This window comes from Epilithonimonas sp., assembly GCF_056329745.1.
In genome coordinates this window covers 1-55,670 of the sequence record NZ_JBWEYV010000021.1, presented here as the reverse complement: position 1 = coordinate 55,670, position 55,670 = coordinate 1, and the positions used below count along the sequence as shown (strand labels likewise).

General features: G+C 38.5%; 54 protein-coding genes. 31 read left to right on the top strand and 23 right to left on the bottom strand.

Translation table 11 applies throughout. The annotated features are described in order from the left end of the window. The first annotated feature begins 73 nt into the window (after nucleotides 1–73). The 4 genes from AC00Y6_RS13650 (at nucleotide 74) to AC00Y6_RS13635 (ending at nucleotide 3,310) form a co-directional block, all read left to right on the top strand. Nucleotides 74–826 (top strand): MlaE family ABC transporter permease, encoded by a 753-nt coding sequence (locus tag AC00Y6_RS13650; protein WP_474491163.1) that lies wholly within the window; start codon nucleotides 74–76, stop codon nucleotides 824–826. Then, nucleotides 826–1,635: an ABC transporter ATP-binding protein gene (locus tag AC00Y6_RS13645; protein WP_474491162.1), complete on the top strand. Its 810-nt coding sequence runs from the start codon at nucleotides 826–828 to the stop codon at nucleotides 1,633–1,635. The genes AC00Y6_RS13650 and AC00Y6_RS13645 overlap by 1 nt, the downstream gene beginning before the upstream one ends. Further along, nucleotides 1,628–2,248, top strand: coding sequence for an outer membrane beta-barrel protein (locus tag AC00Y6_RS13640; protein WP_474491161.1), 621 nt, complete (start codon nucleotides 1,628–1,630; stop codon nucleotides 2,246–2,248). Before AC00Y6_RS13645 ends, AC00Y6_RS13640 begins: the two co-directional genes overlap by 8 nt. 216 nt (nucleotides 2,249–2,464) lie before the next feature. Then, a complete protein-coding gene (locus tag AC00Y6_RS13635) occupies nucleotides 2,465–3,310 on the top strand; it encodes an AraC family transcriptional regulator (protein WP_474491160.1) in 846 nt (281 codons plus the stop codon). Here AC00Y6_RS13635 and AC00Y6_RS13630 read toward each other — a convergent pair. From AC00Y6_RS13630 to AC00Y6_RS13615, 4 genes are read right to left on the bottom strand one after another with little or no spacing between them, the layout of a single operon-like run. Next, entirely contained in the window at nucleotides 3,307–3,585 is a 279-nt protein-coding gene (locus AC00Y6_RS13630; protein ID WP_474491159.1) for a hypothetical protein, read from the bottom strand. The genes AC00Y6_RS13635 and AC00Y6_RS13630 overlap by 4 nt on opposite strands. A 24-nt stretch (nucleotides 3,586–3,609) precedes the next feature. After that, nucleotides 3,610–4,413, bottom strand: a complete 804-nt coding sequence (locus tag AC00Y6_RS13625) for a M48 family metallopeptidase (RefSeq protein ID WP_474491158.1) — start codon at nucleotides 4,411–4,413, stop codon at nucleotides 3,610–3,612. A 51-nt stretch (nucleotides 4,414–4,464) separates the two neighbouring features. Then, complete coding sequence (gene thiL, locus AC00Y6_RS13620; RefSeq protein WP_474491157.1) at nucleotides 4,465–5,517, bottom strand: thiamine-phosphate kinase; 1,053 nt, start codon at nucleotides 5,515–5,517, stop codon at nucleotides 4,465–4,467. A gap of 29 nt (nucleotides 5,518–5,546) precedes the next feature. After that, nucleotides 5,547–6,050: an acyl-CoA thioesterase gene (locus tag AC00Y6_RS13615; RefSeq protein WP_474491165.1), complete on the bottom strand. Its 504-nt coding sequence runs from the start codon at nucleotides 6,048–6,050 to the stop codon at nucleotides 5,547–5,549. Between the two features lie 77 nt (nucleotides 6,051–6,127). On the opposite strand from AC00Y6_RS13615, the gene AC00Y6_RS13610 reads away from it, so the two are divergent. Together AC00Y6_RS13610 and AC00Y6_RS13605 are read left to right on the top strand one after the other, a co-directional pair. After that, on the top strand, nucleotides 6,128–7,333 hold the full coding sequence (locus tag AC00Y6_RS13610; protein WP_474491156.1) for a BaiN/RdsA family NAD(P)/FAD-dependent oxidoreductase: 1,206 nt from the start codon (nucleotides 6,128–6,130) through the stop codon (nucleotides 7,331–7,333). 42 nt (nucleotides 7,334–7,375) lie between these two features. Beyond that, complete coding sequence (locus tag AC00Y6_RS13605; RefSeq protein WP_474491155.1) at nucleotides 7,376–7,708, top strand: bacteriophage spanin2 family protein; 333 nt, start codon at nucleotides 7,376–7,378, stop codon at nucleotides 7,706–7,708. Here AC00Y6_RS13605 and AC00Y6_RS13600 read toward each other — a convergent pair. Then, on the bottom strand, nucleotides 7,661–8,074 hold the full coding sequence (locus tag AC00Y6_RS13600; RefSeq protein ID WP_474491154.1) for a ribosomal maturation YjgA family protein: 414 nt from the start codon (nucleotides 8,072–8,074) through the stop codon (nucleotides 7,661–7,663). The two genes, AC00Y6_RS13605 and AC00Y6_RS13600, sit on opposite strands and share 48 nt — an antisense overlap. A 104-nt stretch (nucleotides 8,075–8,178) precedes the next feature. On the opposite strand from AC00Y6_RS13600, the gene AC00Y6_RS13595 reads away from it, so the two are divergent. Then, nucleotides 8,179–8,355 (top strand): hypothetical protein, encoded by a 177-nt coding sequence (locus AC00Y6_RS13595; RefSeq protein ID WP_474491153.1) that lies wholly within the window; start codon nucleotides 8,179–8,181, stop codon nucleotides 8,353–8,355. Between the two features lie 2 nt (nucleotides 8,356–8,357). On the opposite strand, the gene mutS is transcribed toward AC00Y6_RS13595, so the two are convergent. Beyond that, nucleotides 8,358–10,913 (bottom strand): DNA mismatch repair protein MutS, encoded by a 2,556-nt coding sequence (mutS, locus tag AC00Y6_RS13590; protein WP_474491164.1) that lies wholly within the window; start codon nucleotides 10,911–10,913, stop codon nucleotides 8,358–8,360. A gap of 128 nt (nucleotides 10,914–11,041) precedes the next feature. On the opposite strand from mutS, the gene AC00Y6_RS13585 reads away from it, so the two are divergent. Next, nucleotides 11,042–11,428 (top strand): hypothetical protein, encoded by a 387-nt coding sequence (locus AC00Y6_RS13585; protein ID WP_474491152.1) that lies wholly within the window; start codon nucleotides 11,042–11,044, stop codon nucleotides 11,426–11,428. Between the two features lie 74 nt (nucleotides 11,429–11,502). Further along, nucleotides 11,503–13,491 carry a TonB-dependent receptor domain-containing protein gene (locus AC00Y6_RS13580; protein ID WP_474491151.1) on the top strand — a complete coding sequence of 663 codons (1,989 nt, stop codon included), beginning with the start codon at nucleotides 11,503–11,505 and terminating at the stop codon, nucleotides 13,489–13,491. Nucleotides 13,492–13,625: 134 nt separating this feature from the next. Here the strand turns inward: AC00Y6_RS13580 and AC00Y6_RS13575 are convergent, their stop codons facing one another. Further along, complete coding sequence (locus AC00Y6_RS13575; protein ID WP_474491150.1) at nucleotides 13,626–14,870, bottom strand: glycosyltransferase; 1,245 nt, start codon at nucleotides 14,868–14,870, stop codon at nucleotides 13,626–13,628. A 33-nt stretch (nucleotides 14,871–14,903) separates the two neighbouring features. Here AC00Y6_RS13575 and AC00Y6_RS13570 point away from each other — a divergent pair, with 33 nt between their 5' ends. Both AC00Y6_RS13570 and AC00Y6_RS13565 read left to right on the top strand, forming a co-directional pair. Beyond that, nucleotides 14,904–15,944: a GMP reductase gene (locus tag AC00Y6_RS13570; RefSeq protein ID WP_474491149.1), complete on the top strand. Its 1,041-nt coding sequence runs from the start codon at nucleotides 14,904–14,906 to the stop codon at nucleotides 15,942–15,944. Between the two features lie 3 nt (nucleotides 15,945–15,947). Continuing rightward, entirely contained in the window at nucleotides 15,948–16,682 is a 735-nt protein-coding gene (locus tag AC00Y6_RS13565) for a DUF1835 domain-containing protein (RefSeq protein WP_474491148.1), read from the top strand. A gap of 33 nt (nucleotides 16,683–16,715) precedes the next feature. Here the strand turns inward: AC00Y6_RS13565 and AC00Y6_RS13560 are convergent, their stop codons facing one another. The 8 genes from AC00Y6_RS13560 to AC00Y6_RS13525 all read right to left on the bottom strand — a co-directional run bounded on the left by AC00Y6_RS13560 (nucleotide 16,716) and on the right by AC00Y6_RS13525 (nucleotide 23,472). After that, nucleotides 16,716–17,288: a 5'-methylthioadenosine/S-adenosylhomocysteine nucleosidase family protein gene (locus AC00Y6_RS13560; protein WP_474491147.1), complete on the bottom strand. Its 573-nt coding sequence runs from the start codon at nucleotides 17,286–17,288 to the stop codon at nucleotides 16,716–16,718. Next, complete coding sequence (locus AC00Y6_RS13555) at nucleotides 17,289–17,882, bottom strand: LutC/YkgG family protein (protein ID WP_474491146.1); 594 nt, start codon at nucleotides 17,880–17,882, stop codon at nucleotides 17,289–17,291. Further along, a complete protein-coding gene (locus AC00Y6_RS13550) occupies nucleotides 17,875–19,260 on the bottom strand; it encodes a lactate utilization protein B (RefSeq protein WP_474491145.1) in 1,386 nt (461 codons plus the stop codon). Before AC00Y6_RS13550 ends, AC00Y6_RS13555 begins: the two co-directional genes overlap by 8 nt. A gap of 9 nt (nucleotides 19,261–19,269) precedes the next feature. Continuing rightward, nucleotides 19,270–20,019 carry a (Fe-S)-binding protein gene (locus AC00Y6_RS13545; protein ID WP_474491144.1) on the bottom strand — a complete coding sequence of 250 codons (750 nt, stop codon included), beginning with the start codon at nucleotides 20,017–20,019 and terminating at the stop codon, nucleotides 19,270–19,272. 177 nt (nucleotides 20,020–20,196) lie between these two features. Next, nucleotides 20,197–20,940, bottom strand: coding sequence for a 3-oxoacyl-[acyl-carrier-protein] reductase (gene fabG, locus AC00Y6_RS13540; protein WP_474491143.1), 744 nt, complete (start codon nucleotides 20,938–20,940; stop codon nucleotides 20,197–20,199). Nucleotides 20,941–20,990: 50 nt separating this feature from the next. Next, a complete protein-coding gene (locus tag AC00Y6_RS13535; protein WP_474491142.1) occupies nucleotides 20,991–21,641 on the bottom strand; it encodes an HdeD family acid-resistance protein in 651 nt (216 codons plus the stop codon). A 19-nt stretch (nucleotides 21,642–21,660) separates the two neighbouring features. After that, nucleotides 21,661–22,335 carry a 16S rRNA (cytidine(1402)-2'-O)-methyltransferase gene (rsmI, locus tag AC00Y6_RS13530; RefSeq protein WP_474491141.1) on the bottom strand — a complete coding sequence of 225 codons (675 nt, stop codon included), beginning with the start codon at nucleotides 22,333–22,335 and terminating at the stop codon, nucleotides 21,661–21,663. Next, nucleotides 22,336–23,472, bottom strand: a complete 1,137-nt coding sequence (locus tag AC00Y6_RS13525) for a hypothetical protein (protein ID WP_474491140.1) — start codon at nucleotides 23,470–23,472, stop codon at nucleotides 22,336–22,338. It lies immediately after the preceding gene. 259 nt (nucleotides 23,473–23,731) lie between these two features. Between AC00Y6_RS13525 and AC00Y6_RS13520 the strand changes: the two genes are divergently transcribed. From AC00Y6_RS13520 to AC00Y6_RS13495, 6 genes are all read left to right on the top strand, one after another. Next, the gene (locus AC00Y6_RS13520) at nucleotides 23,732–24,331 is read left to right on the top strand and encodes a thymidine kinase (RefSeq protein ID WP_474491139.1); all 600 of its coding nucleotides are present in this window, start codon (nucleotides 23,732–23,734) and stop codon (nucleotides 24,329–24,331) included. Between the two features lie 14 nt (nucleotides 24,332–24,345). Continuing rightward, nucleotides 24,346–26,790 (top strand): bifunctional UDP-N-acetylmuramoyl-tripeptide:D-alanyl-D-alanine ligase/alanine racemase, encoded by a 2,445-nt coding sequence (locus tag AC00Y6_RS13515; RefSeq protein ID WP_474491138.1) that lies wholly within the window; start codon nucleotides 24,346–24,348, stop codon nucleotides 26,788–26,790. A gap of 1 nt (nucleotide 26,791) precedes the next feature. Then, on the top strand, nucleotides 26,792–28,948 hold the full coding sequence (locus AC00Y6_RS13510; protein WP_474491137.1) for a patatin-like phospholipase family protein: 2,157 nt from the start codon (nucleotides 26,792–26,794) through the stop codon (nucleotides 28,946–28,948). A 4-nt stretch (nucleotides 28,949–28,952) separates the two neighbouring features. Further along, on the top strand, nucleotides 28,953–29,366 hold the full coding sequence (ybeY, locus tag AC00Y6_RS13505; protein ID WP_474491136.1) for an rRNA maturation RNase YbeY: 414 nt from the start codon (nucleotides 28,953–28,955) through the stop codon (nucleotides 29,364–29,366). 67 nt (nucleotides 29,367–29,433) lie between these two features. Beyond that, nucleotides 29,434–31,296, top strand: coding sequence for a tRNA uridine-5-carboxymethylaminomethyl(34) synthesis enzyme MnmG (mnmG, locus tag AC00Y6_RS13500; protein ID WP_474491135.1), 1,863 nt, complete (start codon nucleotides 29,434–29,436; stop codon nucleotides 31,294–31,296). Between the two features lie 93 nt (nucleotides 31,297–31,389). After that, on the top strand, nucleotides 31,390–32,211 hold the full coding sequence (locus tag AC00Y6_RS13495; protein ID WP_474491134.1) for a class I SAM-dependent methyltransferase: 822 nt from the start codon (nucleotides 31,390–31,392) through the stop codon (nucleotides 32,209–32,211). Between the two features lie 221 nt (nucleotides 32,212–32,432). On the opposite strand, the gene AC00Y6_RS13490 is transcribed toward AC00Y6_RS13495, so the two are convergent. Then, nucleotides 32,433–33,623, bottom strand: a complete 1,191-nt coding sequence (locus tag AC00Y6_RS13490) for a phosphoglycerate kinase (protein ID WP_474491133.1) — start codon at nucleotides 33,621–33,623, stop codon at nucleotides 32,433–32,435. Between the two features lie 789 nt (nucleotides 33,624–34,412). Here AC00Y6_RS13490 and rpiB point away from each other — a divergent pair. From rpiB to AC00Y6_RS13465, 5 genes are all read left to right on the top strand, one after another. Next, entirely contained in the window at nucleotides 34,413–34,844 is a 432-nt protein-coding gene (gene rpiB / locus AC00Y6_RS13485; protein ID WP_474491132.1) for a ribose 5-phosphate isomerase B, read from the top strand. A gap of 238 nt (nucleotides 34,845–35,082) precedes the next feature. Further along, on the top strand, nucleotides 35,083–37,233 hold the full coding sequence (gene rnr / locus AC00Y6_RS13480; RefSeq protein WP_474491131.1) for a ribonuclease R: 2,151 nt from the start codon (nucleotides 35,083–35,085) through the stop codon (nucleotides 37,231–37,233). Between the two features lie 74 nt (nucleotides 37,234–37,307). Beyond that, a complete protein-coding gene (locus AC00Y6_RS13475; RefSeq protein WP_474491130.1) occupies nucleotides 37,308–37,988 on the top strand; it encodes a LysE family translocator in 681 nt (226 codons plus the stop codon). Between the two features lie 85 nt (nucleotides 37,989–38,073). Further along, nucleotides 38,074–39,018: a S66 peptidase family protein gene (locus AC00Y6_RS13470; RefSeq protein ID WP_474491129.1), complete on the top strand. Its 945-nt coding sequence runs from the start codon at nucleotides 38,074–38,076 to the stop codon at nucleotides 39,016–39,018. 40 nt (nucleotides 39,019–39,058) lie between these two features. Beyond that, nucleotides 39,059–39,427 (top strand): YraN family protein, encoded by a 369-nt coding sequence (locus AC00Y6_RS13465; protein WP_474491128.1) that lies wholly within the window; start codon nucleotides 39,059–39,061, stop codon nucleotides 39,425–39,427. Nucleotides 39,428–39,507: 80 nt separating this feature from the next. On the opposite strand, the gene AC00Y6_RS13460 is transcribed toward AC00Y6_RS13465, so the two are convergent. Beyond that, nucleotides 39,508–40,008 (bottom strand): superoxide dismutase family protein, encoded by a 501-nt coding sequence (locus AC00Y6_RS13460; protein WP_474491127.1) that lies wholly within the window; start codon nucleotides 40,006–40,008, stop codon nucleotides 39,508–39,510. 165 nt (nucleotides 40,009–40,173) lie between these two features. Here AC00Y6_RS13460 and AC00Y6_RS13455 point away from each other — a divergent pair, with 165 nt between their 5' ends. From AC00Y6_RS13455 to AC00Y6_RS13445, 3 genes are all read left to right on the top strand, one after another. Next, a complete protein-coding gene (locus AC00Y6_RS13455; protein WP_474491126.1) occupies nucleotides 40,174–42,402 on the top strand; it encodes a TonB-dependent receptor in 2,229 nt (742 codons plus the stop codon). Nucleotides 42,403–42,487: 85 nt separating this feature from the next. Then, the gene (locus tag AC00Y6_RS13450; RefSeq protein ID WP_474491125.1) at nucleotides 42,488–43,459 is read left to right on the top strand and encodes an aminodeoxychorismate synthase component I; all 972 of its coding nucleotides are present in this window, start codon (nucleotides 42,488–42,490) and stop codon (nucleotides 43,457–43,459) included. Beyond that, entirely contained in the window at nucleotides 43,443–44,069 is a 627-nt protein-coding gene (locus AC00Y6_RS13445; protein ID WP_474491124.1) for an aminotransferase class IV, read from the top strand. The genes AC00Y6_RS13450 and AC00Y6_RS13445 overlap by 17 nt, the downstream gene beginning before the upstream one ends. On the opposite strand, the gene AC00Y6_RS13440 is transcribed toward AC00Y6_RS13445, so the two are convergent. From AC00Y6_RS13440 to AC00Y6_RS13425, 4 genes are all read right to left on the bottom strand, one after another. Beyond that, on the bottom strand, nucleotides 44,066–44,425 hold the full coding sequence (locus AC00Y6_RS13440) for a GNAT family N-acetyltransferase (RefSeq protein ID WP_474491123.1): 360 nt from the start codon (nucleotides 44,423–44,425) through the stop codon (nucleotides 44,066–44,068). The genes AC00Y6_RS13445 and AC00Y6_RS13440 overlap by 4 nt on opposite strands. A gap of 99 nt (nucleotides 44,426–44,524) precedes the next feature. Then, complete coding sequence (gene menD, locus AC00Y6_RS13435; protein WP_474491122.1) at nucleotides 44,525–46,189, bottom strand: 2-succinyl-5-enolpyruvyl-6-hydroxy-3-cyclohexene-1-carboxylic-acid synthase; 1,665 nt, start codon at nucleotides 46,187–46,189, stop codon at nucleotides 44,525–44,527. A 62-nt stretch (nucleotides 46,190–46,251) separates the two neighbouring features. Then, nucleotides 46,252–47,292 carry a PA0069 family radical SAM protein gene (locus tag AC00Y6_RS13430; RefSeq protein WP_474491121.1) on the bottom strand — a complete coding sequence of 347 codons (1,041 nt, stop codon included), beginning with the start codon at nucleotides 47,290–47,292 and terminating at the stop codon, nucleotides 46,252–46,254. Between the two features lie 259 nt (nucleotides 47,293–47,551). Next, on the bottom strand, nucleotides 47,552–47,746 hold the full coding sequence (locus AC00Y6_RS13425; RefSeq protein WP_474491120.1) for a hypothetical protein: 195 nt from the start codon (nucleotides 47,744–47,746) through the stop codon (nucleotides 47,552–47,554). Nucleotides 47,747–47,906: 160 nt separating this feature from the next. On the opposite strand from AC00Y6_RS13425, the gene AC00Y6_RS13420 reads away from it, so the two are divergent. From AC00Y6_RS13420 to AC00Y6_RS13400, 5 genes are read left to right on the top strand one after another with little or no spacing between them, the layout of a single operon-like run. Then, complete coding sequence (locus AC00Y6_RS13420) at nucleotides 47,907–49,223, top strand: 2TM domain-containing protein (protein ID WP_474491119.1); 1,317 nt, start codon at nucleotides 47,907–47,909, stop codon at nucleotides 49,221–49,223. Nucleotides 49,224–49,241: 18 nt separating this feature from the next. Next, nucleotides 49,242–49,541, top strand: a complete 300-nt coding sequence (locus tag AC00Y6_RS13415) for a 2TM domain-containing protein (RefSeq protein ID WP_474491118.1) — start codon at nucleotides 49,242–49,244, stop codon at nucleotides 49,539–49,541. Next, nucleotides 49,528–49,827 (top strand): 2TM domain-containing protein, encoded by a 300-nt coding sequence (locus tag AC00Y6_RS13410; RefSeq protein ID WP_474491117.1) that lies wholly within the window; start codon nucleotides 49,528–49,530, stop codon nucleotides 49,825–49,827. The genes AC00Y6_RS13415 and AC00Y6_RS13410 overlap by 14 nt, the downstream gene beginning before the upstream one ends. 16 nt (nucleotides 49,828–49,843) lie before the next feature. Further along, on the top strand, nucleotides 49,844–50,146 hold the full coding sequence (locus tag AC00Y6_RS13405; protein ID WP_474491116.1) for a 2TM domain-containing protein: 303 nt from the start codon (nucleotides 49,844–49,846) through the stop codon (nucleotides 50,144–50,146). A gap of 16 nt (nucleotides 50,147–50,162) precedes the next feature. Beyond that, nucleotides 50,163–50,906 carry a LytR/AlgR family response regulator transcription factor gene (locus tag AC00Y6_RS13400; RefSeq protein WP_474491115.1) on the top strand — a complete coding sequence of 248 codons (744 nt, stop codon included), beginning with the start codon at nucleotides 50,163–50,165 and terminating at the stop codon, nucleotides 50,904–50,906. A gap of 63 nt (nucleotides 50,907–50,969) precedes the next feature. Here the strand turns inward: AC00Y6_RS13400 and mnmA are convergent, their stop codons facing one another. After that, complete coding sequence (mnmA, locus tag AC00Y6_RS13395) at nucleotides 50,970–52,157, bottom strand: tRNA 2-thiouridine(34) synthase MnmA (RefSeq protein ID WP_474491114.1); 1,188 nt, start codon at nucleotides 52,155–52,157, stop codon at nucleotides 50,970–50,972. Between the two features lie 113 nt (nucleotides 52,158–52,270). On the opposite strand from mnmA, the gene AC00Y6_RS13390 reads away from it, so the two are divergent. Further along, on the top strand, nucleotides 52,271–52,795 hold the full coding sequence (locus AC00Y6_RS13390) for a hypothetical protein (protein ID WP_474491113.1): 525 nt from the start codon (nucleotides 52,271–52,273) through the stop codon (nucleotides 52,793–52,795). A gap of 72 nt (nucleotides 52,796–52,867) precedes the next feature. On the opposite strand, the gene AC00Y6_RS13385 is transcribed toward AC00Y6_RS13390, so the two are convergent. After that, nucleotides 52,868–55,393: an ATP-dependent Clp protease ATP-binding subunit gene (locus AC00Y6_RS13385; protein ID WP_474491112.1), complete on the bottom strand. Its 2,526-nt coding sequence runs from the start codon at nucleotides 55,391–55,393 to the stop codon at nucleotides 52,868–52,870. Between the last annotated feature and the right edge of the window lie 277 nt (nucleotides 55,394–55,670).

Here is a 55,670-nt window from a genome sequence, read left to right as displayed (position 1 = left end):
TAGAAAAATGAATAGACTTAAAATTGAATTAATTTAATAATGCACTACGAGTTAAAAGAAGTAATTTAGCCGAATGTTAAAGAAACTATTTACAGCCATTGGCGAGTATTTTTTGCTTTTGGGCAAGGTTCTCAACAAACCGCAAAAAAGAAACGTTTATCTCAAGCTACTGGTAAGAGAGTTTTATGATTTAGGAGTCAATTCCTTTGGGTTGGTTCTTTTTACCTCATTTTTTGTGGGCGCTGTTGTTGCTATACAGATGTACAATAACTTTAGTGCATCCTCCTTCCCTATCCCTAATAGCTTTATAGGCTATGCGACAAAGGTGGTGTTGATATTAGAGTTTTCGCCAACCATTATTTCGGTCATCCTTGCTGGAAAAGTGGGGTCTTACATTGCGTCCAGTATTGGTACAATGAGGGTGACGGAGCAGATTGACGCACTTGATATCATGGGGGTTAATTCGCCCAATTTTTTAATATTACCAAAAATTGTTGCCAGCGTTATATTTAACCCTCTTCTAATTGCTATCAGTATCGTAGTTGGGATTTGGGGTGGCTATATTGCAGGTGTTGCAACTGGAAACTGGACAAAAGCAGATTATATCACTGGAATCCAGATGTATATGCCATCTTATTTTATATGGTATGCTTTTCTTAAAACTGCAGTTTTTGCATTTTTAATAGCAACAATCCCCGCCTATTTTGGGTATAATGTAAAAGGAGGGTCATTAGAAGTGGGAAGAGCCAGTACACAGGCCGTTGTATGGACAATGATTGCAGTGATTATCGTAGATTTATTATTAACTCAAATGTTACTTAGCTAATGATAGAGGTAAAAGATTTAAGGAAAAGTTTTGATAACGTTGAGGTTCTTAAGGGTATCTCCACAACATTTGAAACCGGTAAGGTTAACCTTATTATTGGGCAAAGTGGTTCCGGGAAAACGGTATTCCTGAAATGCCTTCTCAATGTTTATGAACCATCCAGCGGTGGTATTTCATTTGATGGCAGAGATATCATGACGATGTCCCGAGAAGATAAACAATCCCTGCGTTCCGAGATTGGAACCGTCTTTCAGGGAAGTGCTCTGTTTGACTCCATGACTGTTGAGGAGAACATCAGTTTTCCGCTGGACATGTTTACCAATCTCACATTTCGTGAAAAAAAACGAAAAGTTTTGGAAGTTATAGGCAGGGTTAACCTGCAAAATGCCAATAAAAAATTCCCTTCGGAAATATCGGGAGGGATGCAAAAAAGGGTAGCCATTGCAAGAGCAATTGTCAATAATCCCAAATACCTCTTCTGCGATGAGCCCAACTCTGGGCTGGATCCCTATACATCCAACGTAATTGATGATCTGTTGATGGAAATCACCAAAGAGTACAATACCACCACTATTATCAATACGCACGATATGAACTCTGTAATGACCATCGGAGAAAAGATTCTTTATCTAAGGCTGGGCGTTAAAGAATGGGAAGGTAATAAAGACATATTAGCTACCGCAAAAAATAAAAACCTATTAGATTTCGTTTATTCATCAGAACTCTTTAAACAATTACGAGAGTTTATGCTGGAAAATGATCAGACAAGTTTAACACACAATAAACCCGAAAACAATGAAAATGAGTAAGAAATTAATTAGTACACTGGCTTTATTCCTAGGAATGATGGCTTATTCGCAAGTGACTGTAGGATTGAGAGCCAACGCGCTTTTCAATACCTCTTCTGCGAGTTGGGAGAACTTCACCAATACTTTGAAAGGAGAAAAAGCTAACACAGGATTCAATGCCGGGCTTGCCTTCAAAATTGGTGCGCCGGTAGGTGGATGGTTTGTAATGCCGGAGATTTACTATACTTCTATCAAAAATGAAGCAACTGCCACTACCTTAACACAAGGTGACGTGACGGTGGAAGCAAAAAGCAACCGAATTGATGTTCCTGTTATGGTAGGTCATAACTTTCTTTTGGGTAAGTTAGCAGCTTTCGCAGGTCCTGTAGCGTCATACAACCTTACTACCAACAATACATTTTCTAATTTCAAAGAGAATGCAACCAAAGAATTTACCGTTGGTTATCAGTTTGGTGCACAGGCTACGCTTTCTAACTTTGTAGTGAATGCACGTTATGAAGGTGCTTTTTCCAAGGATACAAGGAAATTTATCAATAATGTTTCTGGTGAAGAAATCAGATATGATAACCGCCCGGGAATGTTTATTCTGGGGATTGGCTACAACTTTAACTAAGTTATTAAAACATCAAAAAAAGAATGCTGGAAAATATTTTCCGGCATTCTTTATATATAGACCTTAAAAATTTACAAAAATGTCCTTCGTGAGAATAGCATTTCTGTATTACAAATGTACTGGCTCTGTTTCAGAGATTATTTAACTTAATAAATGAAAAATATAACGATATTAATCTAAATTATTTATTTTTGTTTTGAATTGATATTAACAGGAATGAAAGTTATACTTGAACATATCCAGCCAGACGATAACAGTTCTTTCAAAGTGCTGCATATCAAGGATGTGCCTATTTCTGAACTGAACTGGCAGTACCATTACCATTCTGAGGTGGAAATTGTTTGCGTAAAAAATGGCAAGGGCACACGGCATGTGGGCTATCATAAAAGCCATTTTGAAGATGGTGCATTGGCATTAATAGGATCAAACATCCCACATTCGGGTTTTGGGCTTAATGCCACAGATCCACATGAGGAAATTGTTGTTCAGTTCAAAGAAGAGATTCTTGCCCTACCGGAGAATGAACCCGAAGCCCAATCCATCAAAAAATTGCTAGAGATCTCCCGTTATGGCGTTTTGTTCTCTTCAAAAGTAAAAACAGAAATCATCCCAAAACTTGAGAATATGAGCCAGGCAGAAGGTTACAGAAGATTCCTTTTGCTCCTAGAGATTCTTCATGATTTGTCAAAAACTGATGATTTTGAGCTGATGAATACCGAGGTTATGCCCTACACCATTGTATCCAGAAATCGTACCAGGCTGGAGGCTGTCTTTACCTATGTAGAGAATGGCTATCAAAGCGACATCGACATAATGCAGGCTGCAGAATTGGCGAACCTTACCAAGCCGGCCTTCTGCAATTTCTTTAAAAAAGCCACTTCCCTCACTTTTGTAGAATTTGTTAACAGATATAGGATTGATAAAGCGTGCATACTACTGTCCCAAGAAAAAAGCATAGCAGAAAGTTGCTATGCTACAGGTTTTAATAATATCACTTATTTTAATAAGATTTTCAAAAAGTATACTAAGATAACGCCGGGACAATTTATTAAAAACCTCTAGGAGTAGAGATTCTCGTTATTAGAATCATTAATAACTTTCTGTTTCTCCAACTCGGCTTTTTCTTTCTGTAACTGTTTATAATCTTGTCTTATTTTGGCTTCTTTTACTGCATTTCCTTTGCTAACATAGCCGACGAGACCACCAATAATAAGGCCAATCCCAATGCCACTTAATGCACCATAAATGACTCTTAGATCAATAGCCATATCATTAAGGTAGCAAAGGAGTGCTCCAAGACCAAGCAATATCAATCCAATTACAATTAAACTTTTCATCGTGTTTATTATTTTTAAAGTTTTCTACTTACCTCCAGCAGCCTTGTAATATTGCAATGCTTTTGGCATATCAGCATTAAGGTCTGCAATCCTATTTTCGGGATTAGGGTGAGTGGATAAAAATTCTGGCACTCTGTTACCCGAAGAGGCATTTTCCATTCTTTGCCAAAAAGCAGTTGCATTCCTTGGGTCATAACCAGCCATTGCCATCAGGTAAAGTCCCATTTCATCGGCCTCCGACTCCTGCTTTCTGCCATAAGCCAATAGGCCAACTTGAGCGCCGTAAGGATATAATTGCTTAACAACGTTCATTAGCTGAGAACTATTAGTGCTGCCGCCCAAAAGGGATCCGCCATATTGTGCCATCATCGCTTGCGAGATGCGTTCATTTCCATGGCCTGCCAAAGCGTGCGAAACCTCATGTCCCATGACTACAGCAACGCCGTTGTCATCTTTACAAATCGGCATAATTCCTGTGTAAAATGCTACTTTACCGCCCGGCATACACCAAGCATTAAGTTGATTATCCTGAATGAGATTAAATTCCCAGCTATAGCCTGCCAATGCAGACTCCCTACCTATACTCTTATAATAGGCGTAAGCTGCATTCTTGATTCTTGCTCCCACTGTTTTAATCCTGTTGGCATCTGCAGTGCCTGTTATTACTTTTGCTTTTGACAAGGTAGTCCTATATTCCGAAGCTGCTGCAGTTGCAATATCAGAGTTATTAGCAAACTGGATGGATGAACGCCCAGTAATAGGATTGGTAACACAGGCAGTAACACCAAGTCCTGCTACCAAAAGTGCTGAAATTTTTAAGATTTTCATCGCTTAAATGTTTATATCAAATGGTTTTTACAAGTTTTATTCCAAATATTATTATTTGTTGAGAAATGCATCCCAACCCTGTGCCGTTAATGGCACTAATTGATTGGATCCCCTAGCGACCAAAAAGTTGCCTTGCGATTCATCTGTGGCATGACCAATAACCGTGAAGTCTGGATGATTCTTTATTTTATCAAAATCCGAAGGTGAAATTGTCAATAACAATTCGTAATCCTCGCCTCCGTTAAGGGCGGCCATTGCAGGATTAAGGTTCAGTTCATCAGCTGTGGAAATCGATGTTTCATCCATCGGGATTTTTTCTTCATAGATATGGAAGCCTACTTTGGACTGATCAGAAAGATGCAGAACCTCGGATGCCAAACCATCGGACACATCAATCATCGATGTGGGAACAATGCCCAACTCTTCCAGTTTTTGTTTAATATCGGTTCTCGCCTCTGGTTTCAGTTGCTTTTCTAGGATATAATCATAGCCTTCCATCTCCGGTTGCATATTAGGATTAGCCAGATAAACCGAATGTTCTCTTTCAAGGATTTGCAAACCCAAATAAGCACCTCCCAAATCGCCTGTGACTACTAAAAGGTCATTGGCTTTCGCCCCGCTTCTTTTAACGATTTTGGCTTCATCTCCCAATCCTACCGCAGTAACACTAATGACTAAACCAGCATTGGAACTTGTTGTATCTCCGCCAATTAAGTCTACTTTGTATCGGGCGCAAGCCAATGCAATCCCGGCATAAATCTCTTCCAGCGCTTCTACAGGGAAACGGTTGGAAACAGCAACGGAAACCAGAACCTGTGTTGGCGTTGCATTCATAGCGGCAATATCGCTCAGGTTCACCACCACGGCTTTGTAACCCAAATGCTTCAGCGGCACATAGCCCAGATTGAAATGAATACCTTCTGCCAACATATCTGTAGAAACCACTACTTTTTGATTTTCTGGATCAATCACAGCAGCATCATCTCCAATAGACAATTTTGTAGAGGTCTGAACAACCGGGAAATGCTCCGTAAGGTGTTTGATCAATCCAAATTCTCCAAGTTTGGAAATGGGTGTTAATTCTTGCGATTTATCTTCTAACATTCTAATTTACTTAATGATAAAATTCTTACTTATTTCACTTCTTCGAAAAGAGATTGATCTACATTTTCTGGACGGAATGGCAACGTCCTTAGATATTCCTTTGAGATAGTCTGCACATTTTCTGATCGGAAGGCGTTCATTACCTCCATAATATCTTCAGGCGGCGTGGTCGTTTTTCTCAACATCATATCTATCCAGACTCCCGTGGCTTCTGCAGTGGCACAATGTGTACCATCCGGCAAATAAAACTTGTGGATAAACTGGTAAATAGAACCGTCTTCGGACAATGCCGAAACTTCCAAACCAACAAAAACAGTTTGATCTGCATAGATTTCCTTGAAGAAAGAATAACGCTCGTGCAACATCACCGGCCCCACGCCCCAACGGTTAAGCTGTGTTAAGCCAATCTTGTTTTTATTAAGAAAAGCCATTCGGGTTTGTGAGCAATAATCCACGTAGGTAGAGTTCCCAAGATGGCGGTTGGCATCAATATCACTCCAGCGGACTTCAAATTTATGGTAATATACAGACATTGTTTTGATTTTAATATTCTTCAAAATTAACCATTTGGGGTGGATATTAAAAATGTAATTTTGTGCATCGAATAGAAATGAAAAAAAAAGTTATTATCATTGGCGGAGGCGCGGCAGGCTTTTTTACCGCTGCCAACCTAGACGAGACTAAGTACGATGTCACTATCCTGGAACAAAATTCTGACGTATTGCAGAAAGTGAAAATTTCTGGCGGCGGCCGCTGTAATGTAACACACGCTTGCTTCGACCCGAGAGATTTGGTTAATTTTTATCCCCGTGGAAACCGTGAACTGCTGAGTGTCTTTACAAAATTTCAGCCCGGTGATACTATGGATTGGTTCGAGACCAGAAAGGTGCCGTTAAAAATCGAGAAAGATAACCGGATTTTCCCGGAAACAGATTCTTCCCAAAGCATTATTAATATTTTGCTGGATGAAGTCCGAAGAAAAGGTTTCGAAATCAAGACACAGGCTAACGTTCTGGAAATTATCTCAGAAAACAATTCTTACTTTATTAAAACAAAATCAGATAGTTACAAAGCTGACTTTATCCTATACAGCACGGGAAGTTCTCCAAAATCTTTAAAACTTATCCAACAACTTGGCCACAAAATTGTGGAACCAGTCCCTTCTCTTTTTACCTTTAATATAAAAGATGATTTGTTGAAAGATTTGCCGGGAACAAGTTTTGAAAATGCAGAAGTCAGAATTCCTTCGTTAAAATCCGAAGAGTCTGGGCCACTGCTTATTACGCATTGGGGACTTTCGGGGCCTGCTGTCCTCAAACTTTCAGCTTGGGAAGCGAGAAACCTCGCCAAAATGAAATACAACTTTGAGATTGAAGTCAATTTTATCTCGATGCCTATTTCTGATGCTGAAGAAGCACTGAAACATTTTAAAAATCAAAATCCTAAAAGATCCATTGGCCAATCAAAGATATTTGAGGTAACCAACCGTTTCTGGAACAAGATTCTTGAAGTTTGTCAAATCAATCCCGAAAAACAGATTGCAAACCTTTCCGGGAAAGAACTGAACCAAATTTTGGACAATCTTTGCCGAAAAAAACTGTTGGTGAGCGGCAAATCAACTTTTAAAGATGAGTTTGTAACGGCTGGCGGTGTAGACCTGAAAGAAATTAATTTTAAAAATATGTCTTCAAAGATTTTACCCCACTTTTTTATTGCTGGCGAAGTTCTTGATATAGACGCGGTTACGGGAGGTTTTAACTTCCAGGCTTGCTGGAGCGAGGCGTGGCTGATTTCCCAGCATCTTAATTCACTATAATTAAATATTTAGACTAAATTTGAACTTTAATTTTTGATCATAATGAAATATCCTAAGAATCTTCTCCGATTATTGCCACTTGTGATGTTGTTTCTTTTTGTGTCCTGCAAAACTACTGTGATGGCTCCCAACAAACCACTATACGATAATACGCTGGTACTTTATAAAACCTACACCATCCAGACCAATGATGCCAAAGTACACAAAATAAAGGTTCTGAAAGTAGATTCTACAAAAATCTACGGCGAATCCAAAACTGGTGAAAAGCTTGAAATCGAAAGATCCGATGTGAGAGACATTAAAAAAGCGAATGTTCTTGGGTCGGTTTTAATTGGACTTATTGCTGCGGCTGCCGTGGTTTTTATCCCGATCTAACCCACTGATAAACATAAGAATCATACAACCTGCGGCATAACAGGCAATATCCAGCCAGCTGAAAGAATTGCCAAGAACGGTCATCATGACGGGATTATTTTGAAACCCCAAGCGTTCTGCAAAATTCAAATACTGCAAGCCTTCTATAGCACAGGAGAAAATAAAAATTCCGGTAATTAGCTTTATCGGATTTGTTTTTATAAAAGCCCGGATAAAATAATAAATCAGCATCACCACCAGAACATCGCCAAAATAAGCCCTGATAAAAAAGATGTTTTTGAGCTTGGTAGCGATGAGAACCTCTATCAAAAATAGGAGGATCGCAACCATCAGGTTTTTGAGATTGAACTTTATGACGTTTTTCAAAGAATGGATTTATGTTTAAACAAACTTAGGGAAAGTATTAAAAACCAGCATATTTATTTTCGGTTTGATTTTTGAAACGGTTTTTAAAATCAAATCTTAATATTATGAAAAAGTTACTATTTATAGGCTTGGTATCATCACTGGTTTTCAGCTGTATCCCAGACAAAGGGAAAATTGATAAAGACAAAAAAAGCCGAAGTGCAGACAGTATCAGGAATGACGGGATAGATTCAGCAGCGGCCAATTCCCACAAAAATATTGGGGATACGATCTCAAAATAGAATTATTTCCCAATCATTTTTTTGATGGCATTCAGTTTCATCAAAGCTTCAATTGGCGTCAAAGTATTGATGTCAATTTTCGTGAGTTCTTCGCGGATATTTTCCAAAACAGGATCGTCCAATTGAAAAAATGATAATTGAAGATTTTCCTCGGTCACCCGTTTTATTTTCTCGCCAGAATCTTGTGTTGATCGGCTGGACTCCAAAGTTTTAAGGATATCGTTTGCCCGATTCACAACTTTTGAAGGCATCCCGGCCAATTTTGCTACGTGAATACCAAAACTGTGTTCACTGCCTCCTGCAATCAGTTTCCTCAAGAAAATAATATTGCCTTTAGCTTCTTGGATTGAAACGTGGAAATTCTTGATTCTCTCGAAATTAACGGACATCTCGTTCAATTCGTGATAATGCGTTGCAAACAAGGTTTTGGGCTGCGTTGGATGTTGATGAAGATATTCCGCAATGGCCCAAGCGATGGAAACACCGTCGTAAGTGGAAGTTCCGCGTCCAATTTCGTCAAGCAAAATCAAACTTCTGTCGGATATATTATTAAGGATATTCGCGGCTTCATTCATTTCCACCATAAAAGTCGATTCGCCGGCTGATAAATTATCAGTGGCACCAACTCTCGTGAAAATTTTGTCCAATGTTCCAATCTCAGCGTGTTTGGCAGGAACAAAACTCCCTATCTGGGCCAATAAAGCAATGATTGCAGTTTGTCTCAGAATCGCTGATTTACCCGCCATATTGGGTCCCGTAACCATAATGATCTGTTGGGAATCCTTGTCCAGAAAAACATCATTAGGGATATAAGATTCGCCAAGCGGAAGCGATTTTTCGATAATGGGGTGGCGTCCTTCTTTGATATCAATAGCAAAAGTTTCGTTCAGGATTGGCTTGGTATAACTGTCTTCAACCGAAAGGTCAGACAGTCCTACTGCACAATCCAATTCTCCAATTAATTTTGAGTTTTCCTGCAATTGGTCAATATAAATCAGGACATTTTCACAAACATTTCTATAAAGTTCAAATTCTAATTTCCCTATTTTTTCTTCAGCGCCGAGGATTTGATTTTCATATTCTTTCAGTTCCTCGGTAATATAACGTTCTGCATTAACCAAAGTTTGTTTACGGATCCAATCTTCTGGAACTTTGTCTTTATGCGTATTTCGAACCTCGATATAATAGCCGAAAACACCATTGAAATCAATCTTAAGACTCGTTATTCCGGTTCTTTCGATTTCGCGTTGGCACATTTCGTCTAAGAAACCTCGTCCTTTACTTTGAAGATTTCTCAGATGATCGAGTTCTTCCGAAATGCCTTCCCTGATGACATTGCCTTTGTTAATATTGACTGGCAATTCGTCATTCAAATGATTGTTGATAAAATCTATTAATTCTTCAAGATTGATGAAAGGATCAATCCAAGCCAAAACATCCGGGAACTTCAGAAGATTTTTTCTGATTTCATTAATGTTAATAATACTTTGTCGAAGATAACCTAATTCTTTAGGTGAAATCTTCTCCGCTGCCAATTTTCCAATTAATCTATCCAAATCCGAGATGCCTTTCAGCAAATCTTTGATTTCATATTTTAATAAATCTTCCTTGTTGAGGAATTCGATCAGGTTGAGCCTTCTGTTGATATCGCCAATGTTTTTTAAAGGCAAAATCAAACGTCTTCTTAGCAACCTTCCACCCATTGGCGTGGCCGTTTTGTCGATAATATCCAGCAGAGATTTGCCTTGATGATTGGCCGAATAAACAATTTCGAGGTTTCTCAGCGTAAAATTATCCATCATCAGATAATCATCCTGAGGAATCACCTGAATCTTGGTAATATGCTGCAACAGTGCGTGGTGCGTATCTTCTACCAGATAAGCAAAAATGGCTCCGGCAGCGGTTATGCCCAGTTTAAAATCCTCAATCCCAAAACCTTTCAGAGATTGGGTTTTGAAATGCGAGGTCAGTTTTTCATAAGCATAAGGATATCTGAATGCCCAATCTTCTAACTTGAAAACGTTTTTATTCTTCAACTGATTCGGGATCTCCGAAGTTCTTTGGTAAATAATCTCGCTTGGGTCAAATGTGTGTACGATGTGCAGCAGCTTTTCAAGATTCCCCTCACTGACGAGAAATTCCCCGGTAGAAACATCCACAAGTGCAATTCCGTATTTTTCTTTCTCTTTGTGAAGCGACAGCAGAAAGTTATTTTTCTTGGAAGACAAAACCTGATCGTTAAACGTTACACCAGGTGTCACTAACTCTGTTACGCCGCGTTTTACAATACCTTTGACTGATTTGGGATCTTCCAGCTGGTCACAAATCGCAACACGCATCCCAGCTCTTACCAACTTTGGCAAATAAGAATCCACAGAATGATGCGGAAATCCGGCCAACTCAATATGCCCGTCGCCATTGGCTCTTTTGGTTAATACAATGCCAAGGATTTGTGATGTTTTGATGGCATCCTGCCCAAAAGTCTCGTAGAAATCGCCCACGCGGAACAGCAATAATGCATCAGGATATTTGGCCTTGATGGTATTGTATTGCGTCATTAACGGGGTTTCTTTCTTTGCCACTGCTACATATTTTGATGCGCTAAAGTACAAAATTATCGCCCGGCAGAGAAATCAAGTTACTAACGGGACTTCTGTGATTCATGATATTATTCAAGTTTTTTAAAATGATAGAAACCTGTATTTTTGTAGTGGTGAAAAAGATATATATCATTTTTTTATCGGTGTTCGTATTTCTGGCGGGTTTTCAAAAATCGCTGGTCTTTTTTGATTATCAGATGAACCGTCAATTTTACGAAGCACACTGTATCAACAAAAACAAACCCGAGTTGAGCTGCCACGGAAAATGCCAGTCCACCAAAGAATCTGAGAAACAAAGCTCTGACCTCAACGGAAGCAAATTAGGCTTTGAGTTTTCCTTAATCAACGACTTTGCTTCTGCTTTCAGAATACCAAAATTAATTGAAGTGAGGTCCAATCCTACCTTTTCTGATTATCAAAAAAATCCTAAAACAGGTTTTACTTCCTGTTTCCCAAAACCTCCTCAAGCTTAGCAATCCCAACATTTTTGAAATCAAAATTGCTGCGACATAAACATCGTGGCTTAACCTTACTTTTCTAAAATTTTATGAAAGCTAAATTTGTACAACTTATATTTTTAGGAGCCAATGCGATGCTCCTTGCGCAGAACGATACAATTTACCATCCGATAGAACGGGTTATCTTAAATGCCAATTTTTCTACAAAAAATAAAAAAATCCACACGAAGTCTGTAGACTGGCTCAATCATGATGCGGGTAAGTTTCTGACTTCTATCCCAGAATTCTCTGGCGTAAGAAAATCCGGAAACTACTCCACAGACCCGGTTTTTCGCGGCTTCAAATATGAACAACTGAACATCATTACCGATGGCGCACAAAATGCCATCCAAGCTTGTCCCAGCCGTATGGACGCGCCTGCATCACAAATCAATATGAACCAGATTGAGAAAGTGGAAATTTATAAAGGCCCTTACTTTTTCAGGTTTGGTGCTTCTGTGGGAGCCAGCGTCAATTTTGTGAGTTTTAAGCCGGAATTTTCGGATAGTTTAAAAGCTGACGGCAGATTATCAACTTCGTACGAAAGCAATGGAAACATTTCTCGAAATGAAGCCATGCTAAACCTCCGGTCAAAAAAAATAATCGTCCAGTTTTCCGGGGCATACCAAAAAGGTGAGGATTACAAAGATGGAGCCGGCAATACCATCCCGGCTCAATTTGAACGTTACAATTTTGGGAATAAAATCACTTACAGCTGGAACCGTGACCATTATACCACTTTCCAAACCAACACGAACCAAGGGAGAAATACCGATTTTCCAGCGTTGTCTATGAAATTGCTTTATGATAAAACCTGGATGTTCCAATGGATGCATCATTCAGAGTTTCATCATTCTTTGGTAAAGCAATTCAATATTAATGCTTATTCTTCAACCGTTCATCATTCTATGGGAACCGAAAACCGATCTATGGTTTCTGATGTTTCCTCTGGAACCTACGGTATGAGAAGCGAACTGAAGCTGGTTACCGGAAAACACCAACTCTATACCGGCCTAGATTATAAAAACGAAAGTGCAAAAAACACGTCACTCACCATGGCGATGGCAATGCCAATGAAGCGCGACGGCACAAGCTGGCAGGATTCCGGGATTTATCAGGCGGGATGGTTTAATGAATACCAATATTCTTCTGGAAAATCTAGTTTAAAATTCTCTTACAGAATGGATTACAACAGTGCTAGCGCCTCAGAGGAGGCCTCACTCTTCCAAAAGCTTTATGGGAAAATGGATACAAGACAACTCAATCACAACATCAGCGCAGGATATGAGCAAGGTTTGGATCATGATTCACAGATATCGCTTTGGATAGGCAGGGCGCAGAGAAGTGCCAGCCTTACAGAACGTTTTATCAATCAATACCCTGTGGGAAATGATAACTACGAATATGTAGGAAATCCACTGTTGAAACCGGAAACCAATAATCAGGCAGACCTGATCTATACATGGAAACCTCATCCCAAGTTCTATGTCCAGCTGAATCTTTTTTACTCGCTGATGGAAAATTATATCTCCGCAATCGTGAGAACAGACCTGAAACCATTATCGATGTCTTCGCCGGGAACCAGACAGTTTCAAAACATTGGGAAAGCTTACAGAACAGGTTTTGAGACCCAGATAAAATGGCATATCAATGCTATTTTTCACTCCGAAGTTGCCGCTGCTTACACCTATGCAGAAGATCTTACCAACAAAAACCCTTTGCCGGAAATTGCCCCTTTGGATATCCGTTGGAAATTGGCTGCTGAAAAAGGATCTTTTTTCGGAAGCATCAATTACCGTTTTGCAGGAAAGCAAAAGCGCATCAATCCAAATTTTTCGGAATTGGAAACACCTGATTTTTCACTGTTGGATTTGCACCTGGGTTACAAAATTTTCCGTGGCGGTCGTTTTAGCCTGGATGTTAATAACCTCCTCAACCGAAACTACACCGAGTACCTCAACCGCACGCTGTATAAAAATACCCAACGAATTATGATGCCGGGAAGAAATGTTGGCTTGTCATATTCTTATGATTTTTAGCCTGAATTAAACAAAAAAGCTGTCTTAGTTGACCGCTTTTTTGTTTACAGCCTATTCTGTTCCTCGGTTTTCCATCAGCTGACGGAGAAAGAATCAGAATTGTTGCTGTTTTGATTCTGTCCGCGAGATTGACTTCAAGGTTGAGTTCCCTTAGACTCCACTTTTTTATTCTTTTCCTCGATCCAGCGACTCATATATTTGGTCGAATTCAGATGATGGTGCTGCAGGATTTTCCCGAGGAAATTTTCTGTCCGGTGACGTTCCAGATTATTCTCGATTTCCGAAATCTTACTCCAAAACCGATTGACAAACAAGTTTTTATTAAAAACTTGATTCAAAATCTCAAAAGCATTTTCGTTAGACCGGTTCCAAACCGATTGATTGTGATACAATTCTACAGATTTTTTAACAAATTGTTCGTCAGAATCTTCGATAAAGCCATTCCACGGCAAATTCTTGTGCATCGCTTCGGCACCTATAGAACTCGTCACATTGGGCAACCCGAATTGCATACTTTCCCAAAGCTTGCCTTTCAAGCCTGCACCAAAAGGAATCGGCGCCAGCAAAACCTTGTACTGGTTAAAAATTGATTCCACATTTTCTGCCCTACCCTTTACCACAAAGCCTTCTTTCTCGTTATGTAATTGGAAAACTTTTTCCGAAGCATAAGCTCCATAAATATGAAGCTCCGCACCCGGAAGTTGTTTTCTGATGCTTTTCCAGATGGATTTCAGTTTGAGAACGGTTTGCCAATTCGGTTCGTGAAGGAAATTTCCGATGCTTACAAAATTTTGCCTCTGATTAAAATCCGTTTTATTTTTTTCAATTGTCTCTGTCAAAAATGGAATATAAAACAGAATATCTGGGTTGATTCTGAACGTTTCTGTCAGCAATTGGTATTCAAATTCAGAAATAATGAGTGACAAATCACAACGCAGGATAGACGCGATTTCGCGCTTGAAAATGTCATTAACCAAATCTTCATTATTGACTTTTCTTTTCTCAATAAAAGCTTTTCGTCTTGCTTCCCTCAGGAAATGCAAATCTTCTGTATCAATAATTTTGATTGCTTGAGGACAATTCTCAGAAACGCGCCAGCCAAATTGCTCCTCGGTCACATAGCGGTCAAAAAGTACAACATCAGGATTGAGTTCTTTGATTTTTTCATCAAAACTTTCACTATTAATCTCGATTTTCTGGGTTTCGATTTTTTCGGAAAACTCGACATTGTTAGAGGCCGTCAAAAATGTAATCCGGTAATTAGCCTCAGAAAAAAGCCGAATCAATTGCATCATCCTGTGTCCCGCAGCTGTAGAAGCCGGCTCGGGAATCACGAGGCCAATAATCACAAGATGTTTCACAATGGCAAAAATAGACATTCTTAAAACAAAAAATAATGCTAATTTTGATCTATGCGAATAGAAAACGAAATCAAGTTAGGGTTCAAAGATGTGATGTTCCGTCCGAAGCGGTCTACACTCAAATCCCGCTCAGAAGTGACGATAGAAAGGGAATTTACTTTTCTTCATACTCAGAAAAAATGGAGCGGCGTTCCGCTGATTGCCGCCAATATGGATACGGTAGGCACTTTTGAAATGGCAGAAGCCTTGTCCAAAGACAAAATTATTACTGCTGTCCACAAACATTATTCGGTACAGGAATGGGCTGATTTTCTGAAAGATAAAAACGATGATTTCTACCAATACATCGCATTAAGTACCGGAACCGGAAAAGCCGACGCAGAGAAAATCAAAACCATCTTGGATATCAACCCAAAAATCCAGTTTCTCTGTATTGACGTTGCTAATGGCTACTCAGAACATTTTGTAGAGTTTGTGAAAAAAGCACGTCAGAATTTTCCTGATAAAATTATTATTGCAGGCAATGTTGTTACCGGCGAAATGGTGGAAGAATTAATCTTAGCTGGTGCAGATATCATCAAAGTCGGGATTGGGCCGGGTTCAGTTTGTACAACCCGGGTGAAAACGGGCGTTGGTTATCCTCAACTTTCCGCGATTATAGAATGTGCTGATGCGGCGCACGGATTGGGCGGTCAAATCATCGGTGACGGTGGCTGCAAAGTGCCAGGCGATGTGGCAAAAGCTTTTGGCGGCGGTGCGGATTTCGTAATGTTGGGCGGCATGTTTGCCGGACACGACGAAAGTGGTGGCGAACTGATTACCGAAAACGGAAAAACGTTCAGGTTATTCTACGGAATGAGTTCCCAAACCGCGATGGATAAACACTCCGGCGGTGTTGCAGAATATCGCGCTTCTGAAGGAAAAACGGTGAAAGTTCCTTACAAAGGCCCGGTTACAGAAACCGTGAAAGATATCTTGGGTGGCGTTCGTTCAACGTGTACTTATGTGGGTGCATCTAAGTTGAAAGAGCTTTCTAAACGAACAACATTTATCCGTGTACAAGAGCAGGAAAACCAGATTTTTAACGGATAAAACTTGGAACCTATCTTTCATATAACCAATGGCGATTATCTTGCTGAAGATTTGAAGAAAACTTCAATCCACGGCGATATTATTGTTTGTCGGGAAGCTTTGGTTTCCGGGAATTTGAATGCTGATTCTCTGGAAGAATTTTGGAAAATTAGAGCCCAATCTGTTGCGGAAGATTACAATGTTACCAAAGAAAGTTATTACGAAAAATCGGTTACAGAATTTGAAAAGATTCTGAATATTCCGGAGAATTCTGAAGTTAATCTTTGGTTTGAAGATGATTTGTTCTGTCAGGTCAATTTGTGGTTTTGTATTTCCTTACTTTCAAATAGAAATGGCTTAAAAATCTATCGGGTTTTCCCTAAAAAAGATTTTGAAAATGATTGGAAAGGTTTTAACGGTTCAAATAAATCAGACTTGGAAAAGTCATTAAAATCCAAAGTTTTAATTAATGGAAATGATATTGAATTAGCTATAAAACTTTTGAAAGCTTATGAAAATAATGACATCAATTCTTTGAGACAATTATCTAAAAGTCAATCAAATTGTTTTCATTTTTTGAGAGAAGTTATTGACGCTTACATCAACATAAAACCAAAAGATTTTATAAAAAATCAATTTGAAAATGGTTTGATCGATTTTGATTCTGTTTTTAAAAAATTTCAGGAAGAATTAGGAATTTTTGGTTTTGGAGATTTACAAGTAAAGAAGATTTTTGAGAAAATTTTCAAGGAAAAATAAACAAAACCAGCCAAAGTCCGGCTGGTTTTGTTATTAAAGATTATCTAATTCACTTTTCAAAGCTATCGATGCTTTTTTGACTTCTTGTATCCAATCATCGGCTGCATTGCCGTCTGCACCGTCCGAAATATATTTGAGACAAAGGAAATCGATTCCTTCCTGCTCTGCAACTTTTGCCAATGCAAAAGCTTCCATATCGATGACATTGTATTCCGGATTGATATGTTCCATTTCGAATTGGTCACCGGAACCGCAGATTCCGTTTGGAAGATCTGCTATATTTAATCCATATTCCAGAAGAATAGGTTCATCAGAAAACGGTGTTTCAAATTTTTGAAAACCCAAAGCTCTTACATCCATATCCCGCTGGATAAAACAGCTGCAACAGACAACCATGCCACGGCTAAAATCGGTGCTTCCTGCCGTTCCCAGGTTAATTATCAAATCCGGCTTCTCTTTATAAATAGCTTTGGTGAGGTTATAAGTCGCCTTCACCTTCCCTATGCCTACAAAGATTTTATTATAGTTATCAAATTGGTTCCCTGCTTCGGACTCCAGTGCAAATACCAGGAGTACATTGTGGTATTGTTTACCGTTGATGGTCATTTACAGGCTTGGTTTTTTCAAAAAGAAAAGCGTCAACGTACGGGCACCCTGCGCACCGTGTACCAACACTGCACTGATGTCCGCCGTAGCCGATGGCCCCATAACAAAGCAGCCATAATGCGCGGCAGGCAGTTCCACTCTTTGATAAGCTGTATGCATATTCTCCGTAATATCATTGGGATCCAGCAGAACAGCCAAATGCTGGGAAAGGTAGCCCAAAGAATTGGTCACCAATGACTTTTCAGTCACCCAAACCATTCCCATCTCCGCTACGCCAAACTCGGCGCGGAAAACGCCTAAATCCACATGATTAAGATCTGCTGGCTTATCAACTTTAATTTCTTGATTGCCAATCCATTCTGGTGTAGCAGAACATATTACCTTTACATCGGGGAGTTTTTTATTCATAATCTCCTGTGCTTCTTCTATAGAAGAAACATCATAAAAATCAACAGCTGCTATTCTGGCATTCTCCTCAAAGGTCGCCTTAAGATCCTTCTCCGGATGCCTGTAATCCGGGATATGGGGATAATCAACTTTTTCACGGTTTTGCAGGTTAGATCGTACGCTGCTCAGTAATTCCTCTTTAGTCATTTTCTTTCCTGTTTTTTTTGTACCAATCTCTGAAAGTTTCTTTTTGAATATCAGGAAGTTCCCGGTCTTCTACCCATGGATCCAGCGTGCTACTTTCCAGCAAAGATTTTGGCAGAACATTAAGTAAACTGTACGTCGCCTTTTCCATTTTTTCAAATGCCTTTGAGCTGCCCAATAACCTGTCCGCCGCCGCAAAAGCCAAACGTCTCCCAAATGGTGTTTTCTTTTTCTCCATCATCACTTTTCGCCACTCTAAAATCTGATCGGCAATATTAATATGTACCGGACAAATCTCGGTGCAAGAGCCGCATAATGATGAGTGGAATGGCAATTCTGAATAAGTATCTTCATCAAATGTAGGATCCAATATAATCCCAATTGGACCAGAATACGTGGCACCATAGGACAGCCCCCCACTACGTCTGTAAACAGGACAGGTGTTCATACAGGCACCGCAACGGATACATTTGAGAGAATGCCAGAATTTATCCATAGATAGCCTCTTGCTCCTGCCATTGTCGGTAAGTACAATGTGCATCTCCGAACCTTCACGCGGACCAGAAAAATGGGATGTGTACTGGGTAGCGGGAGTTCCCAAAGCACTTCTTGACAACAGTCGTATAAAAACGCCCAAATCTTCTGGCTTAGGAACTAATTTTTCGATTCCAATACTGGCAATATGAAGTGGTGGAATACTTGCTGTAAGATCTGCGTTACCTTCATTGGTACAAACCACAAAACTTCCTGTCTCGGCAACCGCAAAATTTGCCCCGGTCATCCCGGCATCTGCTACAAGAAACTTAGGCCGAGCGTTATTACGCATGGCCTCTGTTAATGAATGAGGATCATCATCGTTAGGATCTGTACCAATAGTCTTGGCAAAAAGCTGCGCTATATCTTCGGTTGTTTTTTGGATGGCTGGCATCACAATATGGCTAGGACGCTCATGAGAAAGCTGCTGAATGCGTTCTCCCAAGTCGGTTTCCAAGACGTCGATGCCTCTTTCTTCCAGAAATGGTGTCATTCCGCATTCCTCCTGCAGCATCGATTTGCTCTTGATAATTCTTTTAGCACCCTTCGATTGCAGAATGTCATACACAATGGCATTGTGTTCATCGGCATCTTTTGCAAAATGCACTTTAATACCATTTTTTTCAGCATTATCCACAAACATCTCAATGTAGTGATCCAGATGTGTTAAAGTATGCTCTTTGACTTGGGATGCCAAGTTACGTAGCTCCTCCCACTCGGGGATTCGTGATGCTACAGTACCGCGTTTCATAACGGCATTCCAAAGATTTTTATCGTGTTGCGCTTCGTGCACATCATCCTGCTTGATGAATTTGCGCGCATTATCTTCTACGTTTATTTTTCCCATTTGATTTTTTTAAAAAGGTCCGTTATTCAAAACCTGCGCAATGTGAACAAACTTAAGTCCGGATTTTTCTCGTTTGGCAATCCCCTCCTGATGCATCAGGCAGGACATATCGGGAGAAACTACATACTCAACCTCATGTCTGGTATAATCAGCCACTTTATCCTGTCCCATTTTGGCAGATACTGCTTCATCAGTAACACAAAAAGTCCCTCCAAAACCGCAACACTCTTCTGGCCTGTCTATGGTTTTTATATCTACGCCATTAACTTTTTTCAGCAAATCTTCGGTTTTATTAAAGTAAGGTTCTTGCCATTCAAAACGAGAAGCAACATGTAAGCCTCTGATAGAACTACACGAATTGTGAATGGCCACTGTATGCTTAAAATCTGCCCATGGAAAATCTTCAATCTTGAGGACATCATGCAGAAACTCTACCAGTTCTATAGTTTTGGTACGGATTTCTTGTACCGTTTCGGTTTGTGGAATGGCATCCATATGAAACTTAACATGTTTTACACAACTTCCTGCAGGCCCAACAATATAATCAAAATCCAAATCGCTGAAGTTTTCGCAGAACTGCGCTTCTGTTCTTACGGAATGCTTTTGGTCTCCTTCATTGGCCATTGGCTGTCCACAACAGGTCTGATGTAGAGGAACTTTGACTTCTACGCCCAGCCTTTCCAATAGCTCCAGCGTGGCGATTCCCACTTTGGGATAAATGAGGTCTATATAACAGGGAATAAACAGTGCTACTTTCATTATAATCTTTTCTAGAAACACGAAATTAAGACTAATTCAACATTTTGCGAAAGCTTCGTATGAAAAATGAAGACCTTAGTTTTCAATTTATAATCAATAAAAATAGTACTCTTTCACAAATGCAAAAGGCTTTTGAAAAATCAAAAGCCTCATAAGTTGTTTTAAAAGTAAATTAGACTAGGTCAACATACCACCATCCACATTCAAAACCTGTCCTGTGATGTAAGAAGACATATTGCTTGCTAGGAAAACACACGCGTTCGCCACATCTTCCGGCTGTCCGCCTCTTTTCAAAGGAATACCTTCTCTCCAACCCTGAACTGTTTTCTCATCTAATGCAGCTGTCATCTCAGTTTCTATAAAACCTGGCGCAACGGCATTGCAACGGATATTTCTGGAACCTAATTCTAGTGCAATGGATTTTGAAAAACCAATCACACCTGCTTTAGAAGCTGCATAATTGGCTTGTCCTGCGTTACCTTTCACACCAACTACAGAAGTCATATTGATGATGGAGCCGGATTTGGCTTTCATCATAGGTTTGATCACCGCTTTAGTAAGATTGAAAACTGAATCTAAATTCACCTTGATAATTGTATCCCAATCCTCTTTGGACATTCTAAGCATCAGATTATCTCGCGTGATACCTGCATTATTGACCAAAATGTCAATTGTCCCAAATTCTGCCAGTACATCCTCAACCAATTTTTGAGCCGCATCATAATCTGAGGCGTCTGACTGATACCCTTTGATGGTTGTTATTTTGCTTAATTCTGATTCTAATTCTTTAGCTTTTTCAATAGAACCGGCATATGTGAATGCTATTTTTGCACCTTCTTTGGCAAAAACCTCAGCAATCCCTTTCCCGATTCCTCTTGTTGCACCAGTAATGATGGCAACTTTACCTTGTAGTAATCCCATTTGATATATTAGATTAATTAATCTTTAAAGCGCAAATATATGAAAAGCCACTATTTCTGTTCACCGTTTTTCAATGCGTGATGATATTCAGCCTTAACCGCTTCTATTTTATCCTTTAACTCCTGGCTGATTTTACCAGGATAATTTTTTAATTTCCTAAGATTAAAAGCCAGAACAATAGCTGATATTCCAGAAAAAATAAACGCCAGTGCTGTAACAACTACCAAAGAGAATCCTGCAATAATTGGATTCATAATAAGTAAGATGGATAAAATAAATCCTAAAAGACTGATGACAGCCAAATTTCCCCACTGTAAAACGCCATAACTTTTGAGATCAAACGCAAAACCCAAACCCTGAATAGAACGGAACATCAGCGAAAAACCTATAAAATAAGGCAAGGCTACAAATGCCACCTGTGGCTGGAAGAATAAAATAATCCCCACAAAAAGATCAAGAAGCGCACCTACAAGATACCAGCCCCAATTGTCCAAATTCTTGCTGTTCTGTACAGCAAATATCAGTTCCATAATACCAAAAATAAGGAACGATGCACTAAAGAAAAGTACCAGCGATAGATAAGTCGCCTGCGGAACGCTGAACATATAAAGCCCCAAAATAACCAGTAAAATCCCCACGATTAATGGTAGATACCAATGCTTAACAGTATCTTTAATTGTTTTAAAAAATGTTGTTGCCATAATATTTAAGTATTTAATTTTAAATGGTATTGTTAATCACCAAGACTATCTCGCCTTTTAAAGTTTTGCTTTTAGAAAACTCAATTAACTCATTGATAGTGCCACGTTTGGTTTCTTCAAACTTTTTGGATATCTCTCTACTGAGACTCACTCTGGTTTCTTCACCAAAGAATTCTTTGATTTGTTCCAGCGTTGTATTGATTTTATGTGGGCTTTCGTAGAGGATAATGGTTTTCTTTTCTTCTGCCAGCTGTTTCAATTTAGTTTGCCTGCCCTTCTTTTGAGGGAGAAATCCTGCAAAATAGAAATCGTGGTTCGGTAAACCGGAAACTACCAAGGCCGGTACAAAAGCGGTTGCACCGGGAAGGCAGATCATTTCCAAATCTTTATCCGCACAAGCTTTTGCCAAGAGATAACCAGGATCAGAAATTCCCGGAGTTCCTGCATCTGTAATGATGGCGATGTTTTGCCCGTTTTCCAGATCCTGAATTACTTTTTCTGTGGCCTGATGCTCATTATGTAAATGGTAAGAGCGCAATGGTTTAGAAATCTCGTAATGTTTTAACAAAACACCAGACGTTCTGGTATCTTCGCAAAGGATGTAATCGACCTCTTTCAGAACCTTTACGGCTCGGAACGTCATATCTTCTAGGTTGCCAACCGGTGTTGGGACGAAATAAAGTATGCCACTCATCTACAAAAATCTGTTTTCTACCAAAGTCCAAAGCCTCTGTGCATAATTATCAACTTTTTTCCAATCCTTGGCATAATAAACGTCGCTTAAGAATTCCTGCGCTTCGGACAAGGATGCGAAGGCATTCAGACGGTTAACAACATCGTTCAGTTCACTTTGGCTGCCTCCAAAAAGATGCTGAGAAAAGGCAATCCTATCATTAAGATCGAGTTTAAATTCCGGTTTTGGTTTTGGTGCTTCCATATAATCTGTTGGCACGTTATTTTTCAGGAGACTTCCCGATTGCGGCTCTGTGGTAGGTTTTTCTTCGTTATCAAACAATTCTTCGTCGAACAGAGATTTGGCAATTTTCAATCCTTTGATGTGGGCAAGCCGGAATTTTTTCTCCTGCTGATCTTCAGACTCTGTGTTATGCTGATCTTCTTGCTGAACGGCTTTGCTTTCTGACTGCTCCGCGGAAAGATGCATGGCTTTTTTCCGATTCTCCTCCAGTTCACGAAGTTTCTGCTCTTTTTCTGCAATGCTGGTTTCGTAATCTTTTGACGGCATTTCTGGTATGGATTCTTCTCTCTCCATCGCAAAAGAAAACTGGCTGTCCTGCATAGGTTCCAGTTTTTCAGGATTTTCCTGCAACAGGCTTTCCTCTTCAGTGTCGAATTTGGATTCAAGGTTGTTTTCTGAAGTTTCCTGTTCTGGCGTTTCTATCTCTTTGGTTTGTTCTTCCTTTTTTACGGTTTCCGGTTCCTCACTTGCGGAAGGGGAAACATCTTCCTGCTCATCGATTTCGGCAAAAGAATGAACCTCTTCTACTTCTGCAACATCTGTAAAAATATCCTCGGAAACAGTTTCTTCTACAATAATCTCGGCCACCTTATCGGCATCATCAAAATGCTGAACTTCTACAATATCAGAAATAATGTTTGTTTCCTGATTATCAATATCTTCATCATGATTAATTATATCTGACGAAAGGCTAAGCTGCCGCGCAATTTTGAGATAAGAAAACTTCTGATAAACATTATTCATCAGGTTTTCCTGCTCTGTGAGCTGCTCAGGCGTTTCGCAGGCCGATAATTCTGATAAAATATTTTTGATGTCAACAAAAATATTTTCGCTTACATCTTCCGGATTTTGCATAATAAATCTTATTAATTTTTACTTAAATTTGATGCTTATAAAATTAAGAACAATTTTGCTCTCAAAAAGCGTTATGACGATTATTTTTATATCAATTTTTTAACCTTAGATTCCCTGATTTAGTTCCGTAATCCTTCTTTTTCCCAAGAAACAAATAAGCTTGAATAAATTAGGATTTTGGAATCGGATAATGATCAGAATTAATTTTAGGAATTGGATCGTTAAAAAAATTTAAACCTATTTTTTTGCTAAAATAATAATGTTTTTAGAAAATACAATTAATCATTCCAAGCAAAGTGGATGGATGGAAGTGATCTGCGGATCTATGTTTTCGGGCAAGACAGAAGAACTTATCCGAAGGCTAAGGCGTGCAGAGATGGCAGGGCAAAATGTGGAAATCTTCAAGCCAAAAGTGGATACACGCTATTCTGATGAGGATGTTGTGTCCCACAACCAGACCAAAATAAGGAGTACTGCTGTGGAAAGTCCTTCGGAAATATTGTTGTTGGGATCTAATTGTGATGTAGTGGCCATTGATGAAGCTCAGTTTTTTGACGAGAGCATTGTGGAAGTTGCTAATCAGCTGGCAAACAACGGCGTCCGCGTTATTATTGCCGGTTTGGATATGGATTTTTTGGGACGGCCGTTTGGTCCAATGCCCAACCTGATGGCAACAGCAGAATATGTGACCAAGGTGCACGCCATCTGCAAAAGGACCGGCAACCTGGCCAACTACTCTATGAGAACTTCACAGGGTAAAGAATTGGTGGAACTAGGCGAGACAGAAGCCTATGATGCCGTCAGCAGAAGGGTTTTTGTAGATGAAGTCCTTAAAAATAACAATCAACTAACACGATAATTCCTGATAACCCAATGAATTATACCGCCAAAGAAATTGCTGAAATTACAGATTCCGAAATTTTTGGAAACGGAGATGTCCTAATCAAAAATATTGCTTTTGACAGCCGCACCATATACTCTACCAAAAATACAGCATTTCTCGCCATCCATACGCATAAAAATTCTGGTGAAAAATATATAGAAAGTGCCATAGATAAAGGCATTAACACAATTATCACACAACACAGGATTGATCATCCGGAGATCACGCAGATTATTACGAAAGATGCGGTTTCCTTTCTACAGGCTTTGGCCAAATATCATTTTAAGCATTCACATATCAATTCTATTGGGATAACGGGCAGCAATGGAAAAACGATTCTTAAAGAATGGCTTTATCAATGCTTAGCGAATGAATTGGCGACGGTAAAAAGCCCAAAAAGTTTTAATTCACAAATTGGCTTGCCACTTTCCCTTTTGCAAATTGACAAAAAACATGAGCTGGGGATTTTTGAAGTTGGGATTTCCAAACCCGGCGAAATGGACAAACAGGAATCTGTGTTCCATCCAAAGATTGGATTGCTAACCCACATCGGTACAGCCCATGCTGCAAATTTTGAATCTGAGGAACAACTTATTCTCGAAAAACTAAAACTTTTCCAACACTCCGAAGTTATTTTTTATAATGCGGATAATGTATTGACGGACAAATTAATAAAGCAACTTTACTCAAGCAAAAAATTAATATCATACGGCCTGGATCATCATAATGACATCACGATTATATCTGACATCAGTGACCGTAAAAACGATATTGAAATCAGATATTTTAACGAGACTTTTTTACTTCCTGTTAATCAGCGTGATGAAGCCACATTGACCAATGCGTTGGCTTTGATCGGGATTTTGAAAGAGCTGAATTTTTCTAACGCTCAAATCATAGAAAAAATTGATGCACTGAAAGCGGTAGAAATGCGCTTGGAAAGTATCGAAGGTGTGCGGCAAAATCTGATCATCAATGATTCTTATAATCTGGATCTCGATTCCCTTAAAATTGCATTCCAGTTTATTGGTGAGTACAACAAGCCAAAAAAATCCCTGATCCTGACGGACTTTATCGATTCTAATACCAATTCGGACGATTTGTATAAAGAAGTTGCGGATCTTGTGAATGAGCAGAATTTTGACAAAGTATTTTTGATAGGGACCAAAATCAGTTCTTACCAACATCTTTTCACTTCTGAATCTTTTACTTTTAATAATACTCAACAATTTATTGAAAGTAAGTCTGTTGACACCATCCAAAATCAAATTATCCTCCTGAAAGGGGCAAGGAAATTTGGGATCGAAAAAATTAAAGAACTCTTGGAACTCCGCAAGCATGACACTGTTTTGGAAATCAACCTGAATGCTATTCTTCATAATATCAATTTCCATAAATCCCTACTGAAACCTGAAACCAAAATGATGGCTATGGTAAAGGCCAACGCTTACGGCTTGGGAAGTTATGAGATTTCTGAATTTTTACAACTTCATCATATTGATTATCTGGGTGTTGCATTTGCAGATGAAGGTGTAGAGCTGCGTAAAAAAGGCATCACAACACCCATCATCGTGATGAATCCGGAACAACATAGTTATGACACAGTGATTGAATATAATCTAGAACCAGAGATCTACAGCATCCGTGTTCTGGAGCAGTTTAATGAGCAGTTGATAAAATCTGGCAATCAGGAGAAATATCCTATCCATATCAAACTAGAAACGGGGATGCACCGCCTTGGTTTCAAGACTTTTGAGCTGGATGAACTGGCCGAAAAACTGAAATCGATGAATGTTAAAGTTCGGAGTATTTTCAGCCATTTGTCAACAGCAGACATGCCAGAAGAAAAAGAATACGCACTGCAACAGCTGCAGACTTACGATACCAACTCTAATTATCTGATTAACCTGCTTGGTTACAAACCGATACGCCATATCCTTAATTCTTCGGGAATCACTAATTATTCTGATTATCAATATGATATGGTAAGAATTGGTATAGGAATGATTGGGGAAAACCCCGATAAAAAAATCAAAAAGCAGTTGCAGCAGTCTGTCAGTTTCAAGACCGTTATTTCGCAGATTTCTGAAGTAAAAGCAGGAGAATCCGTAGGCTATGGCAGGCGTTATAGAGCTGATCATGATGTAAAAATTGCAACAATCCCTGTTGGCTATGCAGATGGAATCCCTCGTTCTATAGGAAACATGGTGGGAAAAGTGGGTATTGATAATCAGTTATGCCCAATTGTTGGCAGCATTTGTATGGATATGATGATGATTGACGTTAATAATACCAACGCAAAAGAGGGTAACCCTGTGGACATTTTTAATGAAAAGCCAAGTCTGGAAGATTTTGCAACCTATTGTAATACGATAGTTTACGAAGTCCTTACATCTATATCGCCACGCGTAAAGAGGATCTATATAAAAAACTAAAATGATCAAAAAGCTTTTTTTCACCTTTTGTTTTATCATTTCCTTGACTGCCTTCGGCCAGGTAAAGCAAAACCTTGTTATCCCAAAAAACCCAAAGATTGGGCTTTCGCTTTCTGGTGGTGGCGCCAAAGGTTTTACCCATGTTGGCGTCCTAAAGGTATTGGATTCTTTGGGGGTGAAAGTAGATTATATCTCAGGAACCAGCATGGGAGCCATTGTTGGAGGATTATATGCTGCTGGATATACCGGGAAGGATATTGAGAAAATTGTGATGGAAACGGATTTCTATTCCCTCATTACAGATCCCAAAACACGTCAGGAAACGACTTTCTTCAACAAAAATGTAGATAAATACCTTTTTACAGTTCCTCTCAAGAATGGTAAGATTACATTGCCGTCTTCTATCAGTACCGGTCAAAGAAATGTTTATCTGCTGAAAGAGTTGCTGAAAAATGTATCCAATATTGATGATTTTTCCAAGCTACCCATCCCGTTTCTATGTATTGCCACCAATTTGGAAAGTGGCCAGATGAAGATTTTTGAAAATGGCGATCTGGTTTCTTCCATCATGGCTAGTTCAGCCTTTCCTTCCCTTTTGGATCCTGTTAAGGTTGGAGACAGCATCTATGTGGATGGTGCCATGACCGTAAATTACCCTTCGAAACCTTTAAAGGACAAAGGGATTGATATCGTTATCGGAGTGGATCTTAACCAGCCTTTGGCGAACCGTGACAACCTGAACAGTGTTATCGCCATAATGAACCAAATGATTGATTTTGGAATTAAAAAAGAGACACTCAATCAATACCGATACACGGATATTAATATAAAACCGGATCTTACTGGTGCCACCGCTACCAGCTACGATGATAAACGGAGAATCTTGGACAGTGGCTATGTGGAAGCGGCAAGATATGCCAATATCCTAAAAGAATTACCCAAGAGAACATTTGAAAGAGTCCGGTCTGCCATAAATCCAATCTATTCTAATGTTTACAAAATTGATAGCTTGGTAGTAGAAAATGGTAAAATATATGGTACCAATTACGTAAGGGGGAAAATGGGTTTGTTATTGCCCTCTATGCAAACCTATGGCAGTGTTAACAAAATGATTGATAAACTGTATGCTACGAATAATTACAAATTTATCAATTATGATATTGTTCAGGAAAACAATAAGTATTACCTGAAATTATACGTTACCGAAGATGACGCTAGGCATTTTTTAAAATTTGGACTGCACTATGACGAAATTTTCAAGACCGGACTACTACTGAATTATTCTGCAAAAAGATTGTTGTTTAGGAACTCCAATTTGTCATTGGACGTTATAATTGGCGATTCACCTAGATATTACTTTAATTATTTTATTGATAACGGTTATATCCCTGGATTTGGGCTCTATTCATCGGGTATGACGATCAACCTTAAAAATATAGATGACAATGTGGTAGAATCATGGAAATGGTTACGGAATGAAGCTTTCATACAATCTGTGTGGAAAGAGAAATTTGCTATTGGAGGAGGTTTAAGTTACGATTATTTTGAAGGTGATAAAAATGGTTTGGACAAAGACATCAGTAAGTTTCTAAATCCTTACATTTTCGTAAAAAGTGACAGTCAGGATGATAAATATTTTCCTACAAAGGGCTTTTACCTGAATGCAGAAGGCAAAATTATAGAGTTGTTTAATACAGACCTTGAAAAAAAACCAATTCTGGCAAAAGCTGACATCCGTTTAAACTTTCCCATTTCGCAAATGTTTACCTACAGGCTAAATCTCTACGCAGGCATCACAATTGGTGATAATAGCCTAACTTATTACCAATATAGGATTGGAGGTATTTTTGAGCAGCCAATGGGCAATTTCAGAAGTTTTTACGGTTATCAATTTGCATCACTTGGTGATAATAATGTTTTTTTAGCATCCAATGATTTTCAGTTTCGTTTTAATAAGAACTATTTTGTAACAGCTAATTTTAGTATTGCCAACTTATTCAGTTCAATAAAATTTGAAGATGCCGTGCGTTTAAACTACAGTTCAATGGGTATTACCGCAGGATACAAATCACCATTTGGGCAGATCAAACTTAACTTTAGCCATTCACTTAACAAACATAAAGGCGTATTCAGTGTCATATTGGGACACTGGTTTTAACAAGATGATTAATTACTTTTTTGAAAATATAGATCAAAAAGACATTCATCCAAGCACTTCTGCATGGCTGGAAGATCTTATAAAAACAGAACATAAAAAACCAGGTGATATCAATTATATCTTTTGTGATGATGATTATCTCTTGCAGGTTAATCAGGACTATCTGGCTCATGATTATTATACTGATGTCATTACGTTTGACTATGTGAAGGGCAAAACCATCTCGGGAGATATTTTCGTATCTTTGCCGCGCATTTTGGAAAATGCTGGTTTGCTCTCTCAGGATTTCGAAAGAGAATTCAGAAGGGTTTTAGCTCACGGCGTGCTTCACCTCTGCGGCTACAAAGATAAAACCGAAACTGATGAGCAGGAAATGAGACAAAAAGAAGAGTTTTATTTAGAACGTTTTCCTAATTAGAGAACAAACTATTTTCCAAAATTTTATTAAATGTTCCACGTGGAACATTTTTAAATTTTAAACAAAAATGATTTCAGAAACATACGACGTAATTGTGGTTGGCGCAGGCCATGCTGGTTGCGAGGCGGCTGCTGCAGCTGCTAATCTAGGTTCAAAAACACTCCTTGTCACAATGAATATGCAGACCATTGGACAAATGAGTTGTAACCCTGCAATGGGTGGTATTGCAAAAGGGCAAATTGTTAGGGAAATTGATGCAATGGGCGGTTATTCCGGCATTGTTGCGGATAAATCTGCTATACAATTCAAAATGCTAAATCTTTCCAAAGGTCCAGCCATGTGGTCCCCAAGGACACAAAACGACAGAATGCTTTTTGCAGAAGAATGGCGTTTAGCACTGGAAAACACGCCTAATCTTGACTTTTTTCAGGATATGGTAAAACAACTTATAGTGGAAAAAAATCAAGTAACTGGCGTTGTAACATCATTAGGAATCCAGATTAAAGCTAAATCTGTTGTTCTAACCAACGGAACTTTCCTCAATGGATTAATCCACGTTGGAGACAAGCAATTAGGCGGTGGCAGAATGGGAGAACCTAGAGCTTTTGGGATCACAGAACAGTTGGTTTCTTTAGGTTTTGAAGCTGGAAGAATGAAAACCGGAACACCACCAAGAGTAGACGGAAGAAGCCTTGACTACTCTAAAATGGAAGAACAAAAAGGTGACGAAAATCCTCAGAAATTCAGCTATTTAGATACGCCTAAGTTAACAAAACAGCTAAGCTGTCACATCGTCTATACCAATGAAACCGTACACGATATTTTACGCTCAGGTTTCGACAGAAGCCCAATGTTCAACGGAACCATCCAAAGTACAGGACCAAGATACTGCCCAAGTATAGAGGATAAAATCAACCGTTTTGCAGAACGAAACAGACACCAGCTATTTGTAGAGCCAGAAGGCTGGAAAACGGTTGAAATATATGTTAATGGATTCAGTTCCTCTCTGCCGGAAGATATTCAAATCAAAGCTATGAGACATATTCCCGGCTTCGAAAATGTGAAGGTTTTCCGTCCCGGTTATGCCATAGAATATGACTACTTCCCTCCTACCCAACTGAACCATACTCTGGAGACCAAACTGGTTGAAAACCTCTATTTCGCAGGACAAATCAACGGAACAACAGGTTATGAGGAGGCTGCAGGACAAGGTTTAATTGCCGGAATCAACGCCCATAATAAAGTGCACGACAAAGTGGAATTCATTTTAAACCGCGATGAAGCTTATATAGGTGTTTTAATCGATGATCTGATTACCAAAGGAACTGAAGAACCGTACAGAATGTTCACTTCTCGAGCAGAATACAGATTGCTTCTAAGACAGGACAATGCGGATATCAGGTTGACAGAAAAAGCTTATAAATTAGGCTTAGCCAAAGAAGAAAGACTTAAAAAAGTAGAAGACAAAATCTCTAAAAGCGAAGAATTAGAATCCTATTTGAAGGAAACTTCCCTCAAACCAGGAATGATCAATCCAATACTAGAATCTATAGAATCTTCGCCTGTGGATCAAGCCTACAGGGCTGCTCAAATCCTTACCAGACCCAATATGACCTTGGACAAATTAGAAGATATTACAGAGATAAAAGAGGTAGCTTCTAACTACACAAACGAAGTGAGGGAACAAGCAGAAATCAATATTAAATACAGAGGTTACATCGAAAAAGAAAAGGAAAATGTTGCTAAACTTAACAGATTAGAAACCATTAGAATTCCTGAAGATTTCGATTATTCTAAAATATCATCCCTTTCTACCGAGGCAAAACAAAAAATGACTAAAATACAACCCAAAACAATTGCCCAAGCAGGCAGAATCAGTGGGGTTTCTCCAGCAGATATTAATGTTCTGTTAATCTATTTGGGAAGATAATTATTTAATGTTCCACGTGGAACATTAAATTTATAATTCATAATTCTACTAGTTTTTAAAAGTGGATATTGAATATTAAACTTTGAATTTAAAATGAAAATTAAAGACCATTTTCTAACTCAGGAAACCTTTGAAATTAAAGAAACGGAAACAAAAGGTGTTTTCAAAACCTCCCCTATTCCATCCAATATTTCCAGATATTATGAAAGTGAAGATTATATTTCCCACCATCAGGATTCGGGAAGTTTGAAGGAAAAACTATACAAATTTTTACAGTCATTTAATCTCAGATACAAAAAAACGATTTTGCTGGATCGTATAAAAAAAGGAGCAAATGTTTTAGATTACGGTTGCGGTGCCGGCGAATTTGTAAAATATATAGAAAATGATTTCCAAACTTTTGGATTTGAACCTAATTCTGATGCCAGAAATGCAGCAATCAAAAAGACAGTAAAAGCTAAAATTATTGATAATATTGATTCCATAGAAAATGAAAGTCTAGATGCTATTACGCTTTGGCACGTTTTCGAACACATCGAAAATCAAAGTGAGATGTTGGAAATATTTAATCAAAAATTAAAAGAGAAAGGTTTGCTAATTATTGCTGTTCCCAATCCAACGTCGCACGATGCTAAACATTATAAAGAATTTTGGGCGGCGTATGATGTTCCGAGACACATTTATCATTTTTCAAAAAAAGGGATGGAAAATCTGATTTCTAAAAATCCAGATTGGAAATTGAGAAAAATCAAACCACTCCTACTCGATTCATTTTATATCTCTATGCTGAGTGAAAAATATAAAAAATCGCCTCTTTTTTGGCTAAAGGCAGTGGTTCAGGGAACGATTTCTAACGTAAAGGCTATTTTTAACTCCGAATTTTCAAGTTTGATATACATTATCGAAAAAAAATAGAAAATCGATTTTTAAGCTATTTCTGAAAGCCAATTTTAAGACATTTTCTTTATAATTTGTTAATAACTAAAAAAATTAGAGAAAATCTATGAATAATTAAATTCTGTAATTAGGAGCTGAGAATGGCTTAAAAAATTTTTCCTCGGAGATAGAGAAGTACAGGCAAAATAAAAACCGACAATTTTATTGTCGGTTTTTCATATTTATAAGAAAATTAAGAATTATTGGTTGATGGCTGCAACACCAGGCAATTCCAATCCTTCCAAACTTTCCAGCATCGCTCCTCCTCCTGTGGAGACATAACTCACTTTCTCAGAATAACCAAATTGTTTTACAAATGCGACACTGTCACCACCACCAACTAGAGAAAAAGCACCTAATTTAGTCGCCTCAGCAATACTGTCGCCAAGTGCTTTGGTTCCAGCGGCAAAGTTCGGCATTTCGAAAACCCCGATTGGGCCGTTCCAAAGAATGGTTTTAGAATTGAGAAGAACATCGTTAAAAATCTCTCTCGATTTTGGTCCGGCATCCAAACCTTGCCAATCTTCAGGTATTTCTCTAATGTCAGCCACTTTTCTATCCGCTTCGTTATTAAAATCATCGGCAATTACTACATCTGTCGGCAAATAAACCTCTACATTATGTTCTTTTGCTTTTTCCAAGATCTCCAAAGCTAGGTTTAGTTTATCATCTTCTACTATGGATTTACCAATTTTCCCACCCAAGGCTTTGATAAAGGTAAAAGACATACCACCACCAATAATCAGGTTATCGATTGCCGGAAGAATATTCTCTATAATCGTAATTTTTGTAGAAACCTTAGAACCTCCAAGGATTGCTGTTACAGGTTTTTCACCAGATTTCAGAACCTTATCAATAGCAATAAGTTCTTTTTCCATTAACAAACCGAAAAATTTAGTTGAAGGAAAAAACTGAGCTATTACTGCAGTTGAAGCGTGCGCTCTGTGAGCTGTCCCGAAAGCATCATTAACATAAGCATCGCCCAGTTTTGATAATTGCTCTGCAAAAGCCACACCACCTTTTTCCTCTTCATTATGAAAACGCAAATTCTCCAACAATAGAATTTCGCCTGGTTTCAGATCTTTGGCAGCCTGCTCTGCCTTTTCTCCTACACAGTCTTCTACAAACTTCACTTCTTGGCCAAGAACTTTTGAAACTTCTCCAACAATGTGTTTAAGAGAAAATTTATCACTCACTTCTCCCTTTGGTCTACCCAGGTGTGTCATCAAAATCACGGAACCTCCATCATTTAGGATTTTTTCAACAGTTGGTTTTACTGCAGTAATCCTTGTATTATCGGTTACATTAAGATTATCGTCCTGCGGAACGTTGAAGTCTACCCTTACTAGGGCTTTTTTGTTTTTGAAATCGAAATCTTTTATTGTTTTCATATATAGATTGATATTATTTCTCTTTTACAACAGCGGTGGCAAATCTGTTTTTTGATACAAGTAATTCTTTTAATCATACAAAGAATTCACTTAAAACTTGGATTGCTTCTGCTTTCATTGTTTCACAAATTTAAACTTAATTCTTTCCCGTTGGAAATTTTATTCTCAAAAAAATTCCACAAACTTTTCTTACAATCATAAACATCTTTTTTTTCTTTTATTAAAAAAATAAGATTGTAGTATATTGTTGTAGGCGAGAGTATGCGGAAAAAAAGAAGGCTATTATTTTACCACATAAAATGTCTAATAACTGGTAGGTTTTTAACAATGTTAATTTATTGTAAATGAATTGATTATTAATGTTACCAACAATTGTTTATAATTTTTAAAATCTGCCGATATTTAAAACATCAATGCGGATAAAAGCGGATAATCCCCGATAAAACTTTTCTGAAAATTTTTGAGAGTCGATGTGTAAAAATGTGCATTACAAAATTAATAGAACTTTTGAAAGCTTTATTTCGCCAAAGTTATCCACAGGTTTTCTAACAATTTTTAACATTATATTGTCATTTGTTAAAAAGTTAGTTAATATTTTGCCTTTATGTTTTTAATGGCAATTTGATTATCCGTAATTCCTAACACAATTGCAAAGATATCTGTTTTCCTTTGCTCAGTAAGAACGCTGAGCAGTCAAATTATGTTTCGAGTTTATTGTATAAAGTATTGGTCAAGTTTGTAAAATAAGTCCTAATTTTATGCTTGAAATAAATCCTTAAAAAAAAGTCAATGCGAAAGATTGCAATAGCCGCCGACCACGCCGGTTTTGAATACAAAGAAATCTTAAAAAAACATCTCGAAACCCAATACCAAGTACAGGATTTTGGTACTTACTCGACCGATTCTGTGGATTATCCGGATTTTGTACATCCTGCAGCAACATCTGTTGAGAATGGAGAAAACGAATTGGGAATTCTCATCTGCGGCAGTGGCGAAGGTGTTTCTATAACAGCCAATAAACATCAAAAGATCCGCTGTGCACTTTGCTGGATGCCGGAGATAGCTGCTTTGGCAAGACAACACAACGATGCCAATATGATTGCTTTGCCTGCAAGGTTCATTGCCAAAGAACTGGCGATTGACATTGTAGAAAAATTCCTTAATACCAATTTTGAAGGTGGAAGACATCAGAACAGGGTTGATAAAATTGCATTTTGTTAATACAGATTAAGACTTACCTTCGTAAGTCTTTTTTATTGGAAAACAGTTAGTAAAACCAGATTATTATTAAAGTTGTATCTTTGCATCGCATTTCACAAAGAGAAGATTCAATCTCGGGAAACTAATAATTAACACAAAGGTTTCCAAAACTCCCCTATTTTACTTTATCTTTATTCAATAATTGATCAGTTAACACAAGTGGCATAGTGCTGAGGTGCAGTCATAACAAAGAATTTTAATGAAAAACAATAAACATATAAGTCATAAAAACGAACAGAAACTTCTGGATCTTGGAAGAAAAATCCTTCGTTTTATGAATCAGAAAACATCCAAAATCTACAATTATAAACAGATTGCGGATGGCATAGACTATAAAAACCCAAGACAGCGTGAACTGGTTATACAAGCGCTTCACAGGCTGTTGGCCAATCAAAAAATCAAGGAAACCGAGAAGGGAAAATATATTATCAACCTTAATATAGAAGGCACTTTAACAGGTATTATCGATTTCAACCAATCTGGTAATGCTTATGTGGATGTAGATGGGATAGACGATGATATTTTTGTCCATCAGAAGAATGTGAAAGACGCTTTGCAAGGCGATAAAGTACTTCTCGTAACCTATAATTTTAAAGGAAAAAAATTAGAAGGCTCGGTTGTAGAAGTCTTGGAACGGGCAAAAGATACTTTTGTCGGAACCTTCCAAAAGATTGAGCATAAGGATTTCGGTTTTGTCATTTTTGATAAAAAAACGATGAATACCGATATGTTCATCTCCAAAAACCATTTCAATAATGCCAATGATGGCGATAAAGTGATTGTCAAAATGGTGAAATGGGAACCGGGCAGCAAAAATCCGCAGGGTGAGATCATAGAAGTTTTAGGTGCGCCAGGCGAGCACGAAACCGAGATCCACTCTATTCTTGCAGAATATGGTTTGCCATATAATTTTCCGCCGGAAGTAGAACACGATGCCGATAAAATTGACCGAAGTATCAATGATGATGAAGTTGCAAAACGCTGGGATATGCGGGACATCTGTACTTTTACGATTGATCCAAAAGATGCCAAAGATTTTGATGATGCCTTGTCTATCCAGCAATTGGAAAACGGGCATTGGCAAATCGGCGTTCACATTGCAGACGTTTCTCATTATGTAAAACCGGGAACCATTTTGGATGACGAGGCTTATGCGCGAGCAACGTCGGTTTATTTGGTAGACAGAGTGGTGCCAATGTTGCCGGAAGTCTTGAGTAATGATGTTTGTTCATTACGCCCTAACGAAGATAAATTCACGTTTTCTGCGGTTTTTGAGCTGGATGAACACGCAAAAATCCATAAACAATGGTTTGGCAGGACGGTCATCCATTCGGACAGGAGATTTTCCTATGAAGAAGCGCAGGAAAGAATAGAAACACACGAGGGCGATCTTACCAGAGAGATTTTGCAATTGGATAAACTGGCCAAGATTCTTAGGTCAGAACGTATCAGGAATGGTGCAATCACCTTTGACAGAAGCGAAGTAAGGTTTAACCTGGACGAGAATCACAACCCGATTGGCGTTTATTTCAAGGTTAGCAAAGATTCCAACCATTTGATTGAAGAATTTATGCTCTTGGCCAACAAAAAAGTATCCGAATTTGTTTCCCTCAACAAAAGAAAAGAACCTACTGGCAATACATTTATTTACCGAATCCATGATGATCCGGATCCTGCCAAATTAAAATCTTTGCAGGAATTTGTAGGGACTTTTGGCTACAAAATGGATTTGGCCAACACCAAAAAAGTAGCCGAATCCCTCAACAATCTTTTGAAAGATGTTAAAGGAAAAGGTGAGGAAAATATGATTGAAACCCTGGCTATGCGCAGTATGAGCAAAGCGGTTTATTCTACAGACCCAATTGGGCATTATGGGCTTGGTTTCGAGTATTATTCGCATTTTACATCACCTATCCGCCGTTATCCGGATCTTATTGCGCACCGGTTGTTGCAGCATTATCTTGACGGAGGCAAATCACCTAACAGGGAAGAAGTGGAAGAGAAAGCCAAACACTGTTCTGCGATGGAACGCCTTGCAGCAGATGCCGAACGGGATTCGATTAAGTATATGCAGGTCAAATTTATGGAGAAACATATTGGCGAGTTTTTCACAGGTGTTATCTCCGGCGTTGCCGAATATGGTTTCTGGGTAGAGATCCCGGAAAATGGGGCCGAAGGGATGATAAAACTTCGCGATTTGGTAGATGATTCTTATAATCTTGATGCTAAAAATTATGCGATTGTTGGTGCAAAAACCGGCCGAACTTTCCAGTTGGGAGACGAGGTAAAAATCAAGGTTGTAAAAGCCAATCTCATTGCAAAACAATTGGATTTTAGAATTGTTGACTAGTATAATTCTGATATGTTAAAAGTAAAATGTACTTTTGCTTTTCTCAAACATTATACTTTTTACAAAAAACAATAATGCTCGAACTCATTTTATACGCTATAGGATTAGGAATTATGCTAAGCTTGGTCTTTATTGGGCCGATATTTTTCCTCCTGATAGAAACCAGTTTTTCACGGGGACCACGCCACGCCATTGCCCTTGACTTGGGTGTGGTTTCCGCTGATATGCTTTGTATTGCGGTCAGTTATTATGCCAGTGCAGACCTTGTTTATCTAATAGACAAACATCCTGGTTTTTATAAAATATCAGCTTTTCTGATTTTTATTTACGCATTATATATGTTGATTTCCAAGACCAAAATGCACATGGAAGGTGAGGAAAAACTCATTGGTCAAAACTATTTCAAGACCTATTTCAACGGGTTTTTACTTAATCTGCTTAATATTGGCGTCGTCTTGTTTTGGTTGGTTACCGTAATTTCTGTTAGAAATGCCTATCCAAGATCTCAGGATTTTGTGCTATACATAGGTATTGTCATTGGTACATATTTGCTCATAGATCTTGCCAAGATTTTATTGGCTAAACAGTTTCACGACCGTCTAAATCAACGCGTTGCTAATAAGATTAGAACGGGAGTTGGCGTTATTTTGGTGTTTTTCAGTATCTTTATCTTTCTTCAGAGTTTTAAAAAATTTAACAGTTTTGAGGAGAAGCTTGAAAAGGCAGAAAAGCAGAAGCCTAAAAAACTCCATTGATTTTGATGATTTTTCTTCTGTAAATAGGAAACAAAATTTTGCCAGTTAAAGCTGGTTTGCGATCTTTGATGGATATCCAAAATAAATGCAAAAGATCATCCTCCCAAAATCACTCAAAAAAGGAGATAAAATAGCCATTATTTCTCCGGCAGGTTCAGTAGAATCCACTCAATTAGAATCCACTTTAGGGTTAATCAAACAACTGGGATACGAGCCAATATTGGGCGAAAATCTCTACGCAAAATATCAAAATGGCTATTCATACGCCGGAACCGAAAAACAACGTACAGATGACCTTAATTGGGCATTAAATGATAAAGATGTTTCAGCAGTATGGACTTCCCGTGGTGGTTACGGTTGTCAGCAACTGGTTCAGCATATTGATTTGACCCATTTTAAAAAAGATCCCAAATGGCTGATTGGCTACTCCGACGTGACGGTTTTACAAAGCTTTCTTTATAAAAAAGGTTTTGCATCCATCCATGGGCAGAGCCTGAAGACCTCAAGCTTTGGCTTTTCCGGCGAGGGTTATCAGCTAATTTTTGATATTCTTACAGGTAAAAGACTTAATTATCAAGTCGATTCTAATCCTAACAATAGAGCAGGAGAATCTAGCGGAACGCTGGTTGGCGGTAATCTCGCTTTGATTTATGCACTTTTGGGAACGCCTTATACATTCGATTTTAAGGATAGAATCCTTTTTATAGAAGAGATTGGCGAGAACTTCTACGCATTGGACAGAATGCTGATGAGCCTAGAATTAGCTGGTGTTTTCAAGAAAATAAAAGGATTAATCGTTGGTGGAATGACCAACATGGGCAAAGAAGGTGAGAATAAAAGTTATGAAGAATCTTTTGATCCTTTTGCTTATAAACTTATTGCTGAACGTGTTTCCCACTATGATTTTCCTGTGGCTTTCGGGTTTCCGAACGGACATATTTTTGATAATAGGCCTTTAATCATCGGCTCAGAAATTAAGCTGAAAGTGGGTAAAAAGATAAGTATAGAATTTCAGCCTTTGGTCAGTTAATTTGATCTTCAATTATTCATCATTTATCATTTATAACACAATGGCAGATCATAACGAATTTGGCAAAATAGCAGAAGATTTGGCAGTTGATTTCCTGACAAGAAATGGCTACAAAATTCTTGCACGCAATTTCCGTTACCTAAAAGCTGAGATTGACATCATTGCCGAATTCGAGAATAAAATCATCATTGTAGAAGTTAAGGCTAGGAATACCGATGCTTTTCTGGAACCGCAGGAAGCGGTTAACAAGAAGAAAATTAAACTGTTAATTCCTGCTGCCCATTACTTCATCGAAGAAAATAATTTGGACAAAGAAGTTCAGTTTGATATTATCTCTGTTCTCCCCAACAAACAAAAAACTTTGGAAATCCATCATATTATTGATGCTTTCCAAAGTTTTGAAATATAACCTTAAAGCCTAAGAGAACATAAATTGATAGATAATGGATAAATCTATCATCTATCTGTCTATTATCTCAAAAATCTAACTTATTTAATCTCAACACATCCTACTCTACCGCCTGCATTACCAGTTGGTTGTGTATGAAAATCATCCACACCGGAGTGAATTACAATGGCTTTTCCGATGATGTTTTTAGATGGATCATCACATCCCAAGCACCATTTATCTGTCGAAAAAACCAATTTTGCAACGCCATCTTTGTCAGCTTTTAGGTTTCCAATGTCGCCCATGTGAAAGTGTGTGCTATCCCATTTACCGTGCATATCTTTACTAGGATTCCAGTGTCCGCCTGCCGAAGAAGCATCTGTGGCACTACAATCGCCAAACTCGTGGATGTGTACGGCATGCAGCCCAGGTGTCAATTTGTAGACGTCCAGATCCATTTCAACTGTGCCCTTCTTTTGGGTAAATTTTGCCGTTCCCTGTGTCTCTGTATGAGATTTTGGACGAATCACATAATTTTTTGAAACTGTTTTACAGGATGCTAGCGATAGCCCTGCTAGTCCAATAAGTATTAAATTTTTCATGAGTTTGTTTATTTGTTAAATGCCTTGTAACAAATTTAGAGCCAATATTTTTCAAAATTGTTTTACGTGGAACTTTACCATTCGGTTTAGGATAATGACGGTTCAGTCAATAATTATTTTAAAGCATGAAAGTCAAGAATATCTTTGAGTCAAAATCAAGATCCAATGAAAAAACTTGCTAAATTTTATTCTCTTTTATTATTAATTATGAGCCTTAATATCTTTTCGCAGACTACCATCTCCGGAAAAGTGACTTATAAAAACAGGCCAGTCAAAGATATTAATATAACTCTGAAAGATACTTATGATGGTGCTACAACAGATATCAATGGTAACTACACTTTCACTTCCTCGGAAACGGGAGATCACGTTCTGGTTTTTGCAGGAACTAATTTTGATGAAGTTAGTATTCCAATAAAAGTTGAAGGTAAAAATTTGTCTGTCAATGCCAATATGAAGGCGCAGATCAACGAAATTAATGCCGTTGTGATCTCTGCAGGAAGCATAGAAGCCAGCGATAAAAAGCGCGCCACCACATTGCTTACACCAATTGACATATACACTACGGCAGGAGCCAATGCGCAAATCACTTCTACGCTTGGGTTTTTACCGGGAGTGCAAAAAGTGGGCGAGAGCGAAGGCTTGTTTGTGAGAGGCGGCACAGGAACAGAAACAAAAATCTTTATGGATGGGAATCTGGTGAATAATTATTTTACCAATTCGGTGCCTGGGATTGCCGGCAGAGACCGTTTTAATACGTCACTGTTCAAAGGAAATGTGTTTTCTACAGGTGGTTATTCTGCACTTTATGGGCAGGCGCTTTCTTCGGTTCTCATTTTGGAAAGTGTTGATTTGCCGGAAACAACATCTTTTGATTTTGGCGTTTCTCCTATCTTCTTAAGTGCCAATTACCAAAAACTAAATACGCAAAAAACGGCTTCTTGGGGCGTTGCGGGTGGATATTCTAATTTGGGATTAATGGGAAAACTGTTTAATTTCAATACAGATTTTGACCGTTATCCGCAAGGCTATGGCTTGGACGGTAATTTCAGGATCAAGACCAAAAAAGGGGGTTTCATCAAATATTATGGAAGTGTGGATCAAAACCAAATGCGTATAAATACCACAAGTCTGGATACGGAAAATGGAAGCAACACGATTAATCTTAAAGGGCAAAATATGTATCATAATTTGTCTTATAAAGAAAAACTGGGGAAATACCTGCTTAACATCGGCGGTTCCTATACGTATAACCTTAATAACCTGGATTTTTCAACGAATGTTAATGGAGCGGAATTAGTAAAAACGCCTATTAACACCAGAGCTAATTACATTAATGCAAAGGCGGTCCTAGAGCGGAAAATAAACAGGAGAAGTATTGTACGCGGCGGTTTTGAACTTAATAATGCAGATGAAAACATGCAATACGGCAATTTTGAAAGGAATTATAAGGATTTGATTTCGGCGATCTTTGCAGAAACGGACTTGATATTTACCAACAACCTGACGGCAAAAGTGGGTGCCCGCGCCGAGCATTCTTCTTACCTTGATCAATGGAATATAGCACCGCGCGCTTCCCTAGCATACCGTATTTCCCAAGGTTTTACCACTTCTTTGGCTTATGGTATTTTTTACCAAAACCCCGAGAGCAAATACCTTTACAGCAACAATTTCGATTTCCAGCGGGCAGATCATTATGTCTTTCAGATTCAAAAAAATTCGGATGGACGAAATTTGAGATTCGAGGCTTTTTACAAAAAATATGATCAGCTGATTAAAACCAAATCTATAACCAATACACCCGCTGCCAATAATATGTATTACCAGATTGCCGATAACAATAATGGAAGCGGATATGCAAAAGGGATAGAGCTGTTTTGGCGGGATACAAAAAGCATCAAATCGATTGATTATTGGCTGACTTATTCTTATCTGGATTCCAAAAGGGATTTCTTAAACTATCCTTTTAGTTTAGCTCCTAATTTTGCGTCCAAACATACCATCAATGCAGTAATGAAAAAATTTGTAATGGATTGGAAAACTGGTTTTAACTTGTCATACACCTATTCCAAAGGCCGCCCTTATTACGACATCGTCTCCGATAATGGCGAAAACATCATCCGCCATCAGGGGAAACTGAAAGACTATAGTGCGCTTAATTTTAGTATGAATTATCTGCCGGGCCTTGGTAAAAAAGATGCAAAAGCGTCTACAGTTTTTGTGTTAAGTGTCAATAATATCCTAGGGAACAAAAATATTTATGGGTACAATTATTCTGCTGACGGTGCAAGGAGAACTGCTGTGGTTCCGCCGGTTAATACCTTTGTTTTTGTGGGCGTTTTTGTAAGTTTTGGAGTTGATAAAACCAATGATGCCATTAATAATAACCTGTAATTAAACTCAAAAAGGATAAAAAATTTTCCATCATTAAATCTTATTAATATCAAAAATTAACCACTCTTTTATCTATTTTTGTTGGATGTCTCAGCATCCCGGATTTCATAAGATAGATCAACTCGCTGGTCAAAAAGAAGCTTTCTTTTTTTTGATCAGTTTTTTGATGGATGAGATTAGGATTTACAGTCAAAGCGATATTGATAATCAAAAAATATTAATAGATTTTCCAAAGCTGAAGAATTATAGTTTTGAATCGGAATCATCACCGGATTTTAGCTGGGAAAGCAAGCCACAGCATATTGATTCTTATCAGAAAGGCTTTGATTTGGTCAAAGATAATCTAAGGAAAGGCAATTCTTACCTTACCAATTATACAACAGAAACTGAGGTTGAAACCGACCTGAGTCTGGAAGAGATTTTCAAATTCTCCAAAGCCAAATACAAAGTCCTGGTACCGGATGAATTGGTCTGTTTTTCTCCTGAAACGTTTGTAGAAGTAAAAGATAATCAGATCTTTACACATCCTATGAAAGGGACGATCGATGCGGATGAAATGGATGCCGAAAACAAATTGAGAAGCAATCCCAAAGAAGTTGCGGAACATTATACGGTGGTTGATTTGTTGAGAAATGATCTCAGTATGGTGGCAGATGAGGTGCAGGTAAAGGATTTTCAGCGCATCGATTATATCAGGACAAGGCAAAAGAATCTCTTAGCTATGAGTTCTGAAATCCAGGGAAACGTAAAACCCGAATTCCAAAACAAAATAGGAACAGTATTAGAGTACATTTTGCCCGCGGGCTCCATTTTAGGCGCACCTAAGGCAAAGACGCTGGAGATCATCCATAATGCGGAGCAGTACCAAAGAGGCTTTTATACAGGCATTGCAGGTTATTTTGACGGCCAAAACCTGGATACCTGCGTGATGATTCGTTTTATTGAAAAAAGAGGCGGAAAGTTCTTTTTCAAGAGTGGTGGTGGGATAACCCACAAGAGTGATTTAGTCAGCGAATATGAGGAAATGAAAAACAAAATCTATGTCCCGATTTATTGAAAGTATCAAGCTGGAGGATCAGAAACTCTTCTTGACCGATTTGCACCAGAAAAGGATGAATGATACGTTTTCCCATTTTGGGAAGACTTGTAGCATTGATATCCGAAGTCTTTATTTTTCGCTGGAACATGATGAGGACGGACTTTTCAAATTCCGTATTGAGTATGATCTGGATAACAATTACAAGACCCAGATTATACCTTATCCTATTATAGAACTGGATGATTTTGAACTGGTTGTGGACAATCAGTTGGATTACCGTTTTAAATATGCTGACCGTTCTGTTTTTCAGCAGCTTAAAAGTAAAAGTCCTGCAGACGAAATTATCATTATCAAAGATAATCGGGTGACGGATACATCCTATTCCAACATTCTTTTTTTGAAAGATAAAAAATGGTACACGCCCAAAAGCTACCTTCTGAATGGCGTGATGCGCCAGCACCTTTTAGCCAAAAAGAAGATTAAAGAAACCGAGATTTCATTGGAAAATATAAAGGAATTTTCTCATTTTCAGATCATTAATGCCCTGAATGACTTTGATGATATGTTCATCTACCCTATCGAAAAAATAATTAATCTTCCAAGGGAAGAATCAGATTTGGAGTTTTAGAACAGGAGTAATTCCATTTGGGGAAGAAAACGGTTTTCAATCGAAGAACTTAATTTCGCGTAAGTTTTAAAACCAAATTTTTTATAAAAATTTTTTGCATTGGGATCAGCGTCCAAAATGATTCTCTGGATATCCATATTTTTCGCTTTTTCAATGGCATCGTTTATCAAAAATTTTCCAATACCTGAACCAATAAATTGAGGCAAAATGAATAAAAAATCCAACTTAAGGATATGTTTGTCGATCTTTAAAAATGAATAAAAACCAATGATTTCTCCTTTTGATGTCAACTTGAATGTTTCATTTTTGACAATATATTCTGGCGAAATTGTTAAGTCATCCTTCCATTGATCCATTATTTTTTCATCATAGCCCCAAAAAGATTTCCCTAAATAAGTTATATTAGTTAGGGCAACGTGGTCATCTATTTCGGCTATTTCAATCAGCGTAATTTTTTACTTCAACGCTTCAAAATACTGTTTCAGCACATCAGAATTGTTGCAGTCGCCAGTCATGATTTCCAGGATTTTGGGTTTAGAATCCGGTTTGTAAAAATTAGGTAAAACACGGTCTAGGGATAGTTCATCCTCTACACGGATGTAATCAAAACCAAAGTTTTTGGCTAAAAGTTCTGCATTCCTGTGGTGTGTAGTGGCGATAAATTCATCCAAGGCATTTGTACCGCTTGGCCCAGGAATGATCCTGAAAATATTACCCTCGCTGTTGTTGAAAATCACAATCCTCGTATAGGGCGGAATGTAGCGGTTCCAAAGTCCGTTGATATCATAAAAGAAAGACAAATCACCAGTGACCAAAATTGTAGGCTCATCTTCCATCATGGCAAATCCCATGGCGGTAGATGTACAACCATCTATCCCGCTGGTGCCACGGTTGCAATAAACGTCAAACTTTTGAAAATCGAATAATTGGGCGTACCGGATGGCCGAACTGTTGGAGAAATGAACTTTGTATGCATTTGGAATCTGTTGTGACAAAATTTTAAACACATAAAAATCCGAGAAAGGGGCTTTGTTTAGAAATTCCGCATGCTTGGCATCTTTTTTATCCTTGAGGGTATCCCAAAGATTAAAATAAGGTCTAGGTTCCAGATTGATAGACTTCAACAATTGACCGAAGAAAACTTCGGGCTTGGTTTCAATTTTTTGGCTCAGTACATAATACGTATCCGGTTGCCAGTACGCATCCACGTGCCAGTGTTGCTTGGGCTTGGCCTTTCTCAGGAATTGTTTTACCCTTTTAGAGACCACATTCTGGCCAATAGTGATGAGCAGGTCAGGCGCATAAGTTAGATAATCTTCCTCAGAAAAATCTGTGATATAACGGTCTATGTGGGCGAAAAATTTCTCATGTGCCAGGTTGGAGTTCATCTCCGTCAGGATCACTACTGTGTGATTCTTAACCAGCTGAGCCAATTGGGTTTGCAGTTCCGGGTTAGGAGCCAGTGTGCCGGCCAGGATCAGGATTCTTTTGGAAGTATGCCAGTCTGCCACAAGGTTGGATGGCAGCTCGTAATTTTTTTTCTGAATTGTTTTTTCCACCTCAGGCATTACAGGAAGTTCCTCGATGAGGTTGTAAAGCGGCTCGGCAAGCGGAATGTTGATATGCACCGGCCCGCTTTTTTCTATACACAGCTCAACCGCTTTTTTTACAGTTTCAAAATTATAATCATCAGCACCGTCTTTGTCATCTTCCAACAACTCAAAATCGCCGTAAGAATGCTGCTGAAAGATATTTTTTTGACGGATAGTTTGCCCATCGAAGATGTCCACGTAGTCGGCAGGCCTGTCAGCTGTCAGTATCAGCAGCGGGATATTCTGGTAAAAAGCTTCCACCACGGCCGGATAATAGTTGGCTGCAGCAGAACCACTGGTACAGGTAATGGCAACAGGTTTTTTAATCGATTTGGAGATGCCTAAACCTACAAACGCAGCAGATCTCTCATCCACAATACTGTAACACTGAAAAGCATCTATCTCCGAGAAATGAATGGCCAAAGGGGCATTCCTAGATCCCGGGGAAATAATGATTTTGCCAATGCCGTATTGTTCGAGAATGTGAGCGAGAATCTGGATGCTGCGTTTTGCGGAATATTGCTTCATTGGGGAAAATTACTGAGAAAAAATTCAGTTTGCAAATTTAATCAAAAGCAATTTAATTCTTTCTAAAACAATCTCAATTGCTGCGTCTTATTTCCAGTAAAATGTTCGGTGGTGAGAACAGCTCTTTCCTGATTATTGAAGAACTTTTTCTTCCCGATTTCAAAGGTTTTATGAATCATTTCTGCAATATTGCCTTGGCCTTGGTAACGCTGGAAAAACCGCTTCTCACCAAGGTTCCCGCCACGCATGGAGCGGATGAGGTTCAGCACTTTATCTTTTCTGTCGGGGAAATGCGCTGCCAGCCATTGGACAAAAACAGGTTCTACAGTGTCATTCAGCCGAACCAAAGTATAGCCACAACTTCTGGCACCGGCTTCGGAAACAGATTTCATAATGTGCAGACTCTCATCACTTGTCAAGCCCGGGATGACAGGCGCAATCATCACATTCACAGGGATATTTTTCTCGGATAAAACTTCAATCGCTTTCAGTTTGTTTTTTGCAGTTGAAGTTCTTGGCTCCATCACCCTTCTTAAATCTTCATTAAGTGTCGGAATACTCATCGAGACCGAAATCAGATTTTTCTCTGCCATTTTTTCAAGTATATCCAAATCCCTCAGAATCAAAGCGTTTTTAGTAATAATAGAAACCGGATGCCTATAATCCAGACAAACCTGAAGCAGTTGTCTGGTAATCTCAAATTGCCGCTCAATCGGCTGATAACAATCTGTATTGCCGGACAGCATAATGGGTTTTGGTATATAGGATTTCTTCTGGAACGTTTTTTCCAAAAGTTGCGGCGCGTTTTTCTTAACCATCAGTTTTCTTTCAAAATCGACTCCGGCGCTATAACCCCAAAACTCGTGAGTTGGCCTGGCAAAACAATAGGAACAGCCGTGTTCGCAGCCTTGATATGGATTCATAGAATAATCCATCGGCAGATCCGGGCTTTTCACCACATTGATAATGGTCTTAGGAAAAACTTCGGTCACCTGAGTCTTGATTTTATCCAATTCATCATCTTCCGGCTCGAAGGTATATCGGTCGAAGCGGTTGATAACATTGCGCTGGGCACCTTGCCCTTTTGGAATTAAATCTGACATAAGTGGATGAAAATTAACGTAAAGGCACAAAGAAAAGTGATTAATAAATCTGTTTTAAGTCGCAAATTTTTGCGTCTTAAAGAAGTTAATAAGGGAGAAAACTTTGCGCCTTTGCGATAAAAATGATTGGAATTGCAGTTCCAAAATTATCATTAGAAAAATAAAACCTGTCTTAAAAATGGGTAAAGTTTTCCACAAAAAATTCCGGCCTTTTGAAAAAACCGGAACCAAAAATATATTGATAATTGAATGTTAAAACTTATAAAAAAGCGTCCAGCTCAACGCCATCTCCCGGCGAGGCGTAGGTTTTAGAAGAATCTCCGAAAAGTAGATGATGGTCTGAATACTCGCTATTGTAGATTTTGTTTTTAAAATATTTTCTAGTGGCGATAACACTCAAAACAGCTACTGTTCCGAAAAGTCCTGCGAATAGTATTTCAAAATTTCTCTTCATAAAAAAATAATTACGGGCATCAAAAAGCAAATAGTGTTCCCTTTTTTCTTAACGGCATCTTAATCTTTTCACCATTCAGTTGGATATTTTTACGAGTCGGTCATTAATAATTGCTATTGTTTTGGGATTTAGAATAATTTTGATGCAACAATTAAAGATCATGACTAGAAAAAATTTTTTAAACATCTTTTGGATATCATTTGCTTCGGGATTATTCTTTTTTACATTCTTTAATCCCAACAGAAGTATCCAAAACTTGATTTTCTTTGTCTTGGTATCCCTCATGTACTCACTTGTCTTGACATTGGGAAATAGTTTGACCAATAATTTTTTGAATAGGCGGTATTCGTGGGTGAATGAGACCAGAAAAAGAACTATTTATGGCGTCGTGTTGATTATTGTAGTTAATGTTATTCTTGTTTATCTGTGCAATTACATTGTGTTTGTAGTATTTAGAAAGATGTCGCTTGATGATTTTTTTTCGCAGGAGATGAATTTCACAAACTGGTTTATCATCAATGTAGCATTGTTAATTTCGGCCATTCTGCATGCTAAAGGATTTGTGGAAGAACTGAAAAAGAATACAAAAAAAGAAGTGGTAGAGCAAAAATTGATTGCCAAGTCTGCCAACGCCCAGTTCGAATCGTTAAAAAATCAATTGGATCCGCATTTTCTTTTTAATTCTCTTAATGTTCTCACAGCGTTGATTGATGAAAACCCGCAGCAGGCGCAGAAATTCACAACATCCATGTCCAAGATTTACCGTTACGTTTTGGAACAGAAGGATAAAGAAATAGTGAAGGTAGAAGACGAAATCGAATTTGCGAAAATATATTGTAACCTTCTCAAAACCAGGTTTGAGGACAGTGTTAATTTCTCTTTTGATATTAATCCCGGCGATTTGCAAAAGCTGGTTGTTCCGCTCTCATTACAATTGTTATTAGAAAACTGTATCAAACACAATTTTGCCACATCGTCTAAACCTTTAAATATCAGAATATTTACCGAAGGAAAATTCCTCTGTATCGAGAATAATCTCCAGGTAAGGGAACAGCTGAAAGAAAGCGCAGGGATTGGTTTGGCCAATATTGTCCAGCGGTATGCACTTCTCACCAAAGAAAATGTATTTATAGAAAAATCGGAACAAAATTTCAAAGTAAAAATCCCCATATTAATAGAAAAAAACTCACAAGAAATGACAACTTATACACCACAATCCACAGAAAATATCGCCTACGAAAGAGCGGTAAAAAGAGTAAAGGAACTGAAAGGCTTCTATGGAAACCTCATCTCCTACTGCATTGTTATCCCATTTTTGGCCATTGTCAACTTGATTACTTCTCCCAAAGAGCTTTGGTTTTACTGGCCGATGTTGGGCTGGGGAATTGGCGTTGTGGCCCATGCGATGAACACCTTTGCCATCGGAAAAAATTGGGAAGAGAAGAAGATTAGGGAAATCATGAATAATCAAAAATAACTTTTAAAATCAAATACAATGGAAGATCATAATAAACATAATCCACGTTACGAAATGGCCGTGGAGAGAGTGAAAAAAATAAAAAATTTCTACACAGGGCTTCTTGCATTTGCAATTATTTTTGCGCTCGTTTACGGAGTCAAGTTTTTCCGTAATGGATTTCCTCAGAACCTTGGAGAGATGCAGGTGTCCTGGATTTTTATCATCTGGGGGCTGATATTGGCTATCAAAGGGATTAAATTATTCTTCTTTAATTCGGACTGGGAAAATGATATGATTAACAAAGAAATTAATAAACAAAAGCATGGAAACGTTTAACAACAATGATATCCGGTACAAAGAGGCTGTGAGGAAAGTTAAGAAGCTGAAAGGCTTCTATACCCATCTGGCTATTTACATCTTGGTAAATCTATTTCTTATTTTTGTGAACTGGAGCGAGATTCGTGAAGAGCATAGCATTTGGAGTTGGAAGATTTGGGCAACCCCATTTTTCTGGGGAATCGGCTTGCTGGCACATGCAGGAACTGTTTACTTCCCGGCTTTCTTTTTCGGAAAAGATTGGGAAGACAAAAAAATCAAGGAGTTAACGGATAAATATAAATGATTCTAAATTGATTGTTATGGATAACAGAAAATTCGAAGAAAAATCTGATGAAGAAATCCGCTATGAAAATGCCAAGGAAAGAGTAAGGAAGATTAGAGCTTTTTATGCGCATTTAATCACTTATGTGTCTGTAAATATTGTTATTATAGAATTTAATTTTCTCTATCACCATTTTGGATATTTAAAGATCAAAGTGAATCAATTTTACAGTTTAATAATTTGGGGAATCATTGTTTTGATTCACGCCATATTGATTTTCTTGGGAAGCAATTGGACAAAAAGGAAACTTAAAAACTTAATGAATAAAGATAAATTTTAATTGTATTAAAAATAAAATGATAAGAACAATCATCATAGAAGACGAAAAACCTGCAGTAAGAAGGTTGGAGAAATTATTAGGTTTGTTTGCTGATTTAGAATTGGTTGCAAGCCTTAATTCGGTAGAAGAAGCAGTCGGTTGGTTTAAGGAAAATGAACATCCACAACTGATTTTTTCGGACATCGTTCTGGGCGACGGATTGTCTTTTGATATTTTTGATAAAGTCTCAACCAAAGCGTTTATCATTTACACAACCGCTTTTGACCAATATACGCTGAAGGCTTTCAAGCTCAACAGCATTGATTATCTTCTAAAACCCATAGAAGAAGAAGATTTGGCCAAGGCTATTGAAAAATTCAAATCATTTTTGCCGGAAGAAGGTTTGGTTAATTCTCAGGAAATCAGGCAAATAGTTAGAAAAGAAAAATCAACACTTTCCAGGATCTTGGTGAAAATAGGCTATAATCTAAAGGTCATTTCTATCAATGAAGTTAGTTGTTTTTTCAGCGAGAACAAGATCGTCTATCTTCAAACCAAAGAACGAACCTACCCTACCGATTTTACTCTAGACGAGCTGGAAAATGTGCTGGATGATACCCAATTTTTCCGGGTAAACAGGCAGTTTATCATCAGTTCAAGTTTTATCAAGAACATTCATACTTCCCCCAACTATAAAGTTGATCTGGAGTTTCAGCCCAATGAAGAAATTACGGTTAGTAGGGATAGAGTAAAGGATTTTAAGGATTGGCTTGCGGGATAATAAAACCCTTTCAGAATTTCAAAATCTGAAAGGGTTTACAAGAATAATATTTTTAACCGGTCTTTAGCTAATAACCCCACTGCCAATCAGCTCATCATCTATGTACCAGGCTGCAAATTGACCTTCGGCAATAGCTGATTGAGGATTTTCAAATTCCATATAAAAACCTCCTTCGAATTGATAAATCGTTGCTTTTTCCAAGGTCTGCCTGTAACGGATTCTTGCCAAAACGGCCATAGATTCGCCGTTTTTCAGTTTGAGATCTTCGCGTACCCAATGCACTTCAGAATTATCAATTTTCAAAGCCTTGCGGAACAATCCGGGGAAACTCCTGCCCTCACCCACAAAAATGATGTTGTTCTCCATTTCTCGGGAGATGATAAAACAACTCTCCTTGTGGCCGCCAATTCCCAAACCTTTGCTTTGCCCTATCGTGAAAAACTGCGCGCCCTGATGTTTTCCAATCACTTTACCGTCTTCTTTTTTATAATCAATTTTAGCGGACAGATATTCTAATTCTTCCTGCTTTGAACTGAAAGCCGGCTGAGGTTTCTGATATTCGGAAAAATCACTAAAGATTTCTACAATGTCGCCTTCTTTAGGAACCAACTGTTGCTGAAGAAAAGTCGGCAGACTCACTTTCCCAATGAAGCAAAGTCCTTGGGAATCCTTCTTATCGGCCGTTACAAGTCCTTGTTCTTTTGCGATTTCACGCACTTGCGGTTTCGTTAATTCTCCAATCGGGAACAGCGCTTTGGATAATTGATCCTGGCTTAGCTGACAAAGGAAATAACTCTGGTCTTTGTTGTTGTCTTTCCCGGCGAGAAGGTGGAAAATCTCTTTCCCGTTGTCATCAAAAGTGGATGTGACCCTGGCATAATGACCGGTGGCAACTTTCTCTGCACCCAGCGATAAAGCCGTTTTCATAAACACATCAAATTTCACTTCCCGGTTGCAGAGGACATCCGGATTCGGTGTTCTTCCTCGTTGGTATTCGTCAAACATATAATCTACGATCCGCTCTTTGTAGAGATCGCTCATATCGATGACCTGAAAAGGAATTCCTAATTTTTGTGCGACGAGAAGCGCATCATTACTGTCCTCTATCCAGGGACATTCGTCTTCCAAAGTGACAGAAGCATCGTTCCAGTTGCGCATAAAGAGGCCGATAACCTCGTGCCCCTGTTGTTGTAAAAGATAAGCGGTAACGCTGGAATCTACGCCTCCTGAGAGGCCAACTACTATTTTCATTGATATTCAATTTTACGGAACTCTTCACGGGAGTCCTTAGTTTGATGCTGCAAAAATACGATTAAAACTTTCGCAAAAAAACCATAATTTTAGACATTGAAAAAATCGATATGATGAAAAAAATATTTAGTTTCTGTTTTTTAGCATCGAGCCTTTTTTGTTTTTCTCAGGTGGCCGTTAATTCCTCCTCAGAAAACAATCGCTGGACTTTTGGTGGTGGTTTGGGGTTGGGTTTTGGTAGTGGTGGTTATTTCGGCCTACAGGTTTCCCCAAGAATTGGTTATAAAATAACGGATCAGTTGGAAGGCGGAATCATCGGAAATGTCTCTTGGCAAACTTCCGATTATTATAAATCTACGATGTTTGGTGTTGGGCCTTTTGTTAATTATTATTTCGCCAGGTCCTTTTTTCTTGGTGCCAATCTCCAGCAGTATTTTATTAATTCTAAAGAGAAATATACCAATTACAAGTACAACAGGGATGAAACGGCGCTCTATCTGGGTGGCGGTTATATGCAGAATATTGGCACGAATGCATTTTTGCAAATTGGTGTGATGTATAACGTCTTGTATAAGGAAAAAAGCAGTATGTTTAGCAGTGGATTTGTCCCAACCATCGGTTTTGTGGTAGGATTGTAGATGTAGATTTTTGGGTATAGATATAAAAAATGCCATCCGGTTTGGATGGCATTTTATGGTTAAAAAGCTCAATTATTTTACGCTTTCTTTTTTCTCTTTTTGCGTTTCGCCTTCTAGGGCATCTTTCGCTTCGTTGAGTTTCAGCGTTACTTTTTGGCCTTCGCTGAACTGTTTGTTCACCAACATCTCTGCCAACAGATCCTCGATATATTTTTGGACAGCCCTTTTCAGCGGCCTTGCTCCAAAATCTTTGTCCCAGCCTTTTTCTGCGATGAAATCTTTGGCTTCGTCTGTCAATTCTACCTGGTAACCTAATTTTTCGAGTCGGCTGTAGAGTTTGTTGAGTTCAAGGTCAATGATTCTTCTGATATCAGACTGCTCAAGAGAGTTGAAGATAATAATATCATCAATCCTGTTAAGGAATTCCGGTGCAAATGCTTTTTTCAAGGCACTTTCTATGGTAGATCTTGCTCTGGCGTCAGAAGTGGTTTTCTTCGCATTAGTCCCAAATCCTACACCATCGCCAAAGTCTTTCAGATCCCTTGTTCCGATGTTGGAAGTCAAAATGATAATCGTATTTCTAAAATCAATTTTTCTTCCCAAAGAATCCGTTACGTGGCCTTCGTCCAAAATTTGCAGCAAAATGTTGAAAACATCTGGGTGCGCTTTTTCGATCTCATCCAAAAGAACCACGGCGTAAGGTTTTCTCCTTACCGCTTCGGTCAATTGTCCGCCTTCTTCGTAACCCACGTATCCCGGAGGCGCACCAACCAATCTTGAAACGGCAAATTTCTCCATATACTCGCTCATATCGATTCTGATTAATGCTTCGTCAGAATCAAATAATTCACGCGCCATTACCTTGGCTAATTCGGTTTTACCAACACCTGTTGTCCCTAGGAAAATAAATGTTCCAATAGGCCTGTTGGGATCTTTAAGACCTGCCCTGTTTCTTTGGATGGCTTTCACCACTTTCTTCACAGCATCTTCCTGACCGATTACTTTTCCGTTCAGTTTATCATCCATCTGAGCCAATTTGTCCAGCTCATTTTTACCAACTTTGGTCACCGGTACGCCACTCATCATAGAAACAACTTCGGCCACATTTTCCTCGGTTACTTCCTCTTTTTTCTCCTTAACATCTTTATCCCATTGCTCTTGGGCAAGATTAAGTTCAATTTGGAGTCTTTCTTCCTCATCTTTCAGCTTTCTCGCTTCTAGGTAATCCTGAGCTTTCACGGCTTGCTGTTTAAGTTCCTTCACCTCTTCGATACGTTTTTCGTGATCGATGATCTCTGTAGGCACTTTCATATTCTTGATGTAAACCCGGGAACCGGCCTCGTCCATCGCATCAATCGCTTTATCCGGAAGGAAACGGTCTGTGATATATCTTGCTGTCAAATTAACACAGGCAGCAATCGCCTCATCAGAATAATGAACATTGTGGTGATCTTCATACTTATCCTTGATTTGATTAAGGATCTGAATGGTTTCTTCGATAGAAGTTGGTTCCACCATCACTTTCTGGAACCTTCTTTCCAAGGCGCCATCTTTCTCGATGTACTGTCGGTATTCGTCCAAAGTGGTTGCTCCGATGCATTGGATCTCACCTCTTGCCAAAGCTGGTTTAAACATATTGGAAGCATCCAAACTTCCAGTAGAACTTCCAGCACCAACAATGGTGTGGAGCTCATCTATGAAAAGGATAACGTCTCTGTTTTTTTCCAACTCGGTCATTATCGCTTTCATTCTTTCTTCGAATTGGCCACGGTATTTGGTGCCTGCAACAAGACTTGCTAGGTCTAAAGTGATTACACGTTTTCCATAAAGAACTCTGGATACTTTCTTCTGCTGAATCCTCAATGCCAAACCTTCTGCAATGGCAGATTTACCAACGCCTGGCTCACCTATCAGCAGCGGATTGTTTTTCTTCCTTCTTGATAAGATTTGGGAAACACGCTCTATTTCCTTTTCTCGACCGATAACAGGATCTAGCTTGCCATCTCTTGCCAATGCGGTAAGATCACGTCCAAAATTATCCAAAGTAGGGGTCTTGCTTTTTTGTGACCCGAGGTTACCTGCCGGTTTTCTCATTTGGCTGTATGGTTCCTCTTTTTCTTCGTCATCGTCATAAGCACTGTTCTGAGGCAGTTGATCTGTATTTTTAAGCATTTTTCTATATTCCTTTTGCACCGCATCATAGTCTACATCATAAGCCTGCAAAATGCTGGATGACGGATCTTCCTGTTTATACAAAATGCCTAACAGAAGATGCACGGTATTAATGTCACCAGACTGATATTGGCGGCACTCCAACTCTGATCTTTTCACGGCCTGATCGGCCATTTTTGTAAAAGATATGCTACCCATATTGGCCGTAAAGGGATTGGTATTAACCGCGCTGAGGGTCTCAATTTTCCTCTTTATCTGGGTAAGGTCTGCATTAAGGTTTTCAAGGATTTCCTTTGCGGAATTTTCAGTCTTGATTATTCCTAAAAGGAAGTGCTCTGTATTCAGAAACTCGCTCTGCAAACGCCTTGCTTCATTCTTGCTTTGTTTGAACACGCGGTTCAAACCGTCTGAAAATTTATAATCCATAATTAAAAATATCAACTAAGTTATGTTTTTTATAAATAATTCTACAATAATAAATTGTAAAATTTGAAAATTCTGTTGCAAATTGATTGCCAACCAAAAAAGACTGACTTTCTGACTGGTTTTTATTAATCTGAAAATGTTTAGGTTTGCAGTCCTCAAATTTGAAATGCCGTGGAAAATGCCGGTACTTTTCTAAACAATTTGGGTAAATATCAATTTGGGATTATGAATATCCGTAAGATTGCCTAATAATTTGTATATTTGTGTAATTCAAATT

What these genes read in the sequence shown, in the direction of transcription:
- AC00Y6_RS13495 (WP_474491134.1), top strand. Translation starts at nt 31,390, where the DNA reads ATGAAAATTAAAGACCATTTTCTAACTCAGGAAACCTTTGAAATTAAA.
- rpiB (WP_474491132.1), top strand. Translation starts at nt 34,413, where the DNA reads ATGCGAAAGATTGCAATAGCCGCCGACCACGCCGGTTTTGAATACAAA.
- rnr (WP_474491131.1), top strand. Translation starts at nt 35,083, where the DNA reads ATGAAAAACAATAAACATATAAGTCATAAAAACGAACAGAAACTTCTG.
- AC00Y6_RS13455 (WP_474491126.1), top strand. Translation starts at nt 40,174, where the DNA reads ATGAAAAAACTTGCTAAATTTTATTCTCTTTTATTATTAATTATGAGC.
- AC00Y6_RS13450 (WP_474491125.1), top strand. Translation starts at nt 42,488, where the DNA reads ATGTCTCAGCATCCCGGATTTCATAAGATAGATCAACTCGCTGGTCAA.
- ybeY (WP_474491136.1), top strand. Translation starts at nt 28,953, where the DNA reads ATGATTAATTACTTTTTTGAAAATATAGATCAAAAAGACATTCATCCA.
- AC00Y6_RS13555 (WP_474491146.1), bottom strand. Translation starts at nt 17,882, where the DNA reads ATGACTAAAGAGGAATTACTGAGCAGCGTACGATCTAACCTGCAAAAC.
- AC00Y6_RS13445 (WP_474491124.1), top strand. Translation starts at nt 43,443, where the DNA reads ATGTCCCGATTTATTGAAAGTATCAAGCTGGAGGATCAGAAACTCTTC.
- AC00Y6_RS13510 (WP_474491137.1), top strand. Translation starts at nt 26,792, where the DNA reads ATGATCAAAAAGCTTTTTTTCACCTTTTGTTTTATCATTTCCTTGACT.
- AC00Y6_RS13440 (WP_474491123.1), bottom strand. Translation starts at nt 44,425, where the DNA reads ATGGATCAATGGAAGGATGACTTAACAATTTCGCCAGAATATATTGTC.
- AC00Y6_RS13460 (WP_474491127.1), bottom strand. Translation starts at nt 40,008, where the DNA reads ATGAAAAATTTAATACTTATTGGACTAGCAGGGCTATCGCTAGCATCC.
- AC00Y6_RS13525 (WP_474491140.1), bottom strand. Translation starts at nt 23,472, where the DNA reads ATGCAAAATCCGGAAGATGTAAGCGAAAATATTTTTGTTGACATCAAA.
- AC00Y6_RS13625 (WP_474491158.1), bottom strand. Translation starts at nt 4,413, where the DNA reads ATGAAAATCTTAAAAATTTCAGCACTTTTGGTAGCAGGACTTGGTGTT.
- AC00Y6_RS13490 (WP_474491133.1), bottom strand. Translation starts at nt 33,623, where the DNA reads ATGAAAACAATAAAAGATTTCGATTTCAAAAACAAAAAAGCCCTAGTA.
- AC00Y6_RS13430 (WP_474491121.1), bottom strand. Translation starts at nt 47,292, where the DNA reads ATGTCAGATTTAATTCCAAAAGGGCAAGGTGCCCAGCGCAATGTTATC.
- AC00Y6_RS13465 (WP_474491128.1), top strand. Translation starts at nt 39,059, where the DNA reads ATGGCAGATCATAACGAATTTGGCAAAATAGCAGAAGATTTGGCAGTT.
- AC00Y6_RS13640 (WP_474491161.1), top strand. Translation starts at nt 1,628, where the DNA reads ATGAGTAAGAAATTAATTAGTACACTGGCTTTATTCCTAGGAATGATG.
- AC00Y6_RS13515 (WP_474491138.1), top strand. Translation starts at nt 24,346, where the DNA reads ATGAATTATACCGCCAAAGAAATTGCTGAAATTACAGATTCCGAAATT.
- mutS (WP_474491164.1), bottom strand. Translation starts at nt 10,913, where the DNA reads ATGACGCAATACAATACCATCAAGGCCAAATATCCTGATGCATTATTG.
- AC00Y6_RS13575 (WP_474491150.1), bottom strand. Translation starts at nt 14,870, where the DNA reads ATGTCTATTTTTGCCATTGTGAAACATCTTGTGATTATTGGCCTCGTG.
- AC00Y6_RS13410 (WP_474491117.1), top strand. Translation starts at nt 49,528, where the DNA reads ATGGAAACGTTTAACAACAATGATATCCGGTACAAAGAGGCTGTGAGG.
- AC00Y6_RS13400 (WP_474491115.1), top strand. Translation starts at nt 50,163, where the DNA reads ATGATAAGAACAATCATCATAGAAGACGAAAAACCTGCAGTAAGAAGG.
- mnmG (WP_474491135.1), top strand. Translation starts at nt 29,434, where the DNA reads ATGATTTCAGAAACATACGACGTAATTGTGGTTGGCGCAGGCCATGCT.
- AC00Y6_RS13470 (WP_474491129.1), top strand. Translation starts at nt 38,074, where the DNA reads ATGCAAAAGATCATCCTCCCAAAATCACTCAAAAAAGGAGATAAAATA.
- AC00Y6_RS13650 (WP_474491163.1), top strand. Translation starts at nt 74, where the DNA reads ATGTTAAAGAAACTATTTACAGCCATTGGCGAGTATTTTTTGCTTTTG.
- AC00Y6_RS13605 (WP_474491155.1), top strand. Translation starts at nt 7,376, where the DNA reads ATGAAATATCCTAAGAATCTTCTCCGATTATTGCCACTTGTGATGTTG.
- AC00Y6_RS13580 (WP_474491151.1), top strand. Translation starts at nt 11,503, where the DNA reads ATGAAAGCTAAATTTGTACAACTTATATTTTTAGGAGCCAATGCGATG.
- AC00Y6_RS13385 (WP_474491112.1), bottom strand. Translation starts at nt 55,393, where the DNA reads ATGGATTATAAATTTTCAGACGGTTTGAACCGCGTGTTCAAACAAAGC.
- AC00Y6_RS13420 (WP_474491119.1), top strand. Translation starts at nt 47,907, where the DNA reads ATGACTAGAAAAAATTTTTTAAACATCTTTTGGATATCATTTGCTTCG.
- AC00Y6_RS13545 (WP_474491144.1), bottom strand. Translation starts at nt 20,019, where the DNA reads ATGAAAGTAGCACTGTTTATTCCCTGTTATATAGACCTCATTTATCCC.
- AC00Y6_RS13645 (WP_474491162.1), top strand. Translation starts at nt 826, where the DNA reads ATGATAGAGGTAAAAGATTTAAGGAAAAGTTTTGATAACGTTGAGGTT.
- AC00Y6_RS13415 (WP_474491118.1), top strand. Translation starts at nt 49,242, where the DNA reads ATGGAAGATCATAATAAACATAATCCACGTTACGAAATGGCCGTGGAG.
- AC00Y6_RS13390 (WP_474491113.1), top strand. Translation starts at nt 52,271, where the DNA reads ATGAAAAAAATATTTAGTTTCTGTTTTTTAGCATCGAGCCTTTTTTGT.
- AC00Y6_RS13405 (WP_474491116.1), top strand. Translation starts at nt 49,844, where the DNA reads ATGGATAACAGAAAATTCGAAGAAAAATCTGATGAAGAAATCCGCTAT.
- AC00Y6_RS13475 (WP_474491130.1), top strand. Translation starts at nt 37,308, where the DNA reads ATGCTCGAACTCATTTTATACGCTATAGGATTAGGAATTATGCTAAGC.
- menD (WP_474491122.1), bottom strand. Translation starts at nt 46,189, where the DNA reads ATGAAGCAATATTCCGCAAAACGCAGCATCCAGATTCTCGCTCACATT.
- AC00Y6_RS13630 (WP_474491159.1), bottom strand. Translation starts at nt 3,585, where the DNA reads ATGAAAAGTTTAATTGTAATTGGATTGATATTGCTTGGTCTTGGAGCA.
- thiL (WP_474491157.1), bottom strand. Translation starts at nt 5,517, where the DNA reads ATGTTAGAAGATAAATCGCAAGAATTAACACCCATTTCCAAACTTGGA.
- mnmA (WP_474491114.1), bottom strand. Translation starts at nt 52,157, where the DNA reads ATGAAAATAGTAGTTGGCCTCTCAGGAGGCGTAGATTCCAGCGTTACC.
- AC00Y6_RS13615 (WP_474491165.1), bottom strand. Translation starts at nt 6,050, where the DNA reads ATGTCTGTATATTACCATAAATTTGAAGTCCGCTGGAGTGATATTGAT.
- AC00Y6_RS13520 (WP_474491139.1), top strand. Translation starts at nt 23,732, where the DNA reads ATGTTTTTAGAAAATACAATTAATCATTCCAAGCAAAGTGGATGGATG.
- fabG (WP_474491143.1), bottom strand. Translation starts at nt 20,940, where the DNA reads ATGGGATTACTACAAGGTAAAGTTGCCATCATTACTGGTGCAACAAGA.
- AC00Y6_RS13550 (WP_474491145.1), bottom strand. Translation starts at nt 19,260, where the DNA reads ATGGGAAAAATAAACGTAGAAGATAATGCGCGCAAATTCATCAAGCAG.
- AC00Y6_RS13635 (WP_474491160.1), top strand. Translation starts at nt 2,465, where the DNA reads ATGAAAGTTATACTTGAACATATCCAGCCAGACGATAACAGTTCTTTC.
- AC00Y6_RS13595 (WP_474491153.1), top strand. Translation starts at nt 8,179, where the DNA reads ATGAAAAAGTTACTATTTATAGGCTTGGTATCATCACTGGTTTTCAGC.
- AC00Y6_RS13585 (WP_474491152.1), top strand. Translation starts at nt 11,042, where the DNA reads ATGATAGAAACCTGTATTTTTGTAGTGGTGAAAAAGATATATATCATT.
- AC00Y6_RS13570 (WP_474491149.1), top strand. Translation starts at nt 14,904, where the DNA reads ATGCGAATAGAAAACGAAATCAAGTTAGGGTTCAAAGATGTGATGTTC.
- rsmI (WP_474491141.1), bottom strand. Translation starts at nt 22,335, where the DNA reads ATGAGTGGCATACTTTATTTCGTCCCAACACCGGTTGGCAACCTAGAA.
- AC00Y6_RS13610 (WP_474491156.1), top strand. Translation starts at nt 6,128, where the DNA reads ATGAAAAAAAAAGTTATTATCATTGGCGGAGGCGCGGCAGGCTTTTTT.
- AC00Y6_RS13535 (WP_474491142.1), bottom strand. Translation starts at nt 21,641, where the DNA reads ATGGCAACAACATTTTTTAAAACAATTAAAGATACTGTTAAGCATTGG.
- AC00Y6_RS13425 (WP_474491120.1), bottom strand. Translation starts at nt 47,746, where the DNA reads ATGAAGAGAAATTTTGAAATACTATTCGCAGGACTTTTCGGAACAGTA.
- AC00Y6_RS13560 (WP_474491147.1), bottom strand. Translation starts at nt 17,288, where the DNA reads ATGACCATCAACGGTAAACAATACCACAATGTACTCCTGGTATTTGCA.